Origin of the sequence: Arthrobacter koreensis (assembly GCF_009193255.1) — a bacterium.
Taxonomy (GTDB): domain Bacteria; phylum Actinomycetota; class Actinomycetes; order Actinomycetales; family Micrococcaceae; genus Arthrobacter_B; species Arthrobacter_B koreensis.
Map to the genome: position 1 here is coordinate 114,849 of NZ_WACG01000006.1, position 57,060 is coordinate 171,908.

47 protein-coding genes and 2 tRNA genes (2 of these 49 running past the window's edge) are annotated in these 57,060 nt (G+C 66.1%); 32 read left to right on the forward strand and 17 right to left on the reverse strand.

Annotated elements, in window-relative coordinates; translation table 11 throughout:
• Window positions 1-219 carry the end of an aldo/keto reductase gene (locus GD628_RS13155; protein ID WP_152275028.1) on the forward strand. Its footprint begins 801 nt before the window's first position, so only the last 219 of its 1,020 coding nucleotides appear in the window; its start codon lies off the left edge, out of view; the stop codon is at window positions 217-219.
• Here GD628_RS13155 and GD628_RS13160 read toward each other — a convergent pair.
• The gene (locus GD628_RS13160; protein ID WP_152275029.1) at window positions 216-917 is read right to left on the reverse strand and encodes a hypothetical protein; all 702 of its coding nucleotides are present in this window, start codon (window positions 915-917) and stop codon (window positions 216-218) included. The two genes, GD628_RS13155 and GD628_RS13160, sit on opposite strands and share 4 nt — an antisense overlap.
• 98 nt (window positions 918-1,015) lie before the next feature.
• On the opposite strand from GD628_RS13160, the gene GD628_RS13165 reads away from it, so the two are divergent.
• Both GD628_RS13165 and GD628_RS13170 read left to right on the forward strand, forming a co-directional pair.
• A complete protein-coding gene (locus GD628_RS13165; RefSeq protein WP_152275030.1) occupies window positions 1,016-1,840 on the forward strand; it encodes a crotonase/enoyl-CoA hydratase family protein in 825 nt (274 codons plus the stop codon).
• Between the two features lie 146 nt (window positions 1,841-1,986).
• On the forward strand, window positions 1,987-2,658 hold the full coding sequence (locus GD628_RS13170; RefSeq protein ID WP_152275031.1) for a FadR/GntR family transcriptional regulator: 672 nt from the start codon (window positions 1,987-1,989) through the stop codon (window positions 2,656-2,658).
• A gap of 39 nt (window positions 2,659-2,697) precedes the next feature.
• Here GD628_RS13170 and GD628_RS13175 read toward each other — a convergent pair whose 3' ends face one another.
• On the reverse strand, window positions 2,698-4,863 hold the full coding sequence (locus GD628_RS13175) for a RecQ family ATP-dependent DNA helicase (protein WP_152275032.1): 2,166 nt from the start codon (window positions 4,861-4,863) through the stop codon (window positions 2,698-2,700).
• A gap of 120 nt (window positions 4,864-4,983) precedes the next feature.
• Between GD628_RS13175 and GD628_RS13180 the strand changes: the two genes are divergently transcribed.
• Together GD628_RS13180 and GD628_RS13185 are read left to right on the forward strand one after the other, a co-directional pair.
• Entirely contained in the window at window positions 4,984-6,390 is a 1,407-nt protein-coding gene (locus GD628_RS13180; RefSeq protein WP_091608226.1) for a phosphomannomutase/phosphoglucomutase, read from the forward strand.
• Window positions 6,391-6,394: 4 nt separating this feature from the next.
• Window positions 6,395-6,865, forward strand: coding sequence for a hypothetical protein (locus tag GD628_RS13185; RefSeq protein WP_091608231.1), 471 nt, complete (start codon window positions 6,395-6,397; stop codon window positions 6,863-6,865).
• A gap of 62 nt (window positions 6,866-6,927) precedes the next feature.
• On the opposite strand, the gene GD628_RS13190 is transcribed toward GD628_RS13185, so the two are convergent.
• A complete protein-coding gene (locus GD628_RS13190) occupies window positions 6,928-8,823 on the reverse strand; it encodes a phosphoenolpyruvate carboxykinase (GTP) (protein WP_152275033.1) in 1,896 nt (631 codons plus the stop codon).
• Window positions 8,824-9,128: 305 nt separating this feature from the next.
• On the opposite strand from GD628_RS13190, the gene GD628_RS13195 reads away from it, so the two are divergent.
• Together GD628_RS13195 and GD628_RS13200 are read left to right on the forward strand one after the other, a co-directional pair.
• Window positions 9,129-9,204, forward strand: a tRNA-Arg gene (locus GD628_RS13195).
• 121 nt (window positions 9,205-9,325) lie between these two features.
• Window positions 9,326-10,750 (forward strand): dihydrolipoyl dehydrogenase family protein, encoded by a 1,425-nt coding sequence (locus tag GD628_RS13200; protein ID WP_091608235.1) that lies wholly within the window; start codon window positions 9,326-9,328, stop codon window positions 10,748-10,750.
• Here the strand turns inward: GD628_RS13200 and GD628_RS13205 are convergent, their stop codons facing one another.
• The 3 genes from GD628_RS13205 to upp all read right to left on the reverse strand — a co-directional run bounded on the left by GD628_RS13205 (window position 10,751) and on the right by upp (window position 13,404).
• A complete protein-coding gene (locus GD628_RS13205; protein ID WP_091608237.1) occupies window positions 10,751-11,278 on the reverse strand; it encodes a SixA phosphatase family protein in 528 nt (175 codons plus the stop codon).
• Between the two features lie 124 nt (window positions 11,279-11,402).
• Window positions 11,403-12,257: a winged helix-turn-helix domain-containing protein gene (locus GD628_RS13210; RefSeq protein WP_091608239.1), complete on the reverse strand. Its 855-nt coding sequence runs from the start codon at window positions 12,255-12,257 to the stop codon at window positions 11,403-11,405.
• A gap of 511 nt (window positions 12,258-12,768) precedes the next feature.
• On the reverse strand, window positions 12,769-13,404 hold the full coding sequence (gene upp, locus GD628_RS13215) for a uracil phosphoribosyltransferase (protein ID WP_091608242.1): 636 nt from the start codon (window positions 13,402-13,404) through the stop codon (window positions 12,769-12,771).
• 79 nt (window positions 13,405-13,483) lie between these two features.
• Between upp and tadA the strand changes: the two genes are divergently transcribed.
• The 3 genes from tadA (at window position 13,484) to GD628_RS13230 (ending at window position 14,698) form a co-directional block, all read left to right on the forward strand.
• Window positions 13,484-13,978: a tRNA adenosine(34) deaminase TadA gene (gene tadA / locus GD628_RS13220; RefSeq protein ID WP_091608245.1), complete on the forward strand. Its 495-nt coding sequence runs from the start codon at window positions 13,484-13,486 to the stop codon at window positions 13,976-13,978.
• A 56-nt stretch (window positions 13,979-14,034) separates the two neighbouring features.
• The gene (locus GD628_RS13225) at window positions 14,035-14,523 is read left to right on the forward strand and encodes a pyridoxamine 5'-phosphate oxidase family protein (RefSeq protein ID WP_091608247.1); all 489 of its coding nucleotides are present in this window, start codon (window positions 14,035-14,037) and stop codon (window positions 14,521-14,523) included.
• Between the two features lie 85 nt (window positions 14,524-14,608).
• A tRNA-Ser gene (locus GD628_RS13230) sits at window positions 14,609-14,698 on the forward strand.
• 58 nt (window positions 14,699-14,756) lie between these two features.
• Here GD628_RS13230 and GD628_RS13235 read toward each other — a convergent pair.
• A complete protein-coding gene (locus GD628_RS13235) occupies window positions 14,757-16,169 on the reverse strand; it encodes an aminotransferase-like domain-containing protein (RefSeq protein ID WP_152275034.1) in 1,413 nt (470 codons plus the stop codon).
• Between GD628_RS13235 and GD628_RS13240 the strand changes: the two genes are divergently transcribed.
• Window positions 16,168-17,160, forward strand: coding sequence for a DMT family transporter (locus tag GD628_RS13240; RefSeq protein ID WP_152275035.1), 993 nt, complete (start codon window positions 16,168-16,170; stop codon window positions 17,158-17,160). The two genes, GD628_RS13235 and GD628_RS13240, sit on opposite strands and share 2 nt — an antisense overlap.
• On the opposite strand, the gene GD628_RS13245 is transcribed toward GD628_RS13240, so the two are convergent.
• Both GD628_RS13245 and GD628_RS13250 read right to left on the reverse strand, forming a co-directional pair.
• Complete coding sequence (locus GD628_RS13245) at window positions 17,157-18,176, reverse strand: DUF808 domain-containing protein (protein ID WP_091608255.1); 1,020 nt, start codon at window positions 18,174-18,176, stop codon at window positions 17,157-17,159. The two genes, GD628_RS13240 and GD628_RS13245, sit on opposite strands and share 4 nt — an antisense overlap.
• 160 nt (window positions 18,177-18,336) lie before the next feature.
• Entirely contained in the window at window positions 18,337-19,215 is an 879-nt protein-coding gene (locus tag GD628_RS13250) for a patatin-like phospholipase family protein (protein WP_226802549.1), read from the reverse strand.
• Between the two features lie 114 nt (window positions 19,216-19,329).
• Here GD628_RS13250 and GD628_RS13255 point away from each other — a divergent pair, with 114 nt between their 5' ends.
• The 3 genes from GD628_RS13255 (at window position 19,330) to putP (ending at window position 22,200) form a co-directional block, all read left to right on the forward strand.
• Entirely contained in the window at window positions 19,330-19,785 is a 456-nt protein-coding gene (locus GD628_RS13255; RefSeq protein ID WP_091608259.1) for a 23S rRNA (pseudouridine(1915)-N(3))-methyltransferase RlmH, read from the forward strand.
• 88 nt (window positions 19,786-19,873) lie between these two features.
• A complete protein-coding gene (locus tag GD628_RS13260) occupies window positions 19,874-20,533 on the forward strand; it encodes a DUF4232 domain-containing protein (RefSeq protein ID WP_152275037.1) in 660 nt (219 codons plus the stop codon).
• 164 nt (window positions 20,534-20,697) lie between these two features.
• Window positions 20,698-22,200, forward strand: a complete 1,503-nt coding sequence (putP, locus tag GD628_RS13265) for a sodium/proline symporter PutP (RefSeq protein ID WP_091608264.1) — start codon at window positions 20,698-20,700, stop codon at window positions 22,198-22,200.
• A 105-nt stretch (window positions 22,201-22,305) separates the two neighbouring features.
• Here putP and GD628_RS13270 read toward each other — a convergent pair whose 3' ends face one another.
• Together GD628_RS13270 and GD628_RS13275 are read right to left on the reverse strand one after the other, a co-directional pair.
• Window positions 22,306-22,803 carry a hypothetical protein gene (locus GD628_RS13270; protein ID WP_152275038.1) on the reverse strand — a complete coding sequence of 166 codons (498 nt, stop codon included), beginning with the start codon at window positions 22,801-22,803 and terminating at the stop codon, window positions 22,306-22,308.
• Entirely contained in the window at window positions 22,796-23,818 is a 1,023-nt protein-coding gene (locus GD628_RS13275) for a LacI family DNA-binding transcriptional regulator (RefSeq protein ID WP_152275039.1), read from the reverse strand. Before GD628_RS13275 ends, GD628_RS13270 begins: the two co-directional genes overlap by 8 nt.
• 140 nt (window positions 23,819-23,958) lie before the next feature.
• On the opposite strand from GD628_RS13275, the gene GD628_RS13280 reads away from it, so the two are divergent.
• From GD628_RS13280 to GD628_RS13320, 9 genes are all read left to right on the forward strand, one after another.
• A complete protein-coding gene (locus GD628_RS13280) occupies window positions 23,959-25,608 on the forward strand; it encodes an ABC transporter substrate-binding protein (RefSeq protein ID WP_091608272.1) in 1,650 nt (549 codons plus the stop codon).
• Window positions 25,609-25,617: 9 nt separating this feature from the next.
• The gene (locus tag GD628_RS13285; RefSeq protein WP_152275040.1) at window positions 25,618-26,565 is read left to right on the forward strand and encodes an ABC transporter permease; all 948 of its coding nucleotides are present in this window, start codon (window positions 25,618-25,620) and stop codon (window positions 26,563-26,565) included.
• Window positions 26,562-27,425, forward strand: coding sequence for an ABC transporter permease (locus GD628_RS13290; protein ID WP_152275041.1), 864 nt, complete (start codon window positions 26,562-26,564; stop codon window positions 27,423-27,425). Before GD628_RS13285 ends, GD628_RS13290 begins: the two co-directional genes overlap by 4 nt.
• Window positions 27,425-28,243: an ABC transporter ATP-binding protein gene (locus GD628_RS13295; RefSeq protein WP_091608281.1), complete on the forward strand. Its 819-nt coding sequence runs from the start codon at window positions 27,425-27,427 to the stop codon at window positions 28,241-28,243. Before GD628_RS13290 ends, GD628_RS13295 begins: the two co-directional genes overlap by 1 nt.
• Window positions 28,240-29,061 (forward strand): ABC transporter ATP-binding protein, encoded by an 822-nt coding sequence (locus GD628_RS13300; RefSeq protein WP_193313279.1) that lies wholly within the window; start codon window positions 28,240-28,242, stop codon window positions 29,059-29,061. The genes GD628_RS13295 and GD628_RS13300 overlap by 4 nt, the downstream gene beginning before the upstream one ends.
• Window positions 29,058-30,143: a C45 family autoproteolytic acyltransferase/hydrolase gene (locus GD628_RS13305; RefSeq protein ID WP_152275042.1), complete on the forward strand. Its 1,086-nt coding sequence runs from the start codon at window positions 29,058-29,060 to the stop codon at window positions 30,141-30,143. Before GD628_RS13300 ends, GD628_RS13305 begins: the two co-directional genes overlap by 4 nt.
• 87 nt (window positions 30,144-30,230) lie before the next feature.
• Entirely contained in the window at window positions 30,231-35,231 is a 5,001-nt protein-coding gene (locus GD628_RS13310; RefSeq protein WP_152275043.1) for an ATP-dependent helicase, read from the forward strand.
• A 473-nt stretch (window positions 35,232-35,704) separates the two neighbouring features.
• Entirely contained in the window at window positions 35,705-36,511 is an 807-nt protein-coding gene (locus tag GD628_RS13315; RefSeq protein ID WP_152275044.1) for a DNA-formamidopyrimidine glycosylase family protein, read from the forward strand.
• 652 nt (window positions 36,512-37,163) lie between these two features.
• Window positions 37,164-38,564: an HNH endonuclease signature motif containing protein gene (locus GD628_RS13320; protein WP_193313280.1), complete on the forward strand. Its 1,401-nt coding sequence runs from the start codon at window positions 37,164-37,166 to the stop codon at window positions 38,562-38,564.
• A gap of 58 nt (window positions 38,565-38,622) precedes the next feature.
• Here the strand turns inward: GD628_RS13320 and GD628_RS13325 are convergent, their stop codons facing one another.
• On the reverse strand, window positions 38,623-39,015 hold the full coding sequence (locus GD628_RS13325) for a hypothetical protein (RefSeq protein ID WP_152275046.1): 393 nt from the start codon (window positions 39,013-39,015) through the stop codon (window positions 38,623-38,625).
• Between the two features lie 210 nt (window positions 39,016-39,225).
• Here GD628_RS13325 and GD628_RS13330 point away from each other — a divergent pair, with 210 nt between their 5' ends.
• A complete protein-coding gene (locus GD628_RS13330; protein WP_152275152.1) occupies window positions 39,226-40,143 on the forward strand; it encodes an RluA family pseudouridine synthase in 918 nt (305 codons plus the stop codon).
• 103 nt (window positions 40,144-40,246) lie between these two features.
• Entirely contained in the window at window positions 40,247-42,001 is a 1,755-nt protein-coding gene (locus GD628_RS13335) for a hypothetical protein (protein ID WP_152275047.1), read from the forward strand.
• On the opposite strand, the gene GD628_RS13340 is transcribed toward GD628_RS13335, so the two are convergent.
• Both GD628_RS13340 and GD628_RS13345 read right to left on the reverse strand, forming a co-directional pair.
• Complete coding sequence (locus GD628_RS13340; RefSeq protein WP_152275048.1) at window positions 41,943-42,248, reverse strand: hypothetical protein; 306 nt, start codon at window positions 42,246-42,248, stop codon at window positions 41,943-41,945. The genes GD628_RS13335 and GD628_RS13340 overlap by 59 nt on opposite strands.
• A 199-nt stretch (window positions 42,249-42,447) precedes the next feature.
• Complete coding sequence (locus GD628_RS13345) at window positions 42,448-42,894, reverse strand: hypothetical protein (RefSeq protein ID WP_152275049.1); 447 nt, start codon at window positions 42,892-42,894, stop codon at window positions 42,448-42,450.
• A 240-nt stretch (window positions 42,895-43,134) separates the two neighbouring features.
• On the opposite strand from GD628_RS13345, the gene GD628_RS13350 reads away from it, so the two are divergent.
• From GD628_RS13350 to GD628_RS13375, 6 genes are all read left to right on the forward strand, one after another.
• Window positions 43,135-44,769: a pyridoxal phosphate-dependent decarboxylase family protein gene (locus tag GD628_RS13350; protein ID WP_420837576.1), complete on the forward strand. Its 1,635-nt coding sequence runs from the start codon at window positions 43,135-43,137 to the stop codon at window positions 44,767-44,769.
• Window positions 44,766-46,337 (forward strand): lysine N(6)-hydroxylase/L-ornithine N(5)-oxygenase family protein, encoded by a 1,572-nt coding sequence (locus GD628_RS13355; protein ID WP_152275050.1) that lies wholly within the window; start codon window positions 44,766-44,768, stop codon window positions 46,335-46,337. The genes GD628_RS13350 and GD628_RS13355 overlap by 4 nt, the downstream gene beginning before the upstream one ends.
• Window positions 46,334-46,888 carry a GNAT family N-acetyltransferase gene (locus tag GD628_RS13360; RefSeq protein WP_152275051.1) on the forward strand — a complete coding sequence of 185 codons (555 nt, stop codon included), beginning with the start codon at window positions 46,334-46,336 and terminating at the stop codon, window positions 46,886-46,888. Before GD628_RS13355 ends, GD628_RS13360 begins: the two co-directional genes overlap by 4 nt.
• Window positions 46,885-48,744, forward strand: coding sequence for an IucA/IucC family protein (locus GD628_RS13365; RefSeq protein ID WP_152275052.1), 1,860 nt, complete (start codon window positions 46,885-46,887; stop codon window positions 48,742-48,744). The genes GD628_RS13360 and GD628_RS13365 overlap by 4 nt, the downstream gene beginning before the upstream one ends.
• A gap of 263 nt (window positions 48,745-49,007) precedes the next feature.
• On the forward strand, window positions 49,008-49,784 hold the full coding sequence (locus GD628_RS13370) for a hypothetical protein (RefSeq protein ID WP_152275053.1): 777 nt from the start codon (window positions 49,008-49,010) through the stop codon (window positions 49,782-49,784).
• Window positions 49,781-52,927, forward strand: coding sequence for a hypothetical protein (locus GD628_RS13375; protein ID WP_152275054.1), 3,147 nt, complete (start codon window positions 49,781-49,783; stop codon window positions 52,925-52,927). Before GD628_RS13370 ends, GD628_RS13375 begins: the two co-directional genes overlap by 4 nt.
• A gap of 4 nt (window positions 52,928-52,931) precedes the next feature.
• Here the strand turns inward: GD628_RS13375 and GD628_RS13380 are convergent, their stop codons facing one another.
• Both GD628_RS13380 and GD628_RS13385 read right to left on the reverse strand, forming a co-directional pair.
• Window positions 52,932-54,116, reverse strand: a complete 1,185-nt coding sequence (locus GD628_RS13380) for an acyl-CoA dehydrogenase family protein (RefSeq protein ID WP_152275154.1) — start codon at window positions 54,114-54,116, stop codon at window positions 52,932-52,934.
• 9 nt (window positions 54,117-54,125) lie between these two features.
• Window positions 54,126-54,902: an SDR family NAD(P)-dependent oxidoreductase gene (locus GD628_RS13385; RefSeq protein WP_152275055.1), complete on the reverse strand. Its 777-nt coding sequence runs from the start codon at window positions 54,900-54,902 to the stop codon at window positions 54,126-54,128.
• Between the two features lie 155 nt (window positions 54,903-55,057).
• On the opposite strand from GD628_RS13385, the gene GD628_RS13390 reads away from it, so the two are divergent.
• Window positions 55,058-56,176, forward strand: a complete 1,119-nt coding sequence (locus GD628_RS13390; RefSeq protein WP_226802550.1) for a glycoside hydrolase family 76 protein — start codon at window positions 55,058-55,060, stop codon at window positions 56,174-56,176.
• Window positions 56,177-56,186: 10 nt separating this feature from the next.
• Here GD628_RS13390 and GD628_RS13395 read toward each other — a convergent pair whose 3' ends face one another.
• Window positions 56,187-57,060, reverse strand: partial view of a class II glutamine amidotransferase gene (locus tag GD628_RS13395; RefSeq protein ID WP_152275056.1) — the 3' portion only. The gene runs 5 nt beyond the window's last position; only the last 874 of its 879 coding nucleotides appear in the window; its start codon lies beyond the right edge, outside the window; it ends in the stop codon at window positions 56,187-56,189.

Genomic DNA, 57,060 nt, shown 5'->3' on the forward strand with positions numbered 1-57,060 from the left:
CCTGCCCAGGTGTCCCTCGCCTGGCTGGCTGCGCGGCCGGGCGTCACGTCCGTGATCCTGGGTGCCCGGACGCCGGAGCAGCTGGAATGGAACCTGCAGGCAGCACAGCTGGAACTTACCCCGGAGGAGATCCGGCGGCTGGATGATGCAAGCGCCCCGGCCGTGGGCAACTATCCGTACGGCCATGACGGACAGATCCAGCGCTCCCGGAAGCTCTAGAAGTCTTCCGGGCGCAGGTTCTGCGCCCAGCGGCTGATCTCGGCATCGTCGGGAGCCGCGGCTTCCTTGTCCTTCGCCTTTTCTGCCGGCTTGTCTTTCCCGGCCGTTCCGTTTCCGGAAGCGGCTGCGCCGCGGGCAGCGGCGTCGCGGGCAGCAATGTCGCGGGCAGCGGCGTCGCGCGCACCGGCGTCGCGCGCACCGGCGTCGCGCGCACCGGCGTCGGGGGCCGCGGCGTCGGGGGCTGCAGCTTCACGCCCTTCTTTAGCCTGGGCCTCCGCCGCTTCAGGCGCGGCCGGTTCCATCGGGTCGGAAGACGCAGAGGCGGCGGCGTCCGGGGCCGGGGGCTGCTCCGGCCGGGGCCGGGAGTAGGGAACCGGGTGGGAGGCCAGGGAGGCTACTGCTGCGCTGGCTGCGCGGAGGCCGCAGCCGGTGTTCTGGGCATAGATCTGGATGGCTCGGATCGGCTGGCCCTGGGCGATCGCAGCGTAGACCTGCTGGTGGCCCTTCTCATCCAGCTGTGCTGCGGCTTCACGCGCTGCCTCGAGCGACGTTCCGGCCGGGGTCCGGAGGGGCTTGGCCGAACTGCCTGCCGGTTTTTCGGCTGCCGGACGGCCCGCGCGGTTGCGCTGCGCGCGTCCGACGAGAAAGTTCACGAGCACGATCGCAGCGATGAACAGGACAATGACCACAAACTCCATACCTCGATCCTAGCTTTTTCCCCGCCGGGCTTCCTGTGCCGCCGGTATATTGGCGCGCAGCACACATCCGCTGCGTTATCCCTGCCCGTTAGGACGCCATGAATTTCGAATCCAACTTGAGGTCCCTGCACGTGACACTGGATCGAGGGGTTGCGGAGGTGCGGCTGCTCGGTCCCTCCAAGGGCAACGCCATGGGCCCGGACTTCTGGACTGAGTTGCCCCGGGTCTTCGCGGAACTGGACGCGGACGACGACGTCCGTGCCGTCCTCCTCTACGGCTCCGGGGAAAACTTCAGCTACGGCCTGGACCTTCCCGGCATGGGACCGGTGTTTCGTCCCCTGCTGCAGTCCCGCGGAACGGATGCGCGCCTGCGCTCGGAGTTCCGGCTGCGGATCAAGGCGCTGCAGGACGCCGTGAGTTCCGTGGCACGATGCAGCAAGCCCGTTGTGGCGGCAGTGCGGGGGTGGTGCATCGGCGGTGGAGTCGACGTGATCACAGCGGCAGACGTGCGGATCGCAGCGCCGGGAGCCAGGTTCAGCATCCGGGAGGTCCGCGTCGGCATTGTCGCGGACCTTGGCTCCCTGCAGCGGCTTCCGGGGATTATCGGTGCCGGCGCCACTCGGCAGCTGGCCCTCACCGGGGAGGACTTCGACGCCGCCCGTGCCCGCGAACTGGGGCTGGTCACGGAACTGGCTGACGACGTCGTCGGGCGCGGCCGTGAGCTGTGCGCCCAGATCGCTGCGAACCCGCCGCTGGTGGTCCAGGGCGTGAAGCAAGTGCTGAACCAGGGCAGCGAACCGGCGGCGCAGGCCGGGCTGGACTACGTGCAGGTGTGGAACACGGCGTTCCTTCCCAGCCGGGACTTCGCCGAGGCCAGTACGGCGTTCGCCGAGCGCCGCCCCGCGGTCTTCACCGGGGACTAGTTCCCCCACGACCCCCAGCCCGCCCAGTAACAAACCCATCGAGATGACAGAAACTGCCCGTATCAGGCCTGTAACGAGCAGTTTCTGCTATCTCGGCGGTGGGGAGGGCGGGAAAGGCGGTGAGCTGCCAGAACTAGACTTGGGGCATGGCAGTAACGGACGAGGCGATCACCAAAATCAAGGCAATGCTCATCAGCGGTGAGCTGAAGGCCGGTGACCGGGTTCCGCCTGAAAAGGAACTCAGCGAACGCCTCGGACTTTCCCGCAGTTCGCTGCGTGAAGCGGTCAAGGCGCTGGAACTGGCCCGGGTGCTGGACGTGCGCCGCGGCGACGGAACCTACGTCACCAGCCTCGAACCGGCCATCCTGATGGAAACCATGTCCTTTGTGGTGGACCTGCACCAGGAAAGGGCCGCCGCTGAACTTCTGGAAGTCCGGCGCATTCTGGAACCGGGATCAGCCTCCCTGGCGGCGCGGCGCATCACGCCGGACGCTGCTGCGGAGCTCCGGGCGTGCGTAGCGGCGGTGGAGGAGGACTCCAGCGTTGAGGACCTGATTTCCCACGATCTTGCGTTCCACGCCCTCGTAGCCAGAGCCTCCGGCAACGCCTACCTGCACGGCCTGCTCGAAGGACTGGCGGCGGGCACGCTGCGCGGACACATCTGGAGCGGCCTGATGCAGGACAAAGCAGTGTCCGCCACCCTCGCCGAGCACGCCGCTATTGCCGCCGCTATCACTGCCGGGGATCCGGACTTGGCCCGCGCGCTGATGACAGTGCACGTCAGCGGTGCTGAGTCCCGCATCCGCGCTGCTGCCTAGAGACACTGCTTCCCACTCACCTTGCCAGGTCTGCCCCGCTCAGGCCTTCAGCGCCAGCACGAACGGCAGGACGGATTCAACGCCGGCCAGGCGCAGGGTGCGGCCGGCTTCGGTGAGCGTCCAGCGGCTGTCCGCGAAGTCATCCACCAGCAGCACCGGCCCGGGATTCTCCGCGAACCAGGCCGCTCCCTCCGGTGGAACCGCGAACTGTTCCCAGACCGATGCCAGACGGAAGGCACTGTTGCCGCCGGAGCCGCCGGTCGGTCCGCCGTGCGGCAGCTGCAGGGCCCCCAGATACGGAATCCGGCCCAGTTCGGAAAGCCCCTGCGCCAGCGACGCTACCAGCTGCGGCCGGGTCCGGCTCGGGACAGACACGATCGCCACCGGACGCTGGTCCCAGCCCCACTGTGCCAGCACCTGAACACAGCCGTTGAGCAGCGCCTGGTCCACCGGGGCGTCTTCGGCCCCGGGACCGAAGATTTCCCGCAGCCGTCCGCCCCAGCCCAGATCGGTCAGGCGGGCGAGAGCACGTCCGGTGGAGACAGCGGCGTCGGGCTTGATCTTTCCCTTGACCGGCACCCCCAGCCGGTCCATTCCGCTGGGGTACATGCCGCGCGGATCGATGTCCACGCCCACCCGTGACAGTGCCTGCCCGGCGCTGTCTGCGGCTTCGCTGGCTACCTCGTCCGAGTACCAGCGCCCGGCACAGTTGTCGCAGCGCCCGCACGGCGCCGCGGCCGGATCATCAAGCTGCCGGGACAGGAACTCCATCCGGCAGCCGCTGGTGTTCTCGTAATCCAGCATTGCCTGCTGTTCCCGCACCCGGGCGGCAGCGATCCGCTCGTAGCGTTCCCGGTCATAGCTCCACGGCTGCCCGGTCCCCCGCCAGCCTCCGGTGACGCGTTCGACGGCGCCGTCCACGGCGAGCACCTTCAGCAGCAGTTCCAGCGGGGAACGCTTTAGGTTCACCAGGGTTTCGAGCGCACCCGTGGAGAGCACCGATCCATCCGCAAGCTCGCGGAGCACCGCATTAGCGGGACCCTCAGACGGCATGGAGGACGTGGCGAAGTACTCCCAGATGTCCCTGTCCTCGGCACCGGGCAGCAGCAGCACGTCCGCGTTGGGAGTGCCGCGGCCGGCTCGGCCAACCTGCTGGTAGTAGGCCACGGGGGACGAAGGAGCACCCAGGTGGACCACAAAGCCCAGGTCCGGCTTGTCGAAGCCCATGCCCAGCGCGCTGGTGGCCACCAGCGCCTTGACCTCGTTGTTCTTCAGGGCCGCCTCTGCCGCTTCCCGGTCTGCCGGATCCGTGCGGCCGGTGTAGGCGAGGACGGGGTGTCCCGCTTTCTGCAGAAGGCGCGCAGTGTCCTCCGCAGCTGAGACGGTGAGCGCGTAGATGATGCCGCTTCCGGGGAGCTCCTCGATGTGTGTCAGCAGCCAGGCGAGCCTGCTGCGCGGGCTGGGCAGCCGCAGCACACCGAGCCGCAGTGAGTCCCGGGCCAGCGCACCGCGGATGGTGAAGACCTCTTCCCCGCCGGCAGCGAGCTGCTCTTCCACATCCTTCACCACCCGGGTATTCGCGGTGGCAGTGGTGGCGAGGACCGGCACGGATTGCGGAAGCTGTTCAATCAGGTGCCGGATGCGGCGGTAGTCCGGCCGAAAGTCGTGCCCCCAGTCGGAGATGCAGTGGGCCTCATCGATCACCAGCAGGCCGGAGCGCCGGACCAGTTCGGGCAGGTGGTTCTCCCGGAAACCCGGGTTGTTCAGCCGTTCCGGGGAGACAAGGAGCACATCCACCGTGTCCGCTTCCAGGCGGGCGGAGATGTCCTGCCATTCAAGCTGGTTGGCCGAGTTGATCGCGGCGGCGCGGACCCCTGCCCGGGCGGCAGCGGCAACCTGGTCCCGCATCAGGGCAAGCAGCGGTGAGACGATCAGCGTGGGCCCGGCACCCCGGGCACGCAGCAGCAGGCTGGCCACGAAGTAGACCGCGGACTTGCCCCAGCCGGTGCGCTGGACCACCAGTGCACGCCTTCCTCCCCTGACCAGGGCCTCAATCGCCTCGTACTGGCCTTCGTGGAACTCGGCGTCGTCCCTGCCAACGAGTGCGCGCAGCAGGGCTGTTGCTTCCGTGCGCAGGGCAGCGGCGTCGTCGGGTTCGGATGAAGCGGGGAGGGCTGTGGCGTGCTGGGCGGATACCGGTTCCATACCTTCCACTATTCCAGCCGCCACGGACAGGATCCGACGCCGCGGGAAGAGATTGTGGAAAACACCTCCCGGCGGCGGGCATGCTCCGGCCCGCAGCGTGCCCCCTATAGACTGCAAGGCGTGACTACTGCATTCGATCTTTCTGCGTCCTTCAAGGCCTATGACGTCCGTGGTGTTGTTGGCGAGACCATCACCCCGGAAATCGTGAAGGCCGTCGGCGCCGCCTTCGTCGACGTCCTCGGCCTGGCCGGGGAGACCGTCTTGGTGGGAGGGGACATGCGCCAGTCCTCCCCCGAGTTCATCAAGGACTTCGCCTCCGGCGCCACCGCCCGCGGAGCCTACGTCCTGCTGCTGGACCTCATCTCCACCGATGAGCTGTACTACGCGTGCGGTTCGCTGAACGCGGCGGGCGTGACCTTCACGGCCAGCCATAACCCGGCCCAGTACAACGGCATCAAGATGGCCAAGGCCGGAGCCATTCCGATCTCCTCGGAAACCGGACTGAAGGAAATCCAGGAAGCCGCCGAGCGCTACCTCAACGACGGCGTCATCAACTCGGTGGAGACACCGGGCCAGATCAGCGTGCGGGACGTCCTCGGCGACTACTCCGCCTACCTGCGCGGCCTGGTGGACCTGCGCGGCATCCGCCCGCTGAAGGTGGTGGTGGACGCGGGCAACGGCATGGCCGGCCTCACTACGCCCGCGGTCCTGGGGAACTCCATCCTCCCCGGACTGCCGCTGGACATCATTCCGCTGTACTTCGAGCTGGACGGCTCCTTCCCCAACCACCCGGCAAACCCGCTGGAACCGGAGAACCTCCGGGACCTGCAGGCCGCCGTCGTCGAACACGGCGCTGACCTGGGCCTGGCGTTCGACGGCGATGCTGACCGCTGCTTTGTCATCGACGAACTCGGTGCCCCGGTGAGCCCCTCGGCCATCACCGCCCTGGTGGCGCGCCGCGAAATCGCCCGTGCCAAGGCAGCCGGTGAAGAAGTCCCGGTGATTATCCACAACCTGATTACCTCCCGCGCCGTTCCCGAACTGGTACAGGCCTCCGGCGGGCGTGCAGTCCGCACCCGTGTAGGCCACTCCTTCATCAAGGCGCTGATGGCCTCGGAAGGTGCCGTGTTCGGCGGCGAGCACTCCGCTCATTACTACTTCCGCGACTTCTACAACGCTGATACCGGCATGCTGGCCGCCATGCACGTGCTGGCTGCCCTGGGCGAACAGGAGCTGCCGCTGTCTGACCTGGCCCGCGAGTACGAGCCGTACTTCTCCTCCGGAGAGATCAATTCAAAGCTCGACGACGTCCAGGCCGCCGTGGACCGGGTGCGCAACGAGTACGACCGTCCCGGCGTCACCGTCGACGAGATGGACGGCCTGACCTTCACCTCAGATGACGGACAGTGGTGGTTCAACCTCCGCGCGTCCAACACCGAACCCTTCCTCCGGCTTAACGCCGAGGCAGAGGACCTTTCCACGATGGAAATGGTCCGCGACCGTGTCCTTGAACTAGTTAGGAAATGAGCTCATGGCTGATGTTGAACTGACCGGCGGGGAACCTTCCGCCCAGGTACAGGATGACCTGAACTCGCTGCTGGGCACCGCCCTCGGTGTCACGCAGGAACAGCTCGAAGCGCAGGGTGCCTTCCTGCCCGCCGCCCTGGTGGTGCAGGCCGACGGTGAGCTGCGCATGGTCGCTGTCTCCCCCGAGGAGAGCGACGAGGACCTGGATGCCGAGGCCATGATCGATGACCTCTACACCGTCCTGCGCGACCAGAAGGACCAGAACCGCGCAGTAGCCGTGTTCTCGGACATCACCCTCCCGGACGAGGGCACCGACGCCATCCACGTTGTGGCGGAACACTCCGAAGGCGTGTGCATCTCGGCCATCCAGACCTACTCGCAGGAGGACGGGGCCTGGACTTTCAACGACCCCATCTGGGAATCCGGCGAGCCGATCGTCTGGGCGGCAGACACCGAAGAGCCTTCCGAGTCCTAATCCCGGCTCAAACCAAAGAACAGGCCCCGCACTCCACGTGCGGGGCCTGTTTTTGGCTGAGCCTACTTTGCGGCCGCGAAGCGTTCCTTGAGTTCAGCCAGCTTGGCCGAGAGCTCCTCCGGCAGTGACGCACCGAAGCGGGCGTACCACTCGTCGATGCCGGCCAGTTCGGTCTCCCATTCCGCCGGATCCACGCGCACGGCTGCTTCGACGTCGGCCGGGGTCATGTCCAGGCCCTGGAGGTCGATCGAATCGCCGGTGGGCACAAAGCCAATCGGGGTTTCGACGGCGTCTGCCTTGCCTTCGAGGCGCTCGATGACCCACTTCAGCACACGGGAGTTCTCGCCGAAACCGGGCCACGCGAAACCGCCGTCGGCAGTGCGGCGGAACCAGTTGACCAGGAAGATGGCCGGGAGCTTCTCCTGGTTGGCCTTGGCGCTGAGGGTGATCCAGTGCTTGAGGTAGTCACCGGCGTCGTAGCCGATGAAGGGCAGCATGGCCATCGGGTCACGGCGGACCACACCCACGGCGCCGGCGGCAGCGGCCGTGGTTTCCGAAGAAAGTGTTGAACCCATGAAGATGCCGCTGGCCCAGTCCCGCGCCTGGGTCACCAGGGGAACGGTGGTCTTGCGGCGTCCGCCGAAGAGGATCGCGGAAACGGGCACGCCGTTCGGGGAATGGTATTCCTCGGCCAGCATGTCGATCTGGTCGATCGGGGTGCAGAAGCGGGAGTTCGGGTGCGCTGCCGGGGTGCCCGCTTCCGGAGTCCAGTCGTTTCCGCGCCAGTCCGTCAGGTGTGCCGGCGTCTCGTCCGTCATGCCTTCCCACCAGACTCCGCCGTCGTCGGTCAGGGCCACGTTGGTGAAGATGGAGTTGCCCTTGGCAATGGCGCGCATCGCGTTCGGGTTGGTGCTCCAGCCGGTGCCTGGGGCGACGCCGAAGAGGCCTGCCTCAGGGTTGGTGGCACGGAGTTCACCGTCGTGGCCGAAGCGCAGCCAGGTGATGTCATCGCCGAGGGTCTCAACCTTCCAGCCTTCGACCGTGGGGTCCAGAAGTGCCAGGTTGGTCTTGCCGCAGGCCGAGGGGAACGCAGCCGAAACGTAGTAGTCCTTCTTTTCCGGGCTGGTGAGCTTCAGGATGAGCATGTGCTCGGCGAGCCAGCCCTCGTCCCGCGCCATGACCGACGCGATGCGCAGGGCATAGCACTTCTTGCCCAGCAGGGCGTTGCCGCCGTAGCCGGAGCCGTAGGAGTAGATGGATCGGTCTTCGGGGAAGTGCACAATCCACTTCTCCTCGTTGCACGGCCAGGAAACGTCTTCCTGTCCCTCTGCCAGAGGCGCACCCACGGAGTGCAGGGCGGGGACGAAGAAGGCATCCAGCTCTTCCATCTTCCGCAGCACGTCGGTGCCGATGCGCGCCATGATCCGCATGGACGCCACAACGTAGGCACTGTCGGTGATTTCGACGCCGAACTTGGGGTCCTCGGCGTCGAGGTGGCCCATCACGAACGGGATCACGTACATGGTGCGTCCGCGCATTGAACCGGCGAAGAGCCCGTTCAGCTTGGTGCGCATTTCCGCCGGGTCCATCCAGTTGTTGGTGAAGCCGGCGTCTTCGCGCTTCTCGGAGCAGATGAACGTCTGCTCCTCCACACGGGCAACATCCTTGGGATCAGAGAAGGCCGCGAAGGAGTTGGGGAAGGTTTCAGGGTTCAGGCGAACCAAAGTGCCTGCCTCGACCAGCTCATCGGTGAGCGCCTTGTTCTCCGCCTCGGAACCGTCGACCCAATAGACATCGGCGGGCTGCGTCAGCTCGGCCACTTCCTTGACCCATGCGAGCAGGGCACTGTGGGTGGTGGGCGCCTCGCTGGAGGCCCCCCTGATCTTGCTGTCCTGCAACTGGCTAGGAGCAGCGTTGCCGCTCTCATCGAGAACTAGCTGACGCGCGTCATCGCCCATGACTCTTCCCTTCGTTGGGTCACTGGTGTTTTTTGATGCTATTTCCAACCTCCGGGGGTCCAACGGCGAAAAGATGTTACCAATGTGGCGTGCGACTCCAAGTTTGCCTAGATTTCAGGGGCAGTTCAGCCTGCGGAACCCTTTTGTGTGACGAAGGTCATATAGACCGGTCTAGTTTTTCATCGTAACGGAACTCGATTTGGCGTTCTCCGCAGAACCCCGCTATAGTTATCTACGGCCAAACAGCCACGGAAGAACTTGAAAGAAGCAGGGGAAACCCGGCAACTTCGAGAATATTCCAAAATGCGTGCGTAGCTCAACGGATAGAGCATCTGACTACGGATCAGAAGGTTGGGGGTTCGAATCCCTTCGCGCGCACCACTGAAAAACCCCGTCGAACCTGGATCAATCCCGGTTCGGCGGGGTTTTTTGCCGTCCGGGCACCGGCATTGCGGCCGGGGCCCACTTGCCCGCCGTCCCTGAGGCTGAAAAGCTCGGCGTCATGACTGAATCGCTGGAAACAGATGTAATTGTCCTTGGTGCAGGTGCTGCGGGTGAAAACGCCGCGGGCCGCGTAGTTGGCGCTGGGCTCGAGTCGATCATCGTTGAATCGGCCCTGGTAGGCGGGGAATGCTCCTACTGGGCCTGCATGCCCTCCAAAGCGCTGCTGCGCCCGGGCACTGCCCTGGCGGAAGCCAGCGCGGTGGATGGCTCGCGGGAAGCGGTTTCCGGCAGCCTGGACGTCCCGGCCGTGCTGCGGCGCCGCGATTCGTTTACCTCCAACTGGGACGACGCTTCCCAGGTTCAGTGGGTCAAGGACACGGGCATCGGACTGGTTCGCGGACGGGCCCGCCTCACCGGAGAGCGCACGGTCGAGGTAACGGACGACGCCGGCACTCGGGTGACCATCACCGCGCGGCACGCCGTGGTGCTCGCCACGGGATCTGTTCCTGTTGAGCCCCCGGTGGACGGCCTGGCGGACGTGGAGTACTGGGGCACCCGGGAGGCAACCTCCTCCAGCGAGGTACCGGGGAGCCTCCTGGTCCTGGGAGGCGGGGTGGCCGGCACGGAGCTGGCCCAGGCGTACGCGCGGCTCGGTTCGAAAGTTTTCCTCGTGGCCCGGCACGGGGTCCTGGATTCGCTGCCTGCACCCGCCGCGAAACTGGTCATCGACGCGTTGGAGGCTGACGGCGTCGAAATCCACGGCAATACGTCTCCGGAGCGGATTTCCAAGGACGAGTCCGGCGCGATTGTCATGGATCTGCCGGGCGGACAGCGCCTGGCCGGGGACCGGCTGCTCGTGTCCACCGGTCGCCGACCCGCGCTGGACGGACTGGGACTCGAGGAGCTGGGCCTGGACCCGAACTCGCTGCGGACGGACGACTCCGGGCTGGTGGCAGGCGCCGCAAACTGGCTCTACGCCGTCGGCGACGCCGCAGGCAAGGTACTCCTGACCCATCAGGGCAAGTATGAGGCGCGCGCTACCGGCTCCGCCATCGCAGCGCGGGCGCACGGCGAGATTGGCTTTGGCGAACCTCCGGCCTACAGCCGGTTCGCCTCGACCGCGGACCATACGGCGGTCCCTCAGGTGGTCTTCACGGACCCGGAGATCGCCATGGTGGGACTGAGCCCGAAGGATGCGTCCGCCCGGGGCATCCGGGTGAGCGAAACGTCCCTGCCGCTGAGCGTGGCAGGATCCTCCCTGTTCGCTGACGGTTACACCGGATGGGCCCAGATGGTGGTGGACGAGGACCGCGGCATTCCCGTTGGATTCACGTTCGCGGGACCCGGGGTGGCGGAGCTGCTGCACGCTGCCACGATCGCGGTTACCGGGCAGGTGCCGCTGGACCGTCTCTGGCATGCTGTTCCGGCCTACCCCACGATCAGCGAGGTGTGGCTGCGCCTGCTGGAAAAATACGGGCTGTAGCTAGCCCCGGGGAACCACGAAATCAGTAACGCGGGCGTCTCGCCCGTCCAGCTCCGCCCACGGCACCTCCAGCTGCAGGACGGTCAGTCCGGAGGTCGGATAGTGCGTGGCCATCTCCATGACGGCATCCTCATCCGATGCCACGGAGGCCAGCCGCATGGCAACCTCCTGCACGCCCGGCATGTGCGCAATGACCAGCAGGCTCGAGACAGTCTCCGGCACGTGGTTGATAACGCTCAGAATGCGGGAAGCGGGGGCGTCGTACAGCCGGTCTTCGAGTTTGGCCGTGGGCGCCTTCTCCCCCAACTCGTCACAGACCCAGGTGCACGTCTGCCTGGTGCGCAGCGCGGAGGAGCAGAGGATAAAGTCCGGAACGGCGTCGTTCTCCCGCATCCAGATGCCTGCCTGCGGTGCGTCCCGGTGGCCGCGCCCCGAGAGCGGCCTTTCATGGTCCGAGGTGACCTCTCGCGGCCAGTCTGCCTTGGCATGCCGCAGCAGCATCAGTTTTTTCAGGTGGTGGCCGCTCATGGGCCCAGTCTATCGGCGTCCGGGTTCCCGCCCGGCGGCCCCCACTCAAACGAAATGACAGAAAGTGCTGGTTTGAGGGCTCAAACCAGCACTTTCTGTCATCTCGATAGGGCCGCAGGGACAGCTAGATGCTGTACTCCGGGGCAGCCCAGACAACAACTTCGGGGTGTTCGTAGAAGCGGTAGCCCTGGCCGCGGACAGTGCGAACGGTGTTGGCGAGGCGGCCTAGCTTTGAGCGCAGGCGGCGGATGTGGACGTCGATAGTCCGCTCGTTGGGCACTTCCTCGGCATTGCGCCACAGTCCAGAGAGCAGCTCTTCGCGCCCCACGGTCCGGGAGGCGTTCTCAACGAGGTAGTTCAGCAGTTCGAATTCCTTGAACGTCAGGTTCAGCGTCTCGCCGTCCAGGTGGACCTCGCGGCGGGAGAGATCAATCAGCACGCCGGAGGGCCGCGGTGCACTCTGCTGGACGGGCGACGGCGAGGAGACCTCCTGCCGCGGAGCACGGTTGACCGTGGGGTCGCCCAGGGCCTGGCGGACAACGTCAATGTCCGATCCGGATGCGCCCGACGGCGCCAGCGCAACGGCAGCATGGCTCTGCGCACCCGGGACCAGCGCCTGGACGTGCGCCCGGATTTCCTGTGCGAGTTTGGTCAGCGTGGTCCCGTTGGCGGCAGCAGTGTCCTCATCGAGGCCAACGTAGATCACGAAGCCGCGGGCAACGGTATCGCTGCCGACCGGCTGGGGGCCGGGGGTTCCGGACGGGGCCACGACCGGAGTCGGAGCGGTAATCGGCGTTCCCTCGCTGAGCGGGGAACGCGGGGGGCGGATCCCGGTGGGAACAACCTGGCCGGGGAACTGCTGTCCCGTAACGGGCGCACCGAACGGGCGGGAAAACCCCGTGGGCCGTGCAGGCATTCCTGCGGCCCGGCTCTGGGCATTGCGGAGGGAGATGTGGACGTACCCGGATGCTACTGACATTTTGGGACCTCAGTGGTGAATTGCCGTCTGCACGGCACTATGCAGGGAGTGTGCCCAAGAGAGTGGCGCGGGGTTGCGCCCATCAGATGGACGGGTGTGTTGCCTGGGATGGGGGGTGTTTTTCCTAGGCCTGCATTCGACGACAGCAGCTCTTCCCGCCGGCATTGCTGCCAAAAAGAAGATCTGCGACACATGCTGTCGTGTGGATGTTCACGTTACGGATTATTGCATGTAACAAAGGCATACGCACAAGTAACAATGGTGCGGTTGTCTCACATGGTGGACTTAAACCGCCTAGTTGTGATCGATCTCACCCTTTACGGAAGTCGCGGCAGCAAACGCTTGGTATTACCCAACCGGAATAAATCCCGGATTTATCAGGGAATTTGCACACTCAGCCCGTTAAAGTCACAGGCGGCTCATAAGCACACTTATGAACCGCCTGAAGTCAAGCGTCACCCGAATTGCCCACATAGTGAGACCAATACGGTGGTTTTCCGCGTTGTGGTGGCTAGTGGACGACGCCGTAGAGGCGGTCTCCAGCATCTCCCAAGCCGGGCACGATATAGGCCTTTTCGTCGAGCCGCTCGTCGATGGAGGCCAGGACGATGGTGACGTTTGCGTCGGCCAGTTCCTCTTCCAGCACACTGAGGCCTTCCGGGGCTCCCAGCAGACAGATGCAGACGATTTCCGCGGCGCCCCGGTTGAACAGGAACTTGATGGCTTCGCGCAGCGTGCCGCCGGTGGCGAGCATTGGATCAAGGACGAAGACCTGGCGTCCGGTCAGGTCATCCGGCAGGCGCTCAGCGTAGGTGATGGCCTCGAGGGTCTCCTCATTTCGGGCCATGCCCAGGAAACCAACTTCTGCGGTGGGGACCAGCCGCGTCATGCCTTCGAGCATGCCCAGTCCGGCACGCAGGATGGGAACCACCAGCGGGGTGGGCTTCACGAGCCCGGTGCCGATGGTCGAGGTGACCGGGGTTTCGATATTGACGGGCTCAACCCGGACATTGCGGGTGGCTTCATACGCCAGCAGGGTCACGAGTTCTTCAGTCAGGAGCCGGAAGACGGGGGATGGGGTGTCCTTATCCCGGAGTACCGTCAATTTGTGGGCTACGAGGGGATGATCCACTACTAGTACGCGCATGCTTCCAAACTACCATCGTGGCTTCTCCGCACCCCTGCGGATTTGGGGGCCCCACACGGAAATAGGGGACCATAGCCATATGGAATCGCCCACAGCTGCCCAGCAGGCCTGGATGGAGCTTGCCCTGGAGCAGGCGCGCGCCGCCCTGGACACCGGCGACGTGCCGATTGGCGCCGTCGTCGTAGGCCCGGACGGAAGCATCCTCGGCACTGGACGCAATGAACGGGAGGCGACGGGAGATCCCACAGCCCATGCCGAGGTGGTAGCGATCCGGGAGGCAGCGGCTGCGCTGGGTGAATGGCGGCTGGAGGGGTGCACCTTGGTGGTGACCCTCGAGCCGTGTGCCATGTGTGCCGGGGCGATTGTGCTCGCCAGGATTCCGCGGGTGGTGTTCGGAGCCTGGGACGAGAAGGCCGGCGCATCCGGCTCGGTGTTCGAGATCCTCCGGGAGCCCCGGCTCAACCACTGGGTTGAGGTATTCCCCGGCGTCCGCGAGGACGAGTGCGCCCATCTGCTGCGGGAGTTTTTCGGCTCACGGCGTACGCTGCGCGGTTCCCAGGGCACACAACCCTAAGTATGCTTGCTTTTATTCGTGGACCCGACAACCGACCCCAAGAGCTAGGAGCAGGCATGACCTCGGAGCATCAAGAAGGCGTAGACCGCGTCGTCAAGATTCTTGAACACGCCAAGATCGGCAACCTGACAACCGTTGACCTCCAGGGCAACCTGGTGAGCCGTCCGCTGGCGCTGCAGGAGACCGATTCTGAGGGCAATCTTTGGTTCTTCACCCAGGACCCCTCCCCCAAGGCCGACGAGATCCGCGCCAACCCGCACGTCAATGTGGCTGTGGAGGACAAGAAGGGCTATCTCTCCGTCAGTGGACGTGCCGAAATCAGCCACGACCAGGAGAAGATCGAGCAGCTCTGGAATAGCTCTGCGTCTGCATGGTTCGAGCAGGGCCGGGAAGACCCGTCGATTGCCCTGATCAAGGTCAACAGCGACACGGCTGAGTACTGGGTGTCGGATGAACCCAAGATCGCCACCCTGTTCAAGATCGGCAAGAGCGCCGTAACGGGAGACACCCCGAACGTCGGCAAGAACGACGTCGTCGATCTCTAGTCCGCGCGTGTGCCCCGGCCCCGGAAAGCTGCGGGTCCGGGGCGTTTTGGGGCTGGAGCCAAACACCCGGTAAGGTTGTTCCGTTGGTGACGTGTCCGAGCGGCCGAAGGTGCAACACTCGAAATGTTGTTTGGTGTAAAAGCCAACGTGGGTTCAAATCCCACCGTCACCGCCAGCGAAAAAGGTCCGGATTCCCGCATGGGAAGCCGGACCTTTTTGGTTCCCTCCGCAGCCTAGGCGAGGCTATCCCGAAGCGCCTCGCCGATAATCTGTGCAGCATCGGGAAAGCGTCCGGGCGCAGGCCCCGAATAGTTGAGCCGGATGTAGCGGCCTGCCGGCTCCGCGGGGAACCAGTCATCTCCGGCGGCAATCATCACTCCCCGGGATTCGCATTCCCGCGCCAGAATGTCCAGGTTCGTCTCCTGCGGCAACTGCACCCACAGATTCAGTCCGCCGCGGGGAAGTACTTCGAGGTGCGCTTCCGGAACGTGTTCCCGGATGGCTCCGGCGAGAAGGTCCCGCCGCGCCGTCAGCTGCTGCCGCAGGTTCCTCAGGTGGGTCTTCCAGCCGGGATCCGTGACAACATCAAGCGCGGCTGACTGGAGGACGCCGCTGACGTACATCGCCTGGGCCTGGCTGTCCGTGCGGATGCGGTCCAGCGCCGGGCCCCGCGCAATGAGCCCGGCGACACGCACCGCGGGGGAAACACTCTTGGTCAGGGACCGGATGTAGACAACATGCCCGCTGTCCTCCCGGGCTGCCAGCGGCTGCGACTGCGCGGTGATGCCGAAGTCATGCGCCCAGTCGTCCTCAATAAGGAAGGCGCCGCGGTCCCTGACGATCCCGAGGACAGCCTCCCCGAGCTCCCGTGACCACTGCGCGCCGGTCGGGTTGGCGAAGTTCGGCTGGGCGTAGAACGCACGGGCTCCTGTTTGCTCGAAGGCACGGTCAAGGTCCGCGGGGTCCGGACCGGCTGGCCCGCTGGGAACCGGGACGAGCTGGACCCCGACCTGCGCCGCAGCGAGCAGGGCACCCCAGTACGTGGGCGACTCGATGAGCAGCGGATTTCCGGCTCCCACCAGTGCACGGAAAAGGGTGCTCAGGCCGTTTTGGCTGCCGGGGAGGATCACGGTGTCACTGGCATTCGGTGCGCTGAGGCCCGGCGGGGTCACTGAACCCAGTTCTGAGGCAAACCACGACTGCAGGGCCGGCAGGCCCGCTGACGGAGGGCGGCCGAGAGCGGCCTCACTCCGGCCGGCCCGGCCGAACGCGGCCCGGACAAGCCGCTCCGGCAGTAGGTCCCTGTCCGGATACCCCGAGTGGAGCGCAATTACATCATTCGAGGCAGTGCGCAGGGCAGCTGACGGCAGCGCTGCCAGCTGCCGGGGTGAACCAAGTGCGGCAGTCTGCCAGCCGTAGTCGCTGGGACGCGGAGTACGGACCGTGCGGACGAAAGTACCGACGCCGGGCCTGGACTCGATCAGCCCTTCGCCAATAAGGGTCCGCAGTGCTTTCTGCACTGTGACCGGACTCGCCTCGAACTGTTCCACGAGCCGGCGCGTAGACGGCAGCTGGGCCCCGGCCGGGGCGGCCGCTATCCAGTTCCGCACTGCCGTGACGATCCGCTCACTGCTACTGTTGGACATGAAGCTAAACGATACCGCTACTCTCATTTCTGCGAAACCGATACCGCCAGGCTCCTTCGGACTGTGGTGGGCGCTGCTGGGCGTCACCGTTTTTTCCTTCACGGTCCCCTTTACCCGCATAGCGGTCGAGGACGGGAGCATGTCCCCGCTGTTTGTGGGCGCTGGCCGTGCGGTGGCCGCGGCCCTGCTGGCAGGCGGAGCACTGTTCATCACGCGGCAGAAAGCTCCCCGCGGCCGGCAGTGGATCCAGGTTGGCGTGGTGGCCGGCGGGGCGGTTGCCGGTTTCCCGCTGCTGACGTCTTTTGCCCTGACAGCAGTCCCTGCGAGCCACGGGGCCGTAGTCATCGCGGCGCTGCCTGCTGCCACCGCTGTGGCCGCAGTCCTCCGGACAGGAGAACGACCCGTCCGTTCATTCTGGTTGGCTGCGGGCGCCGGGACTCTTGCTGCCCTGTGCTTCGCCCTGTTTCAGGGCGGCGGGTTCGGCACCCTCCACGGCTCCGATCTGCTGCTGTTCGCCGCGGTGATCGTCTGCGCAGTTGGCTATGCGGAGGGCGGCATCCTGTCCCGGAGCCTGGGCTCATGGCAGACCATTTCCTGGGCCCTGGTGCTGGCCTCGCCCCTGATGGCTGTGCTGACCGGACTCGCGGTGGCCCAACAGCCTCCGGCAGGGACCGCTGCCCAGTGGGGAGCCTTCGCCTATCTGTCCGCAGCCAGCATGTTCCTTGGATTCATCGCCTGGTACCGAGGCCTGTCGATCGGGCCCATGGCACAGGTCAGCCAGGTCCAGCTGGCGCAGCCGGTCATGACTATCTGCTGGGCCGCGGTCATCCTCCAGGAGTCCATTGGCTGGCAGACCGTCCTCGGCGGAGTCACTGTGGTGGGGTGCGCGCTCCTGGCTGTCCGTGCCCGGAACACAAGCGTGCCCCTCCCGGCGCGAGTCGGGGCGGGAAGCGCTCCGCCCGCGGCGGATCGCACACCTTCTCCCGGCTAGCCTGCGTCGGGATTCGCCTTCTTCGGCCGGTGCCCGGCGAGCGCGGCCCGGGTGTCGCCGGGCTCGTGCCCGTCCTTCTTCTTGCCGAACGGCAGGATTTTCTTCAACGGCACCAGGACGGCCATGACTACCAGGCCCCAGGCCAGGCCGGCGACGGCCGAGCACAGGGTGTTGACGAGCCAGCCGAGGAATCCGCCCACAACCGCTATCCCGGTGAAGGGATGCTCCAGCACATGCACAAGGTCATAGGGCGCGTGCCAGCCCAGATCCGAGGCACCCACCAGCATGATGTGGCCGCCTACCCAGAGCATGGCGATGGTTCCCACGAAGGTAATGGCAGCCAGCACGGACGGCATGCCCTTGACCAGCAGTCCGCCCACGCGCTTGGAGGCCTGGGAGTCCTTGGTTGCCAGGTGCAGGCCAATGTCATCCATCTTCACGATCAGCCCAACGGCGCCGTAGACGAGCACCGTGATCGCGATTGCCACAACTACGAGGATGACGGCACGGATCCAGATGGAAGCGTCCCCCACCTCGTTCATGGCGATGACCATGATTTCGCAGGAGAGGATGAAGTCGGTGGTGATGGCGCCCTTGATGACCTTGGACTCGGCGTCGGGCCCCCGTTCGACTGCGGGCTCCTTCTTCGCCTCATGGTGTCCAAAGAACTTGTGCCAGACCTTCTCCGCGCCCTCATAGCAGAGGTAAGTGCCGCCGAGCATGAGAATGAACGGGATGATTCCCGGGATGAATGCGCTGATCAGCAGCAGCGCCGGCAGGATGATGAGCAGCTTGTTGCGCAGCGACCCCCAGAAGATCTTCTTGATCATGGGCAGTTCACGGGACGGATCCGCCCCGGACACGTACTGCGGTGTCACTGCGGCGTCATCAATAACGACGCCGGCGGCCTTGGCTCCCGCTTTCGCGGCGCCTGCCGCGATGTCATCCACCGAGGCTGCCGCGATGCGGGCCAGGGCAGCGACGTCGTCCAGCAGCGCTACGAGTCCGCCGCTCACAGCCTGCCTCCGGCGGTGGGAACTGCGAGGTCTCTCAAGGAAGCGCCCTTCAGGCGCGGATATGCCATACCGGGATTATAGGTCTGAGCCGTTCGCATCGCCGTGGTTTTCCCCTTGGCGCCGCGGGGCGGCCGCTGCCCTCTCCTCAGCCTGCCGGCCCTCAGGCCCAGAAGTCCCGCAGCGCCGCCGCGGCCTCAGCGCCCTGCCGCCGTCCGGCCGCCGACGCCGGGATCCGGGTGGAGCGCAGCAGTGGATTCGCCCCAAACTCACGCAGGGCGGCTTCATCAGCCTCCACGACGAACGTGGAGCTGTGCTGCTGCAGCTTGGCCAGTGCCTGCGGAAGGCTGGGACCAAACGGACTCACCGGTGCCTCCGGACCGCAGGCCAGCACCAGCACCTTTCCGTATCCCTCGGCGACGTCGGCATTGGTGGCTGAGCGCATGCCGCCGTCCATGTAGGGCCGGCCAAGGATAGTCACCGGAGGCCACACCGTGGGCACCGCACAGCTGGCCGCGACCGCCCGGGCCAGTTCGACGTCGGACGTTGCATCCAGGACCGTGAAGGAACCGTCCTCCGCATCCACCACCGCAATCCCAAAGGGTTTGTCCGGCCATTCAGCCCGGGGAAGCAGCGAGCGGATGCTTGAGACCCATTCCCCTTCGGTCATTACGGCGGGAGTGGTGCGCGCAAGCTGGCCTACCCGCGCCCGGGCCGCCTTCTCGTCGCCGTCGCTGCGTCCCGCCGTCGCCGTGAGTTCGATGAACGCCTCACTGCTGAAACCGCTGGGGTCCTGGTACGGCACATCGGTTCCCTGCGCGGCGAGGGCCTGCTCCGCGTCGTCGAGCTGTGCCGCCAGGACCTGGGGCAGCAGGCCGGAGCGAAGCGCGGCGCCCACCATCGAACCGGCGGAGGTGCCCACCACGAGGTCCGCCGCGTTGAGGTCGATACCGTCCTCCAGCAGCGCGGCTAGCACGCCCATTTCCCATGCGATCCCCGCTACTCCCCCGCCACCGAGGACAACCGCCCGTGTCTGGCTCATGCTGCGCTCCATTCTCTGTGCGGGACCACTGCCCGGGAGTCTAGACCCGCAGCCTGTCCAAGGCAGCCGGGCAGCGGGTTTCTGCCCTGTTCGCTGCCGGTATTCAATAGAGCCATGGCATTACGTGTTCTGATGGTCGGCCGCAAGCACGAGGACTGGGTGGTTGACGGGATCCGCCGCTACGAAAAGCGGCTGAAGAAGCCCTTCGACCTGTCCTGGGTGTCGATTCCGCATTCCGCGAGGGAAAACGACGCCGCCCGCAAGGAAGAATCGGAGCGGCTGCTGGGGAAGCTGGGCAGCGACTACGTGATCCTCCTCGATGAGCGCGGCAAGGCTATTACCTCCCCGCAGCTGTCGAAGACTCTGCAGAAACCGCTGGATAATTCGCGCAATGTCACGCTGATTATCGGCGGTGCCTACGGCGTGGACCAGAGCGTGCATGACCGCGCGGACTTCGTCTGGTCCCTCTCTCCCCTCGTCTTCCCGCACCAGCTGGTCCGCCTCATCCTCGCGGAGCAGGTCTACCGTGCCCAGGAGATCGCCGCGGGCCGGCCGTACCACCACGAATAGACTCCGGCGTCCGTAACAATTCGGTGTGCTTCGGGAAGGCACCGCGGTGCGGTTTGACCACGTCAGGCCACAGGTTCAGGGTGAACCCATGAGAACCAAGGTTTCAGTTTCCCCCTCCCTCGTTTTTGCCGGGCTGCTCACCGCCGGCCTGGTCCTGACCGGCTGCTCCGGCGGCAACGACGCGAAGGAGACACCCTCGCCGACGCCTTCCGCGAGCAGCTCGGCGAGTACGACGGCGAGCGCGCCGGCAAGCGGCTCGGCAAGCGGCTCAGCGAGCGCAAGTGCCGCGCCGCAGACTCCGGCTCCCGGCCCCGCAGACGGGGCGCCGCTGTGCACGGCGGACAAACTATCCGCCGATATCGAAGACACCCCCGGCGGCGGTGCTGCCGGCAGCGTCTACCGGGACCTGGTCCTGACGAACACCTCCTCCGAAGCGTGCTCCACTTTCGGCTATCCCGGCGTCTCCTACCTTGGGCAGTCTGGGACCCAGGTAGGCGCTCCGGCTATCCGGTCCGAGGGAACCGAAGCAGTCACGGTCACGCTGGAACCCGGGCAGTCCGCGGTTGCATCGCTGCAGGAAACCCGCCCGGAGAACTACGGAGACGAATGCTCCCGGGTGCCGGTGTCCGGGCTTCGGATTTTTCCGCCGGATGACACGGCCTACCTCAATATCTCGCGGGCCGGGTACGGCTGCAGCAGCGAAAATGCACAGCTCCTCCAGGTCGGGCCGCTGGCCGGGCCGCGCTAGCACAGCGTTCTTCAGGCAGCCAAAACCGGCCGCTGGCAAATTGGCCGTCCCCTTCGGCACTTGGCATACTGTTGGGCACTTGTGGCCCGCGCCACCGATTTTGTGTGCGCGCAGGCCGTCTTGACCCGACGCAAAAGTGATACGGAACCGACCGGAACGGCTACATGACAGACGAAACGTACAAGCTGATTGCCCTGATCATTTACATGGCAGCCATGCTGGGAATCGGATGGTGGGCGTACCGCCGTACCTCGGACCTGGATGACTACATGCTGGCCGGGCGGGGCCTGAAGCCGGGCGTTGCGGCGCTGAGCGCGGGCGCCTCGGACATGTCCGGCTGGCTCCTGATGGGATTGCCCGGCGCCATCTACCTGGCCGGCCTCGCAGAAGCCTGGATCGCCGTCGGACTCACCATTGGTGCGTGGCTGAACTGGAAGTTCGTCGCGCCCAGGCTGCGTTCCTACACGCTGGTTGCCAACAACTCGATTACCGTTCCGAGCTTCCTGGAGAACCGCCTCAAGGACCGCAGCCGGATGCTCCGTGTGGTGTCCGGCATCATCATCCTGGTCTTCTTCACCTTCTACGTTTCCTCCGGCATGGTGGCCGGCGGTGTGTTCTTCGAGAGCTCGTTCGGTTCCAGCTACACCACCGGCATGCTGATCGTGGGCGGCGTGACCATCGCCTACACCCTCTTCGGCGGATTCCTGGGCGCCAGCTACACCGACGTTGTGCAGGGCATGATGATGCTCCTCGCCCTCATCGCCGTACCGCTGGTGGGCATCTTCCTCGTCGGGGGCCCGTCCGGCATGGCTGAGTCCCTGCGCGAAATCGACCCAACCATGCTCAACCCGGTAGCCGGCACGACGGCGCTGGCCGTGATCTCAGCGCTCGCCTGGGGCCTGGGCTACTTTGGGCAGCCGCACATCATCGTCCGGTTCATGGCCCTGCGCTCCCCTGCGGACGCCGTAGCGGGCCGCCGGATTGGGGTTGGCTGGATGCTGCTCAGCGTTCTTGGTGCCGTGCTCACAGCGCTGGTCGGTGCTGCCTACTTCCAGCAGAATGACCTCACGCTCAGCGATCCCGAGGCCGTCTTCCTGAGCATGGCGGAAGTCCTGTTCCATCCGCTGGTTGCCGGCTTTGTGCTGGCCGCCGTACTCGCCGCCATCATGAGCACCATTTCCTCCCAGCTGATCGTCACGTCCTCCGCACTGGTGGAGGACCTCTACAAGATCGTGGTCAAGAAGGACGCATCCCAGCGGATGCTGGTCACCCTGGGCCGCGCTGCCGTGCTGGTGGTCTCCGTGGTGTCCATCCTCCTGGCACTGGACCGCAGCAACTCGATCCTCGACCTGGTCGGTTTCGCCTGGGCAGGTTTCGGTGCTGCCTTCGGGCCGACCATCCTGCTCTGCCTGTTCTGGCGCCGGCTCACGACCGCGGGTGCGCTGACCGGCATGGCTGCCGGCGCCGTCACAGCCTTCGCATGGGGCAGCTCCGAGCTCACCTCCACGCTGTACGAGATCATCCCCGGCTTCGCCGTGAACCTGCTGCTCGCCGTCGTTGTCAGCCTGCTCACCCGGGCTCCGGAGGGGCTGGACAGCGACTTCGATGAGGCGAGGGACCTTGCCCGGCGCGGCGCGGAGGAACCGGACGCTGTTCCAGCCCATTAGCTGACCCGCGCGCTGCGCGGGTTGGAAGCGGACGGCGGCGGCTGCGCGGGTTGGCTGGACCGGGACGGCTGGGGCGGACCGGTCCAGCCAAAGGCAGCCGGCGCTTCAGCCGTCCTGATCCCCGTCGTCGTCCTCCTCATGCTCAGCGGCCGGAATTTCGGTGAGGAGCATGGTTCCGCCCCGGTACTCCACCCGCCATTCGAAACGCTGCTTCCAGCTCCCGCGGGAGACGATCCGCTCCCGTCCGATGCCTCCGTACGGTGCGTACCACTCCACCTGCCATCCGGCGCGGAGACGGGCCAGCGCGGCCTCGACGTCGCTGAACGCCGCATGCTGCGCTGCCTCCTTGCGCCGGCGGAAGTACGCCTCGGGAATCCAGAGGAGGAACCCGAGCAGGAAGCTGCCCACCAGAAGGTATGCCACGGCGTCGCCGGCCCGGGGCGGAAGCCAGGTACCGAACGGCAGCACGAGCAGCAGCGGAAGGAGCAGGCCCCAGCTGCCCAGCATCATCGCCTGAACAACCGCGGTCCTGCGCCGTGCCCGGGCCAGCCGGGCTGCCGCGGGGCCAGTCACCTCGACCGCGCGCAGCACTGGCTCAGCCATGGTCCGGACCGGCCGTAGTTGAACGCAGGATCAGGCGGGTGGACAGCGCCACCGGCTCAGCCGGTTTCCCGATCATCACGCGTGAGGTCAGCTGCTCCACGGCGTGCGCTGCGACGAGTTCCGGGTCCAGGTCAATGGCGCTGATAGCCGGCGAGGAGGAACGGGTCTGTTCCGAGTCGGCGCCTGCCACCAGCTGGACCTGACCCGGCAGACTGATCCCGTGTTCCGTGAATTCGTCCAGGATGCCGCGGGCATGCCGGCCGGTCAGGCAGTAGACCGCGTCCGGCAGGTCACCGTCGCGGAGCAGCTCCCGTGCTGCGGAGCGCCCTCCGTCCATTCCGTCCGCTTCGGGCCGAGCAACCACCCGCGCCTGCAGGCCGCGCTCCCCGGCCCATTGGTGGTAGGCGGCGGTGGACTCCAGGTTCCAGGAGTTCCGGTCGCACCCGGTCACCAGCGCGATCCGTTCCGCGCCGCGCTCCCGGAGCAGGTCAAGGATCCGGACGGTGTCCTCACCGTCCCCTGAGCCCACCCAGTTCGTAAAGGCGGGCCGGTCCGGAACACGGCCAATCGTGATGAAGGGCAGGGAGGCATCCTGCAGCAGGTCCAGGACCGGGTCCGCTTCGAGCGGATCGGCAATGATGTAGCCGTCCAGCGCCAGGGCCAGCGGCGGGCGCGGAAGTTTGGAGAGATCCCGCACCAGCATCACGCTCAGGTTCCGTTCCAGGCATTCAACTGCCACGGCGCCGGTCAGCCGGGTGAAATAGTCGACGCCGGAGGGCCGGTAGGTGCCCAGGGTATCCAGCGGGCGAAGCATCAGTCCGATGACGCCCAGCGGACCGCTGCGCATGCCGCGGGCCAACGGATCAGGCTGATACCCGAGCCGGTCCGCTGCTTCGATGATCCGCTGCCGGGTCGCTGCAGCCAGCGTTCCTTTTCCATTCAGGGCATGGGACACCGCGGTGATGGATACATCCGCGGCACGGGCGACGTCGCGGATAGTGGTTTTTGACTGCAATATTTCTCCGTTCGTTCAGCTCCCGGTAACGGTTACGTAACGGTAGGGGAAGATCGACATATAAAACGTTTTATACACCTATATCTGGAAAGGAGCGGGCAGGAATCGCCCGGCTAGGTCCTCTTTTTGGAAGGGTGCATATGAAAAAGGCTGTACTTCCCACAGCGCTGGCACTGTCAGCCCTGCTGGCCATCACATCCTGCAGCAGCGGCTCCGGCAGCGGCGGGGCAGCAGCGGACGGCGGGGACCGTCTGGCGGAACTCGCCGTGACAACCGACGCGGCAACCGGCGACCTTGACTCGGCGAGCTGGAACCTGCCGTTTGGCGAACCGGCATCCCTGGATCCCATCCTGGCGTTCAACTACCCGGAAAACACGGTCGTCGCGAACATCTGCGAAGGCCTCATGATGATCCAGCCGGACTTCACCGTGACGCCCAACCTGGCCGAGTCCTTCGAGACCGACGACGGCCAGACCTACGTCTACCAGCTGCGCGAGGGCGTCACCTTCTGGGACGGCAGCCCCATGACCGCGCAGGACGTGGCGTACAGCCTCAACCGGCACCTTGATCCGGCCGAGGGCAGCTACTGGGCGTCCGACGCCGTCAGCGGCAACGTGGCTTCCATTGAAGCGACCTCTGAATCCGAGGTCACCATCACCCTGAAGAACCCGGACTGGACCTACAACTCCTACATGGCCACCCCCATGGGCGTGGTGGTCTCCGAAGAGCACCGCAAGGCCGCCGGGGAGTCCTACGGAACCCCGCAGGGCGGAGTCATGTGCACCGGTCCGTTCTCCGTCGAGGAATGGCAGAGCGGCCAGAGCATCACCCTGGCCAAGAACGAGAACTACTGGAACACCGAGCGCACCCCCAAGGTGGACAGCCTGGAAATCCAGTTCATCGTTGATCCAGCCGCCATTACCAACGCCCTGGTTTCCGGCGCCATCGACGGCTCCTACGACGTTCCGCTGAGCGCCGTGTCCCAGCTTGAAGCAGCCGGCAACGGTGAACTGATCCTGGGCAAGTCCCTGCAGATGCTCGCCATCATCGCTACCGGCGACGGCCCGCTGGCGGACCCTGCCGTGCGCAAGGCGCTCTGGACCGCCACGGACCAGGATGCTCTGGCCGCCACCGTGTACGAGGGCACCGCACGCCCGTCCGTCTCCCTGATTCCCGACGGCGGCTGGTCCTTCGCGGACGACGTCTTCTCCTCCGCGCGCGCCGAACTTCCCGGTGCCGGTGCCGACGTCGAGAAAGCCAAGGAAATCCTGGCAGACGCCACGGCAGACCTGTCCGAGCCGATCACCATCGTCTACCCGACGGAACGGTCCTTCTACGCGGACATGATCTCCGAGCTCAGCCGCGCCGGCAAGGAGATCGGCCTGGACGTCCAGCCCGAGGGGGTTCCTAGCGCCCAGTTCGGGGCCTTCTTCTCCGACCCGGAGGCCCGTGCCGGCCACGGAGCCTTCGTGACTACCAACTACATGGACGTTCCGGACCCGCTGGTCTTTCTGCGCACCATCGTGCAGGACGGCGGTTCGCAGAACTTCTCCGGCTACTCCAACCCGGAAATCGAAGAGCTGATCACCAAGGCAGAGGCCACCGCTTCGGAGACCGAGCGCGCCGAACTGACTGCCGAGATCGAGGCCCTGGCCATGGAGGACATGCCGTGGCTGCCGATCCTGGACCCCTCCGTACGGCTGTTCATGAGCGACCGCGTCACCGGGGTTCCGGCGTCCTTCGCCTACCTGTACTACCCCTGGGCCGCCGACCTCGGCGCAGCAGGGTAAGCAGGCACCATGAAATACATCGCCAAACGGCTTCTTGCCTTGGCTGGCATCCTGCTGGCTTCGAGCTTCGCAGTCTTTGGCGGCCTGTACCTGGCACCAGGAAGCCCCGAACAGTTCCTGGTGCAGGGACGGACCGTCAGCGCCGAAGTGCTCGCGTCCATCCGTGAGCAGTACAACCTCGACGATCCGTTCCTCACACGGTACGTATCCTGGGTGGGCAATGCCCTCCAGGGGAACTTTGGGCAGTCGCTGGCCAACCGGCAGGAAGTTGCCGACCTGCTGGCCAACCGCCTCCCCACCACCCTGTGGCTCACCGGCCTGGCCGCAGTCCTGATCATCGTCCTGGGCGTAGGCCTGGGCACGGTGGCCGGGCTGCGGCCGGGCGCCCTGGACAACATCATCCTGTTCGCCTCCAACCTCGGCTTCGCGGTTCCCACCTTCTTCGCCGGCCTGCTCCTGATGAGCCTGTTCAGCGTGCAGCTGGGCTGGTTTCCGGTCTTCGGGTCCGGCAGCGGAGAAGGCATCGCGTCCCGGCTGACGCACCTCACGCTTCCCGCGCTGGCGCTGGCACTGCCGTCCATCGCCGTCGTCGCCCGGATCACCCGCACCGCGGTGCGCGAGGAACGCCAGTCCGAGCATGCCCAGACTGCTCGCTCCCGCGGCGTGCCCGAACGTGTGCTCATTCCCCGCCACGTCATCCGCAATGCCCTGCTGCCGGTCACCACCGTGTCCGGCGTGCACATCGCGGGCCTGCTGGCGGGCGCATTCGTTGTCGAGTCAGTGTTCACGCTGGACGGCATCGGGGCACTGCTGGTGACCTCCATCCAGCAGAAGGACTTCGCGGTGGTGCAGGCCGTGGCCCTGATCATGGTGGTGGCGTTCGGCGTCATCAACCTCCTGGTGGATCTGCTGTACGCCGTCATTGATCCCCGCGTCCGGGTGGGAGGAGCATCATGAGCGCCCCGGCACTGAACCTCCGCAAGGAACGGCGGCGGCACTCCGGCGGCGTCTTCAGCGGTCCGCTGGCAAGGATTTGCCTGGGCTGGCTGGCATTCGTGCTGCTGCTCGCCGTCCTCGGCCCGCTCATCAGCCCGTTTGATGCCACCGAGGGAAATATCGTTGACCGATACCTCTCCCCCGGCGCAGAACATTGGCTCGGCACCGACCAGGCCGGACGGGACCTTTTCACCCGCCTCGCGGTGGGCGCCCGGTCCACCATCCTGGCGGCGCTGGCCGTGGCCGCATTGACCGTCCTCATCGGCGGCACGCTGGCCCTGGTGGCCGTCTGGTTCGGCGGCCGCGTGGACGGTGCCATCACCCGGTTCCTGGACTTCCTCTTCGCCTTCCCCAACCTGCTGCTCGCTGTGCTGGCCGTGGCCGTCTTCGGGGCGGGGGTTGAAACCGCCGTCGTTGCCCTGGCCATCGGTTTCTCCCCCTATACCGCCCGCGTGATCCGCTCCGTTGCGCTGCGCGAGCGAAACCTGCCCTACGTGAAGTCCGCCGAGCTGCAGGGTATTTCCGGGCTGGTCATCACTTTCCGGCACCTGCTGCCAAACGTGAAGCAGCAGATCCTCACCGGTGCCAGCATCAACTTCGGCTACGCCATGATCGACCTCGCGGCCCTGTCCTACCTGGGTTTCGGCGTCCAGCCGCCGGATGCCGACTGGGGCCTGATGATCTCCTCCGGCCAGGCTTCGCTGCTGGCCGGTTATCCGCAGGAAAGCATCTATGCCGGCGCCTGCATTGTCCTGACCGTCGCCGCCCTGGGCTACCTGGGCGAGCAGCTCGGCGGCCGCCGCGCCGCAGGGAGGGCATGATGCTCACACTCGAAAAAGTTGGCCTCGCCATCGGATCCGGCCCGGACACCAGGACCCTGCTGGAGGACATCAGCCTGCAGGTCGGTCCCGGGGAATCCCTGGGGCTGGTGGGCGAATCCGGGTCCGGCAAGTCCATGACCCTGCGCAGCATCCTGCGCACACTCCCCGACGGCAGCGCCTCCAGCGGCACCGTCCGCTACCGGGACAAGGACATCACCACGCTTTCCCGCGAGGAACTGCGCCGCTTCCGGGCGGCCGAAGTATCGATGATTTCGCAGAACCCCCTGGCCGCATTGAACCCGGTGCTGCGGGTGGAGCGTTTCCTGATCGAAGGAATCCAGGCCGCGAAACCGCGGACTTCCGCTGCCGAAGCGCGGAAAACCGCGCTCGCGCTGCTCGCCGACGTCGGCATCCATGACCCCGAGCGCTGCCTGCGTTCCTATCCGCACCAGCTCTCCGGCGGCATGCTCCAGCGTGTGGTCATTGCCGGATCCGTGGCGCGGGGCAGCTCGCTGCTGCTCGCGGATGAACCGACGACGGCGCTGGATGTCACCACCCAGTCCGACGTCGTCGCAATCCTCAACGAGGCGCGGACCGACGCCGGAATGGCGATGATCTTCGTGACCCATGACCTCGACCTCGCTGCAGCCGCCTGCCAGCGGATCGCTGTGATGCAGAAAGGACGCATCGTGGAAGCCGGCCCGGCCCAGTCCGTGCTGGGATCCCCGCAGCATGAGTACACACAGATGCTGGTCGCTTCCAAGCCCAGCCTCACCCGGCGCGCCTCCGCGCCCGTTCCTTCGGAGGACGGCAAATGAGCACCATGGTTTTGGCAGACAACCTAAACCGGACTTTCACCTCGGGTTCCGGACGCTCGAAGCGTTCCGTCCACGCCGTGAAGGACGTCAGTTTCCGGATTGAGCGGGGCACCTGCCTGGCCGTGGTGGGAGAATCCGGGTCCGGAAAGACCACCGTGGCCCGCATGCTCGTGGGCCTGGAGTCCGCAGACTCAGGCACCATCACGGTGGACGGCCGGCAGGTCACCGCAGGCTCGTCCCGGCGGATCCGGCGGCAGCGGTCCAAGGACATCCAGATGGTATTCCAGGACCCGCAGGGCAGCCTCAACCGGCGGCTGCCCGTCTCCACGGCCGTCACCGAAATCCTGCAGGCGCACGGCACACTCGACGCCGCGGCCCGCCGGGAGCGCTGCCTGGCGCTGTTCGCCGAAGTGGGGCTGGAAGCCGGGCACGCGTCGTCGTACCCTGACCAGCTCTCCGGCGGGCAGAAGCAGCGTGTCGCAATTGCGCGCGCACTGGCAGCAGAACCGTCCGTCATCGTCCTGGACGAGGCAGTCTCCGCCCTGGACGTCACCGTCCAGGCGCAGATCCTCGCCCTGCTGGAACGGCTGCGCCTTGAGAGGCAACTGACCTACCTCTTTATTACCCATGACCTGGCCGTGGCCCGGCAGGTGGCAGACACGGTGATGGTGATGCAGCTGGGTTCCGTCGTTGAATACGGAACCGCAGGCGAGGTGCTCGACGCGCCGAAGCACCCCTATACCCGCCAGCTGATGGAGAGCGCGCCCCGTCCCGGGTGGGTGCCGCGCCGCCGCGACACAACCGGAGCTGTCTCATGAGCGGATTTCCGCACCCGTCCCCTGCCGTCATCACCATTGCCGCAGACAGCGCCCGTGAACGCGGCGTCCAGCGGGGGCAGGCCGCGCGGGACGCGCTGTCCTCCGCATGGCAGGTGTATGCGGATCTCTTTGCTGCCGGCGGCATCGGTGCCGAGCGCGTTGAGCACGAAGCTCTCGCGTCACTGGCTGCGGTCCGACAGTGGATTCCTGACCTGGCCGCCGAGATTGACGGGACCGCCGCCGGTGCCGGGCTTCCGGTCTGGCAGACGGCGGCCCTGAACGCCCGCACCGAAATCCTCTCGCTCGCCAAGGGGCGCCTGCCCGGGGAATGCTCTACCGTCATCAGCACCATCCCCGGGCGTGTCTTCTCCGCCCAGACCTGGGACTGGCATGAGGAACTTGCAGCAGCCTGGCACCTGCAGTCGGTGGCCCATCCGGGCGGCCGGTTCGTCGGGATGACCGAATACGGGATCCTGGGAAAGATCGGCGTCAACAGTTTCGGGGTGGGAGTTCACCTCAACGTCCTGGGACACCGCGAGGACACTCCGGGAGCGGTTCCCGTCCACGTCGCCGCAGCCGCCGTGCTGTATTCCGCCCGGACCCTGGACGAAGCCGTTGATCTGCTCACCTCGGCTCCGGTTACAACTTCCAGCTGCATTTCGGTGGTGACGCAGCAGGGGGCGCGGATGGTGGAACTCAGCCCTGCCGGCGCGCAGGTGGTCGGCGGTTCCGGGAACTACCTGCTGCACACCAACCACTTCCTGTCCTCGGTGCCAGCTGCCGGTGAGAGGACAGAGCTTTACCAGCCGGACTCGGACCAGCGGATGGACCTGCTCCGGCGGCGGAGCGGCGGGCATTTCGATCCTGTGACCACGGCCGATCTGGTGCCGTATCTCTGCTCGAACCCGGGAGACGGCGCGGACCTGTGCTGTGTTCCGGCAGCCGGTGCCCGGTTCGGGGATCGCTGGCGCACGCTGGCCACAGCACTGATTGAGCCTGAAGCGGCGCAGCTGCGGGTTTCTCCGGGGGCACCCACGGAGGCGGGGCCGGGCACCTGGCGGGTCCTTTCGGCGTTTGCCTGACCCTGCCGCCGCGCCGCGGATTTAGCCGGGAGCCGAACGCTGCGGCGGGGACCACGGAATGTCAGTGGGGTGGTGAACAATGGGTGCATGACGTCGGCAGGCACGGTGCTCCAGAAGTTCACCCCCGCCACCCGGGACTGGTTCACGGGTGCCTTCACCGAGCCGACTGCCGCGCAGACCGGCGCCTGGGACGCCATCTCGGAGGGATCGAATGCGCTGGTCATCGCGCCCACCGGATCCGGCAAGACGCTGGCGGCGTTCCTGTGGTCCCTGGACAGGTTTATCGCCGACGCCGCTGCGCCGGGTTCAGCGGGCGGCTCGTCCCAGGCTGCGCTCTCTGTATCTGGCGGCGCTGCTGCCAGCGAGGCCGGGGCCGGTTCCGGTGCGGTGGCCGGCGGCGCGGTGGCCGGTTCCGGTGCGGTGGCCGGTTCCGGAGCGGCAGCCAAGCGCGGGCGGGCGTCCGCATCGTCGTCCGCTAAGGTACCCAAGCGGAAGACCAAGGTCCTCTACATTTCCCCGCTGAAGGCACTGGGCGTGGATGTCGAGCGGAACCTCCGGGCTCCTCTGATCGGCATTACGCAAACGGCGAAGCGGCTTGGCCTTCCGGCACCGGCCATCACCGTGGGCGTCCGCTCGGGAGACACACCGCAGAACGAACGCCGCGCCCTCCTGACCCGGCCGCCGGACATCCTGATCACCACGCCGGAGTCCCTGTTCCTGATGCTCACCTCCCAGGCGCGGGAGACGCTGTCAGAAGTGGACACCGTCATTGTGGACGAGGTCCACGCCGTGGCCGGCACCAAGCGCGGCGCCCACCTGGCCGTTTCACTCGCCCGGCTGGATGCCATGCTGGACAAGCCGGTGCAGCGCATCGGACTCTCCGCCACCGTTGAGCCGCAGGAAACCGTAGCCCGGTTCCTGGGTGGCAACGCTCCGGTGCGGATTGTCTCGCCCAAGTCCCGGAAGAACTGGAACCTGACCGTCACCGTTCCGGTGGAGGACATGACGGACCTCGGCCAGGCACCCGCCGAGGACACTGTGGAGGGCGGGTTCGCTCCGCAGGCCAGTATCTGGCCCCATGTGGAGGAGAAGATTGCGGACCTCATCGAGTCCAACCGTTCTACCATCGTCTTCGCCAACTCCCGCCGTCTGGCCGAACGGCTCACCGCTCGCCTGAACGAAATCCATGCCTACCGGCTCGAAGCGGCGCAGGCAGCCGAGACCGCCACCGGCACCGACGGTCTGCCCGCAGTTCCCCCGACGGTGCCCGCGGGCCGTGCCCCGGCGCAGCTGATGGCCCAGGCCGGGGTCTCCATCCGCGCCCGCCAGGAGGACACCGCCGTCGACGACGACGCGCCCGTTCTGGCCCGCGCCCACCACGGTTCAGTGTCCAAGGACCAGCGGGCCATGATCGAGGATGACCTGAAGTCCGGCCGGCTGCGCTGCGTGGTGGCCACGAGCTCGCTGGAACTGGGCATTGACATGGGTGCCGTGGACCTCGTGGTCCAGGTTGAGTCGCCCCCGTCGGTGGCCAGCGGCCTGCAGCGCGTGGGCCGTGCGGGCCATCAGGTCGGGGAAATCTCCCAGGGGGTTATGTTCCCCAAGCACCGCGGGGACCTGCTGAACTCCGCGGTCACGGTGGAACGGATGCTTGCCGGTCAAATCGAACCGCTGTTCATTCCCGCGAACCCGCTGGACATCCTGGCCCAGCAGACCGTCGCTGCCTGCGCTTTGGGAAGCATCGATGTGGAGGAATGGTTCGACGTCGTGCGCAGTTCCGCGCCCTTCGCCGGGCTGCCGCGTTCAGCTTTCGATGCCACCCTGGACCTGCTTTCCGGCCGCTACCCGTCCGACGAGTTTGCGGAACTGCGGCCGCGCATCATCTGGGACCGCAACGAGAACACGATCACCGGACGCCCGGGGGCCCAGCGTCTGGCGGTGACGTCCGGCGGCACCATCCCGGACCGCGGGCTGTTCGGGGTGTATCTCGTCGGCGATTCTGAGGGCAAGAACAGCCGCCGCGTCGGCGAGCTCGACGAAGAAATGGTCTACGAATCCCGGGTTGGGGACATCTTCGCCCTGGGTGCCACCAGCTGGCGGATCGAGGACATCACCCACGACCGAGTGCTGGTCTCCCCCGCGTTCGGGCAACCGGGCAAGCTGCCGTTTTGGCGCGGCGATTCCCAGGGTCGGCCGGTTGAACTGGGCCGCGCACTGGGCAAGTTCGTCCGGGAGATGGCCGGCACGGGAGACGCGGAAGCGCGGGAGCGGCTCGACGCCGTAGGGCTGGATGAGTGGGCGTCCGGAAACCTGATGGCGTACCTGCGCGAGCAGCAGCAGGCCACCGAGGTAGTGCCGAGCGACAAGACCCTGGTGATCGAGCGTTTCCATGACGAGCTGGGCGACTGGCGTGTAGTCCTCCACAGCCCGTTCGGCATGCCGGTCCACGCTCCCTGGGCCTTGGCGGTCGGCGCCCGGCTGCAGCAGCGGTACGGTTTGGACGGTTCCGCGATGGCCTCCGACGACGGCATAGTGCTGCGGGTGCCGCTGATGGAGGATGAGCCGCCGGGAGCCGAGCTGTTCCTGTTCGAACCTGATGAGCTGGAAGCGATCGTCACCGGCGAGGTGGGCGGTTCGGCGCTGTTCGCGTCGCGTTTCCGTGAGTGTGCCGCCCGGGCGCTGCTGCTGCCGCGGCAGAATCCGGCCAAGCGGACTCCATTGTGGCAGCAGCGGCAGCGCTCTGCCCAGCTCCTGGACGTGGCCCGTAAGTTCCCCACGTTCCCTATCGTGCTGGAAACCGTGCGCGAGTGCCTGCAGGATGTCTATGACCTTCCGGCGTTGAAGGACATCGCCGGCGCCGTCGAACGCCGTGAAATCCGGTTGGTGGAAACTACTACCCAGCAGCCGTCGCCGTTCGCCCGGTCCCTGCTTTTCGGCTACGTCGGTGCGTTCCTGTACGAGGGCGATTCCCCGCTGGCCGAACGCCGTGCGGCCGCACTGTCCCTGGATCCCACGCTCCTGAACGAGCTGCTGGGCCGGGCCGAGCTGCGCGAACTCCTGGACGCGCGGATTATCGCGCAGACCGAGGCTGAGCTGCAGCGCCTCGCGCCGGACCGGCGTGCCCGCGGACTGGAGGGCGTCGCTGACCTGCTGCGCCTGCTCGGACCGCTGACGGCAGCGGAGGTTGCCGCCCGGCTGGAGCCGGCCGCGCCCGGTTCTTCGGATTCCCCTGTTCCGGAAAACGCTCCAGACGCCCATGCCACCGAAGCGGAGGCGGAGCAGTTGCTGCGCGAACTGGTCCGCTCCAACCGTGCCCTTCAAGCAGGAATCGCCGGCGCTCAGCGCTATGCCGCGATCGAGGACGCTGCCCGGCTGCGGGATGCCTTGGGCGTTCCGCTGCCAATGGGTGTTCCGCTGGCCTTTATTGAACCGGTTCCGGATCCGCTGGGTGACCTGGTGGGGCGGTATGCCCGCACCCACGGTCCGTTCACGGCAGCTGAGGCTGCCGCCAGGCTGGGACTCGGCGTCGCCGTCGTCACCACTACGCTGCAGCGTCTGGCAGGCGAGGGCCGGGTTGCCGAAGGCGAGTTCCGGCCCACGGAGGCGCAGGTACTGGACGCGGTCTCGGGCGTGGACCAGACCCCGCCGGCCGTCATCACGATGCCCGGCGTTCCGGCCGGTTCGGAGTGGTGTGACGCTGAGGTGCTGCGCCGCCTGCGGCGCCGGTCCCTGGCGGCGCTGCGCTCCGACGTCGAGCCCGTGGACCCGCCCACCTACGGCCGGTTCCTGCCTGCGTGGCAGAACGTGGGGTCCTCGCTGCGGGGGCTCGACGGCGTCGCAACCGTGATCGACCAGCTCTCCGGAGTGCCAATTCCGGCGTCTGCGTGGGAGCCCCTCATCCTCGGATCCCGGGTGCGCGATTATGCTCCGGCGATGCTCGATGAGCTGACCGCCACCGGCGAGGTGATCTGGTCCGGCACAGGATCGCTGCCCGGCAATGACGGCTGGATCTCACTGCATCTCGCGGAGAACGCCGCGCTGACCCTGAATCCTGACCCCGACTTTGCGCCCTCCGAGCTGCAGTCCCGGCTGCTGGACCTGCTCTCCGGTTCCGGAGCGTACTTCTTCCGGCAGCTTTCCGAGGCGGTGAACAGTGCACCGCTGCAGGACGGCGGCTCGCTGCTGCCGGATTCGGAGATCGTCACTGCCCTGTGGGAGCTGGTCTGGGCCGGGAGGATCTCCAACGACACGTTCACGCCCGTCCGGTCCCTGCTCTCCGGCGGGAAGACCGCGCACAAACAGCGCGCTTCGACTCCGCGGGCGCGCACGGCACGGCTTGGACGGATGGGCCGGGGTTCTCTGAGCAGTTCCTCGCTGCGGCTGGCCGGTGCTGCCGGGGATGCTCCGGCGCGTGGTCCGCAGCCGCTGGTTGCCGGCCGCTGGAGCCTGCTGCCGGCGGTGGAAACGGATACCACCGTCCATGCCCATGCAACGGCCGAGCTGCTGATGGACCGGTACGGAGTCGTGACCCGCGGCTCGGTGGCCAGCGAGGGTGTTCCCGGCGGGTTCGGGCTGCTGTACAAGGTGCTGGCCCGGCTCGAGGAAATGGGACGCTGCCGGCGCGGCTACTTCATCGAGCAGCTCGGTGCGGCCCAGTTTGCTGTCCCTGCGACTGTTGACCGGCTGCGGTCCTTCTCCCGGGAGAACCAGCTGGCGGTTCCCGCTCCCGAGGCCGTGGCGCTGGCCGCCACGGATCCCGCGAATCCGTACGGTGCGGCCTTGCCCTGGCCGGCCTCCGACGGCGGCCACCGCCCGGGACGGAAGGCGGGGGCTCTGGTGGTGATGGTCGACGGCGAGCTGACGCTGTACGTCGAGCGCGGCGGCAAGACCCTGCTGACCTACACCGACGATCCGGAGATTCTGCTGCTTGCCGGTGCGGCCCTGGTGGGGATTATCCGCCGCGGTGCGGCCGAGAAGATGGCGGTGGAGAAGGCCAACGGTGTGGATGTACTGGACACTCCGGTGGCCACGGCCCTGCTGGCTGCTGGGTTCTATTCGACACCGAAGGGACTTCGCTACCGTGTCTGAGTCTGTTGTGAGGGCGGAGCTTGGGGCGTGCGTCTGCGCGCCAGGTCTTGGGCGGGTGGCGGGCCGGAGTCTGGCGGGCCGTGGGCGTGAGGCGGGTCGCCAGAGCCCGGCGTCGATCTCTCATCCCGCTCACGCCCTCCCCACCGTACACCAGCCTGCGGCGTCGATCTCTCTTCCCGCTCACGCCCTGCCCACCGTGCGCCAGCCCTCGGCGTCGATCTCTCATCCCGCTCGCGCCCTCCCCACCGCACACCAGCCCTCGGCGTCGAGCTCTCATCCCGCTCGCGCCCTGCCCACCGTGCGCCAGCCCTCGGCGTCGATCTCTCATCCCGCTCGCGCCCTCCCCACCGCACACCAGCCTGCGGCGTCGATCTCTCATCCCGCTCACGCCCTCCCCACCGCACACCAGCCCTCGGCGTCGAGCTCTCTTCCCGCTCACGCCCTGGTGGTCCGGCCGAACCTGGAGGTATGCAGTGCCTGAGGGCGATACCGTCTGGCGTGCTGCCCGCGGACTCCATACCGCGCTGGCCGGCGCCGAGCTGACCCGGACTGATTTCCGGGTTCCACGCTTTGCCACAACAGATCTCAGCGGACGCGCGGTTGAAGAGGTGGTCTCCCGCGGGAAGCACCTCCTCATCCGGATTGCTCCGGGCCCGGGGGAGGCTGAGGGCTGGAGCATCCACTCGCATCTAAAAATGGAGGGACTGTGGCACGTCTATGGCCGCGGCGAGCGTTGGCGCCGTCCGGCTTTCAAGGCGCGGGCTGTCCTGGAGACGGCGGACAAACAGGCCGTGGGGTTCGAGCTCGGAATCCTGCGAGTATTTCCTCGCAGCGGCGAAGAGGAAGCCGTCGGCTACCTCGGTCCGGACTTGCTGGGCCCGGACTGGGATGCTGCGGAGGCGCTGCGACGACTGGCGTCGGTACCTGAACGTCCGCTGGGGCTGGCACTGCTGGACCAGCGGAATCTGGCCGGGATCGGTAACGTCTACCGGTGTGAGCTGTGCTTCCTGGCTGGCGTCCATCCACTCACTCCCATCCAGGACGTTCCCGATCTGGAACGGATCGTAGACCTGTCAAAGCGGCTTCTGGAAGCGAACAAAGCCCGGTCCCGGCGCATCACGACGGGCCTCGCCGGGCGTGATCCGCTCTGGGTCTACAACCGGGAGAAGCGGGGCTGCCTGCGATGTGGGACGAAGGTCGTTCATGAGCTGGTCGGCGATACCGAACTGGAGCTGCGGGACCTGTACTACTGCCCGCATTGCCAGCCTGCCGTGGGCTGATCAAGCCCCTACGCCACGGGTTCGAGCCAGCTGCGTGCCGTCTGGGGCTGAGCCGGGAGCAGTCCCGCCGTCGCTTCCGGTCTTCCCCTACGTAGGACGGGCCGGCGGCGAGCCTTGACCGCTGGTCCTCTCGACGTCAGTCGCGTCCCCCGATAGCTGTGGCTGCTCCCTTTTCTCCGCCCCCTGACTGCCCCTCCGCCTCTCTCCTTCACTGCCCCACCGCCACTCTCCTTCACTGCCCCACCGCCCCTCCCGCCGACTGCCCCTCCGCCTCTCCCCCTCACTGCCCCACCGCCTCTCTCCCCCCCCTGAGTGCCCCTCCCCAAGACTCGATAGGTCCATCCCGCAGGAACGTTTCTCCACAATGTGCGGGCCTACGCTTAGAGTCCCTCGTGCGGGCCGCAATGCTAAACCAATGAGACCGGATAGCAGCACCGAAAGCGACAGTGGACCCGACTGCCCGCTTGTCTCTGGCTTTGCGACTTTTCTGGACACCTTCACCGTTACCGATACAACCAACACTGCACCAGATCCGGCCGAGGAGACGCCACCCGCGCAGGCCCCCACAGACACGACGCCAGGGCCTGGCTTGCGGGGAAGTCTGGAGTTCGTCCAGGCAGATTCAGTCTCCGCAGCAGATGCAGTACCCATCTTGAGGCAACTGGCTGCCCTTGTGTCCTGGGCACAGGCACAGCAGGCCCTGGTCATCCATCGGATGGAAACAGATCTGCGGCGCGAGATTGAGGAGAACCTCGGCACCGTCGACGGCTCGGTGGCACTTTCCGCCGCTGCCGCCGAAGTCGGTTCGGCCCTGAACTTGCCGCATATGAGCGCCATGGCACTCGTCAGCGAGTCGGACACGCTCTGTACTGTGAACCGTTCCACCCACGCCCAGCTATCCCGTGGGGCCATCAGTTACCGTCATGCGCAACGCATCATGGATGAAGTTCGCGCGGTGCCATCACCTGAAGCGCCCATATTCGAGGACGAACTCCTCCAGCTGGCCGAAGGCCGGACCTGCGCGCAGTTCACAGCGAAAGCACGACGGCTTCGTGAATCCCGCTGGCCTGAAACCATAAACATCCGGCACCGCCAGGCACTCGAACTAAGACGTGTGAGTCTCGACCCCAAACCTGACGGCATGGTGGAACTCTGCGCTCTGGTCACAGCCGAAAAGGGTCAGGCGATCTTCAATTCGCTGACTGCCTCCGCACGGACTGCCCGTTCTGCCGGAGACCAGCGGACACTCGACCAGCTTCGAACCGATACGCTCACGGCCCTGCTCCTGGAGGTTCCTCCGTTTGCGGGCTCATCTCACGCAAGCAGTTTCATTTCGTGTTCCAGTGAAACGGCTGCTGCAGCGGTTCCCTCTCCGCCACAGACTGAAGACCCCCGCGGAATCCGTACAGAGGTCATGGTTCTCATCGATGCAGAGACCCTGCTAGGTGCGGAGGACAAACCAGCAGAACTCAATGGTTACGGACCTATTGCCGCAGACGCTGGCCGCAGGCTGGCACGCCAGGCGCTGCATTGGACTGGGATCCTGCGGGACAACTCATCCGGTGAGGTCCTCGCCGTCGGCCGCCGAAGAAAGGTCCCGGCAGGTTTGAAACGGTGGTTGCAGGCCCGGGACGGAACATGCAGATTCCCAGGGTGCCGCGTCAGCACATTCCGAACCGAAATCGATCACACAGTCCCCTGGGGGCTGGGCGGAGAAACGGAACATGGCAACCTCAGCAACCTCTGTCCCAAACACCACCGGCTCAAGACTCTCGGCCTGTGGGAAGCCCGCCAACGCCAACCCGGGAAACTCGAGTGGGTCTCACCCCTGGGACAGACGTACAGTTCCGCCGCCCAGCTGGACTTCAGACAGGCACGGGAGACTGCGGCCCCCGCGTCGGAATCCGCCTTCCCCGGGCATCGGGAGAGGTTTTCTGGGCCTCCTTCTCCGGACGAGGGCGACGGTGAGGACATGAGCGACGGTGAGGACAAGGGCGACAGCGAGGACAAGGGCGACAGCGAGGACAATGGCGCGGATCCGCCGCCCTTCTAAAAGACAATCCATAGCAGCGGCCGCCCTTCTGAACCGTGACGGGCTAGTGCGCCAACCGCTACGAGCCCACGGAGATGCTCGTATTGGCCTCGTGCGGTCCCCCGCAACGTACCGAACCGCCAACACGCTTCCAGCGAAGGTCAACTTCATGCTCTGCGAGAAGATGACCACTCACCGAAAATGCCCTGAGCCGGATGGTGTCGGGCGTCTGCATCGGGGTCGTAAGCGTCCAGCCGGTCCCGGTTTTGGTAACCGCGACGGTTTCCAGCGTTGAGCCGGATTCCCCCGGCTCAACGGACCCACCGGAATAACATGAACCGGCAAAGCAGACTTCCAGACGGTCCACTGCCCCGGCGCTGCTGCCGGTGATTTCAATCTTCAGCTCATCAAACCAACCGACCGCAGGGCAAGCGCTGGTGCACCCTACGGTCAGTAACAGCATCTGGATCAACGCAACAGCCAAGAGCCACCTGGTCACCACACGACAGCCCACCCCTTGGCGCGCCGCGCGGTTATGCCTCGTCCGCACCCGACCCGTTCGCACCCATAAACCCGTCCTGCCACGAGTCTTGTCCCCGTCATGCATGGACCCAAGGTAACCCACCGCGCCAGGCTCCCCGCGAAAAACTGTCATCCTGACCGCCGCTACCCTTGAAGGGTGATGCAATCCCCCCTGCCGGTCCGCAACGGCGTGAACGCTACCCGGCTGCGGCTGCCCGCCGAGGGCCCCTGGACCACTGCCTTCGACTACGTCCTCGAACGATTCGGACACGTGAACCCGCAAGGCATCACCGACCGGTTCGACCGCGGTGAAGTGGTCGGCATCGGAGGCGTCCCGCTGGACCGGACCACTCCGCTCACTGAACACACATTCATTTGGTACTACCGGGAACTTCCCCCGGAAGAGCGGCTGCCAGTGGAGATCAATATTCTCCACCAGGACGAAAACCTGCTCGTCGTCGACAAGCCGCACTTCCTGCCCACGACGCCGGGCGGGATGTATGTTGCCGAATCAGCCCTGGTGCGGCTTCGGGTCGCCCTCGGCATCCCGGATCTCATTCCCATGCACCGGCTGGACCGCATGACAGCCGGCGTGCTCCTCTTCTCCACCAATCCGGACACCCGCGGCAAGTACCAGGTCCTCTTCGAGAAACGCCGTATAGAGAAAGAGTATGAGGCCGTGGCTCCGGTCCGTTCAGACCTCGAGCTCCCGGCCATCGTGCGCAGCCGGATGATAAAGTCCCGGACCTATCTGCTTGCACAGGAGGTCCCGGGCGAGCCCAACGCGGAAACGCGGGTGGAGCTCATGGAACAGTCCGGCGGCTTTGGCCGCTACCGGCTGCTGCCCCATACCGGCAAGACGCACCAGCTTCGCGTCCATATGGCGTCGCTGGGAATCGGCATCCTGAACGACCCCTTCTATCCAGTGCTGCTGGAGCAGGCCCCGGATGACTTCAGCAAACCGCTGCAGCTGCTGGCACGATCAATCCGGTTCACCGATCCGCTGACTCGGCAGCCCGTCCAGTACCGCAGCGAACTGACCCTTGATGGATTTCCGGCCCCGGCCACAGCCAGCTGACCTGCAAAATTCGCTCTTCCACAGCCGCAATCCTGCCGTTACGCTTTGGTGGATCCACACCCGGGTTAGGTACACGAAGGATCACTGAGGCAAAGGAACAGGCATGCTCCCCCACTCCGCACGCCCTGCTGAATCGGAAGAAGGCGTGCACACGGCTGGAGCCAACGACGGCGCCGGCAGCGGTCAGGCTAACTCCAACCGTATGCCGGACAGGGACGGCCTCAGCCCGGCCGGAACCACCTCGTCGGCTGCCTTCGTTCCTCCGCTGGCCCCGTCTCCACCGCCTGGAACCCCTCCCACCGTGCACACCCGGATGGACGAAAACCGAAGCAGCCGATGGCAGAACGATCCCGAGCCCGTAAGCATGATTGGCGCCGATGTTCAGGAGGATTCCTTCAACCGGGTCCTTCGCGGCGAAACCACGAGCAATCCTTCGGGTCGGGCTTACCATCTCCGGGGTTCCTTCAATCCGCTGCAAGCCATCCAACGACTGGTCACCGGGCGGCCAATGTTGGAGGGTGCCCGAAACGAGGCGTTGGAGGGTGCCCGGAACGAAGCGGGGCAATTTGAAGCGGCGCGCCAGCAGTATGAAGCGGAGCAGGTCATACCGGCGCGGGAGCAGCACGAGCTCCACCAGGGCGAAGCTCAGCATGAGCCCGACCACGGCAAAGCTGCCGGGGGCGACGCTCAGCACGAGCCCGACCACGGCAAAGCTCCCGGGGGCGACGCTGCGCAGCACGATCCCGACCGGGGCGAAGCTCAGCATGAGCCCGACTACGGCAAAGCTGCCGGGGGCGAAGCTGCTCAGCACGAGCCCGACCACGGCAAAGCTGCCGGGGGCGACGCTCAGCAGCACGAGCCCGGCCAGGGCGAAGCGGCGGGGCAGATCGCCGTCCAGGGTGAACCGGAGTACCACCAGCCCCTGCCAGTCACAGAAGAACCGCCGCAGGTCCGAAACACCAACGCCGCGAACCACCCCTCCCCCGATCACGACTCCCAGCAGGCAGACACAATCCGCCGGATCGCAGTCACCATGAGCACAGCCGCCGCCCTGGGATTTTCCTATGCCCTGACGCGCACCGCCACGGGCTGGCCGGGAATCAACCACGGGCCCGGAAGTGTCCTGGATCCTGCGGCATCGCTGCTCGGGGTTTACCCCTGGATCTGGCTGGCGTGGATTCCGGTACTTACTGGCGCCGCAGCGTACGCCGCGCTGCAATGGATTCCGAGCCAGCGGTCCAATCCGCGGCGGGTGTGGAACGGTCCGATCAGTGCCGGTTCTGCGGTTGTAGCGGCAATCTGGCTTTGGGCTGTCCAGTCCGGCAATCCGGCAGGAGCCTTCTGGTCCGCGGCGCTCGGAACGGGAATCGGCCTGGCCGCCATCCACATCTCCAATACCTGGCCCGTCGAATCCCGAACGGAGAAGGCCACGGTGGACCTGCCTGCAAAAGTCCTGCTGGGAGCTTCCACCATTGCATTGCTCACCGGCTTGGGAAGCTGGCTGACCGCGCTGGAGACGGACATCGCCAGCTGGGGTCCTGTGGCCTGGGCACTGATCGCGCTCGTGGCAACCGTCATCGGAATCACCACCGTATCCATGACGGACCGGGGGCACCTCGCCGCGGCGCTGACCGCCGTCGTCGGGCTTTCCGGGATTGGCTTCACCCGGCTGCTCTCAGAACAGAACTCCATACCGGTCGCGGCAGGGGCCTTCGTCGGAGCCTTCCTCATCCTGGTGTCGGCAGGGTCCCGGCGCCACCAGGTGGATCACGCCCAGCGCAGGAGGCAGCGGGAATGGCTCAGAGCGGAAGCCAGCGTCCGCGCTGGCGGCGAAGCACCCGAAGCTGTTCACACCTAGCAACCTGCTCCACCGCATGCCGCATGTTCATCGCTGCGCGCCTCGCCTGTGAATTCTCGACCCCGTACTCATTGGCCGGAACCATGAAACGCAGGGTGATGCGGGGAACGCCGGACACGATGTCCAGCTGGTTCGCCTCGACGTGGTGGCTGGCCTCCAGCGCTTTGACGGCTGCATCCATCACCGCTTCGGGCGGGTTCCCGGGACGCAGGCCAAGAATGCTGAGCTGGACGCGAAAGGAAGGCATCCTTCCACCGTAGTGCCAGCGGAAGGATGCCTTCTCTCGATCGAGTGCCCGAGTCGAAAAGATGCCCGGTCGAGCAGGTGCCTGAGTCGAACAGGTGCCTGGTCGAGCAGGTGCCCGAGTCGAAAAGGTGCCTGGTTCGATCGGGCGCCCGAGTTGAACAAGTGCCTGGTTCGAGCAGGTGCCTGAGTCGAACAGGTGCCTAGAGCGACTCGTCGTCCGGGTTGAACGCTGAGAGCGGGTCGCCCCCTGCGTGGGCAGGGTCGTCGCTTCCGTCCTCGAGGGGGTCCACTGACGAGTCACCGAAGTCGACGTCGCGGGCGGCTTCGCCAATGGTCGGTTCTTCGGGCGGAATCTGCGAGTCGCCCTCTTCGTAGCGCTCTTCTGCCGTTTCGTCGCGAAGCGTCTGGTCAGACTCGGCACCAGGCTCACCGGCAAGTGGTTCTTCGTTGATTAGCGGATCGTCCTGCCAATTCTCCGGGTTGTCCTCTGCGGCTCCCGGGTAGGACAGGTCCTCCGCGTCCGTGAGCTCATCCTCATCCAGGAGCTCGTCGCCGGAGACGACGCTGAGCTCATCGGGAGTAACTACCTCGGACAGGTCATCGGCCAATGCAGGGTTGTCGCTGTGGTCCGGGTTCTGTTCAGTCATCTGCAGCTCACTTTCCGATCTCAACGGTCCTTTCCATCGATACTAAGCCTACTGATAGCCGATTGCACAAGCGGACACCGGTCCTGCGTGCGCGCTCGTCGCGCGCCATTTTGCACCTCCGGAGAAACTTTACCCCGATCAGGGCGAATTAAGACATAAAAGTTTGACGTAATGACCAAGTAAGGACAGGCTTACCTCCGTTACCGTCTTGAGACCTTCCAGGAGAACGCAGTGAGCACTTTGCAGAAGCCGGAGCATGACTCGGCAGACCACCGGCAGGCAGGCGAACATCCGGCTGACGCACTGCTGACCGGCACATCCACCGGACAGTACCTGTCAGAGAACCTGCTGGGCATGTCGGCCGTAAGCCGTTCCATCGCCTCAGCCAACCGGCCGTTCACGGGCATGCACCCCCGCAACCTGGCCCCCGCCATCGACGCCGTAGACCTGGACCAGCCGCTCGGCACTACCGGGGCAGCCCTGGAGGAACTCCAGCCGCTCTACCTGCGGGACGCCGTCTACTTCCACCATCCCGCCTATGCCGCGCACCTGAACTGCCCGGTGGCGATTCCCGCACTGGTAGGCGAAACCATCCTCAGCGCCGTGAACTCCTCCATGGACACCTGGGACCAGAGTGCCGGGGCCACGCTCATCGAGCGGCGCCTGCTGCGCTGGACAGCAGACCGCCTGGGACTGGGTTCCGCAGCAAGCGGCGTCTTCACCAGCGGGGGCACCACCTCAAACCTTCAGGCGCTGCTCATTGCCCGCAACCGCGCAGTGGCTGCGCTCCGGCGGGATGCGCTCCGGCGGGATGCGCTCCTGCGGGACAGTGCCGGACAGGACAGTGCCGGGGCCAGCACCGCCCAAGGCCGCAGCGAACGGCTTCCGGAACTGCTGGGCCGGCTGCGCATTTTCGCCTCCGAAGTCAGCCACTTCAGCATCCGGAAATCCGCGGCACTTCTGGGCCTGGGAGAGGACGCCGTCCATCTGGTTGAGTGCGACGCCGACCGCCGGCTCAAGCCCGACGCGCTGCGGAACGCCCTGGCAGAATCCCGCAGCCGCGGCGAGGTCCCCATGGCAATCGTGGCCACCGCGGGCACCACGGATTTCGGCAGCATTGACCCGCTGCTCGAATGCGCGACGCTGAGCTCGGAGTTCGGCTCCTGGCTCCACGTCGACGCAGCATACGGCGGCGGACTGCTGACGTCCCTGAAGTACCGCAGCCGCCTGTCCGGCATCGGTGCCGCGGATTCCGTCACAGTGGATTACCACAAGACGTTCTTCCAGCCGGTGTCCTCGAGCGCCGTCCTGGTCCGCGACGCCGCCGAGCTGCGCCACATCCTGCACTACTCGGACTACCTCAACCCAGAGGACGCTGCGGACCCGCAGATCCCAAACCAGGTGGACCACAGCATCCAGACCACCCGCCGCTTTGACGCACTGAAGCTCTGGCTCACCCTGCGCGTCACTGGCGCCGACGGCATTGGCGCGATGCTCGATTCAGCGATTGACCTGGCCCGGGACACCGGACGCCTGCTCGAGGCAGATCCGGACTTCGAGGTGGCCGCCCGCGTCCAGCTAAGCACCGTGGTGTTCCGCTTCCGTCCGCGGCACCTGGACGAGGACACCAGCGACACGCTGAACCGGTGGATCCGCTCAGCACTCGCCGCCTCCGGGAATGCCGTCATTGCCGCCACCACTGTGGACGGGAGGGCCTACCTGAAGTTCACCCTCCTCAACCCCACGGCAACCTTGGCGGACATTGAACGGATCCTCGAATTGATCCGCTCCTACGCCGCCCAATGGCTATCCGGTCATGCAGGACCGAATGCAGCCGGAGCGAGAACCGAGACCCCGGCAGGAGCAGCAGCATGAACCGCCGTCCCGAGCACCGGCCCACGCCCGGAACCGGCGCAGAGCCCGGCACAGAGCCCCGCGCAGTCCCCGGCCAGCCAGAGACCGGCCTAACCGTCCACGACGTCATCGGCATCGGCGTCGGGCCCTTCAACCTTGGTCTGGCGGCACTCACGGAACCCATTGCAGAACTGGACGCTGTGTTCTTCGACTCGCGCCCCGGGTTCGACTGGCACCCCGGAATGATGCTGGACACCGCACACCTGCAGGTCCCGTTCATGGCGGACCTGGTATCGCTGGCGGACCCCACCTCCCGTTACTCGTTTCTGAATTTCCTCAAGGCCACGGGCAGGCTCTACCGCTTTTACATCCGTGAGGACTTCTATCCGCTGCGGGCGGAATTCAACGCCTACTGCCAGTGGGTGGCGGAGCAGCTGCCCAGCGTCCGGTTCGGTCACGAGGTCACGGACATCCGCCATGAACAGACCACGCACGACGGCGGCAGGTACCTGGTACGCACAAGGCACGACGGCGGCACGCAGGTTCATGCGGCCCGCCGGCTGGTCCTGGGCACCGGCACCCGGCCCGAGATTCCGCCGTCGTGCGCCGGAATCCTCTCCGGCGGAGGGACCGCCGTCCACAACAGCGACTATCTGCAGTCCAAGGCCGCAATTCAGGAGCACCGAAGCATCACCGTGGTCGGAAGCGGGCAGAGCGCCGCGGAAGTCTTCCTGGACCTGCTCCAGGACTGCGGACCGGACAGCTACGAGCTGAACTGGGTAACACGTTCGGGCCGGTTCTTCCCGCTCGAATACACGAAGCTCACCCTTGAAATGACGTCCCCTGACTACGTGGATTATTTCCATGCGCTGCCCGGCGCTACCCGGGACAGGCTCATCGGGTCGCAGAAGAACCTGTACAAGGGCATCGACGCCGCGCTGATTAATGAGATTTACGACGCCCTCTACGCCCGCAGCCTGTCAGGGCCACTGCCGGTCCGGCTGCTCACGGGCGTCGAAGTCACCGGCAGCAGCTACGACCACGCCGCCGGAGAGCACCGCCTGGAACTGGCCCACCCGGAACAGGGAACCAGCGGTGAGCTGAAGACCGGCGCCGTAGTGCTGGCCACCGGGTACTCCTACCACGAACCCGCATTCCTGCAGGGAATCGGCAGCCGCATCCGCCGCGACAACCGGGGACGGTTCGATGTGGACCGGAACTACGGGATCGGCGTGGAACCCGGGGAAATCTTTGTGCAGAACGCCGAGCTGCACACCCACGGATTCACTTCCCCGGACCTGGGCATGGCCGCCTACCGGAACTCGACAATCCTGCGCGAAATCCTCGGCTGGGAGTACTACCCGGTGGAAACCAGCATCACGTTCCAGGAGTTCGGGCTCACCGGCCTGGACACGCCCGCGGGCGGAACGGTGCACGGGCCGGCGCGCGCTGGAGCGGGAGCCACCGGAGCGGGGGCCACCGGAGCCGGAATTGCCGGGAGCAGGACCGCCGGGAGCACGGTGCCGGCGCGCGCCGGAACGGGATCGGCCCTTGGCGCGCCGGCAACCGCGGAAGGAGCGGTGGCATGAAATTCGAGTTCCGTCCGGTTGACCCGGCAGCCGACGCACCCCTCCTGCACAGCTGGATGAGCCGGGATTATGCACGCTTCTGGGGCATGGGCACCGCAACGGTGGATGAAGTCCGCAGCGAGTACTCAGGAATCGATGCGAACCCGCACCACGAGGCGTGGCTGGGCCTGCTGGGCCCCACCCCGGCGTTCCTCATGGAAAGTTACGCTCCGGATCACTCCCCGCTGGCCGGCCTGTACCCGGTCCAACCCGGCGACCGCGGCATGCACTTGCTGATGGGCCCGCCGGACATCCCCCAGCACGGCTCCACCGCGGCCGCTTTCCGGGCGGTGATGCTGTTCCTCTTCGCCAGCCCGCAGACGCAGCGGGTAGTGGTGGAACCGGACGTCCGCAATACCAAGATCCACGTCCTCAACGGACGCATGGGGTTCCAGCCCCACGGCCGCATAGAGCTGCCGGACAAAACCGCCCTGCTTTCTTTCTGCACCCGGCAGCAGTTCAAGGCCGCAGCCGCGAGCGCCCCCACGACTTTCCAAGGAGCAACCCCATGAGCACCGCCGTCGAACCCGGAACGTCGAACCGGGACCTGACCCCGAACCGGAACACCGGCCCTCACCGGAGCACCGGGCACCTCACGCCCGAACGCTGGGCGGCGGCCAACCGGCACGTCGTCTGCAAGGCACTCGCCGAGTTCTCACACGAACAGATTCTCCAGCCCCAGGCCGCGGGTCCGGACAGTTTCCGCCTCGTATCCGACGACGGCGCAGCGACCTACACCTTCGAGGCGCAACTCCTGGAGCTGGACCATTGGAGCATTCGACCGGCGAGCATCCTCCGTTCCGTTGACGGGAGCGGCACACCCCTGGATGCGCTCGTTTTCATCACCGAGTTCGCGGGCACGCTGGGGATTAGCGAAGCAATGCTGCCGGTCTACCTGGAGGAAATCTCCAGCACCTTGGCATCCCACGCCTACAAGCACAGCGGCTCCTTCCACAGCTCGGAAATCCTGGCGGCGGGCGTAACCGGCGGCGCGGATCCGGCCGCGGACTTCCAGGCCATCGAAGCGTCCATGACCGAAGGACACCCGTGTTTCGTGGCGAACAACGGGCGGCTGGGATTCGGGCTCCAGGACTACCTGTCCTACGCACCCGAAACCGGTTCGGGTGTCCGGCTGCACTGGATTGCCGTTCGAAAGGACCGGGCCCGGTTCACCGCGGTTTCCGGCCTGGATTACTCAGCGTTCCTGGCGACTGAGCTCGATCCGGGCGTGCTGTCGGGATTCAATGCCGCACTCCAGGTCCGGGACCTGGACCCCGGCGACTACCTGCTCATGCCGGTCCACCCCTGGCAATGGGAGAACAAGCTGAGCGTCACCTTCGCCGCGGAGGTTGCCCAGCAGCACATTGTGCATCTGGGCCCCTCGGAGGATGTGTACCAGGCGCAGCAGTCCATCCGGACGTTCTTCAACCGCAGCACGCCTGGGCGCTGCTACGTCAAGACGGCGTTGTCAGTGGTGAACATGGGCTTTATGCGCGGCCTTTCTGCCGACTACATGGTGGCCACACCGGCCATCAACGAGTGGCTGGACGGGCTGGTCCGGGCAGACCCGGAACTGGCCGGCACCGGTTTCGAAATCCTGCGGGAAACGGCCGCCATGGGTTATACCAACCGGTATTACGACGCCGCTGCCCCCAAGGGTTCCCCGTACCGGAAAATGCTGGCAGCGCTGTGGCGGGAAAGCCCGATGGACCGGCTGGGGTCAGGTGAGCAGCTGGCCACCATGGCGTCCCTGCTGCACAGAGACCCGGCCGGCAGTCCGTTCGTTTCGGCGCTCATCCAGCGCTCCGGGCTGCCGGCGCGGGCCTGGCTCCAGCAGTACCTGCGGGCCTACCTGGTTCCGGTGCTGCACTGCTTCTATGCCTACCGGCTGGCTTTTATGCCGCACGGCGAGAACCTCATCCTCGTCCTGAAGGACGGCGTGCCGGTCCGGGCCCTGATGAAGGACATTGGTGAGGAGATCATTGTGATGGCGGACAAGGTGGACCTGCCGGAGGAGGTTTCACGCGTCCGAGTGGATGTCCCGGTCGAGGAACAGGTGCTGTCGATCTTCACCGACGTCGTCGACTGCTTCTTCCGGTTCCTGGCCGCCGTTCTCCACGAGGACGGGCAGCTGCCGCAGGAGGAGTTCTGGGACTCCGTGGCCGGCGTGATCCGCGACTACCAGGCGGAGCATCCCGAATTCGCCGAAGATTTCGCCAAACACGACCTCTTCGCCGCGGATTTTGCGCGTTCCTGCCTGAACCGCCTTCAGCTGCGCAACAACCAGCAGATGCTGGACATCTCCGATCCGTCCGGCGGTCTGCAGTTCTCCGGCAGGCTGGTCAATCCGCTGGCCAGCGGGCGGTAGAACAGCCCTACGTTGAATAGAAACCCGTAGGAAACCTGCCCTGCAAAAGGCGGTCTGCGCGGCGGGAAGGAGGACCCCCGCGCAGACCGTCAGGTCCTATCCCTATCGATGGCACTGACCTCTCCCCTGACCAATGGGCTGAAACGAGCACGGTCATCTCCCGAATTGCTACTACTGAAAACCGGATCCCCGGGTTGGAACACCGAAAAGTAACTTAAGTCCAAAGTTGAACTGAATCCAATTTTGGGTGCTAGCGTGCCTGTGTGAATGCAGATCGCCGCGGCAGCTGGGGCCGCATCTTCCGGACATTCCTGAGCCTCAACCTGCTTCTGGCGGCAGCGTGGTTTGGAGCCGCTCCGGCATCGGCCGACCGGGTCGGACTCGACACCCCTGAAGCCCTCTACGCCCCCGTGGGCGCCGTACAGTTGTGGGTTGATGTGGAGTCCCAAGCTGCACGTAGCGGCGTCGTCTCCATTTCCTGGCGTGCCGACAGCAGCTGGGTGCCCCTGGCGCTCTCCTCCACAGTCTTCGGCGTCACGGGATCCACTGCGGTGTCCCCCGGCGGGCTTGAGCTGCGGTTTTCTCCAGCTGGGCGATTCTCGGCCGACGTCGCAATTACATTTGCCGATGCCAACGGCATCATTGTCGAAGAACACCGGCTCCGTAATGTGCCCTTCGATCCGGCCCGGACGTTCGACGGATGGATCACCTGGAACGACATGGCCGCCGGAAACATCCCGCCGGGCCCCTCCCCATCTCCGATGCCGTCACCCGGCGGTGGTCCTGACAGGCAACCCAACAATCTTCCCGGCGCACATACCAACATCCAGGAAAACCACTCTTCGACGAGCGTGACCTCTCCAAAATCGCTGGGAACAACCGGCGCGGCAGGACCGCTGCTGGTCGGGATCCTCGCCGGGGGCGTCCTGTCCGCCGTCGCGGGCACCGTACTGGTTCTCAGGCAGCGGTGGCTGCGGGCGGCTCAGGCACCCCGCGACCTTGCCGCAGGCAGGGCTGAACAGCAGGGGGAAACCCGATGAACAGCCGCCCCTTCGCAGCGGCAGTACGGGGTCTTTTCGGGGGGCGCTTCGCCGGCGCGGTCCGGATGAGCGTCGCCTCAGTGCTCGCCGTCACCCTGGCCATGGCCGCGGTTCCGCCGCCCGCCGCAGCGGTGTCCGGTGACGCGGTCGAGAACCTTAGCGCTGTCCGGGCTGCTCGGGAACCGGGTTTCACCCCTGTTCCCGCCAGCCTGCCTGCGGTGGACAGCGGCGTCGGGATCGGTTCCCGTCTGTCCGCTGATGCCTCCGGGGAGGTCTTCCTCGGGTCCGCCGCTGAAGGGGAGGGCGCTGCCCTGATCCGCCTGACAGTGTTCGAGCCCGGCACCAGCCAAACGGTTTACACCACAGCCGATACGGCTGTACTCCACGCGCAGCAGGGAATCACCACGTCCACTACCGTTCTCCTGCCGATGGCGGCCGGTTCAGTGGAGCTGTGGACCGACGCCGAATCAGACATCCGCGTCGAGCCGCTCGCCTACTTCCACGGTGACCAGGTCTCCGGCGGTGCCACCATTGCCCTGCCGGAACCGGTGGTCCAGGCTGACACCGCAACCGGACTTGCCGGCAGCGCCCTGACGTCCGTACCCCTGTGGATCGGCCTCACCGGAGAGGGCGGGGTCTCCGCAACCCTGGCGCGGAGCGTCCATGTCGTGCTGGACGTGACGCTCGCGGAAGCGGACGACGTCGTCCTCGGAGACGGCCAACGGATGGCCCTTCCGACAGGGAGATCCATTGTCGCCACCATCGTGGACGCCGAGGATCAGGGAGGAGTGACCGTCGGCCTGGGTCGGAGCGGAAACACCGGAACACTGCGGGCTACCGTAACCGGCTGGGTCGCCGAAGCTGCGGAAGACACGTCGGGGGCGAACCACCGCGGCAGCTACGTAGTCAACACGGAGCACCGGCCTGCAACCAGACTGGACGTTTCCGCCGGGACCGCCCCACAGGAGGTCCGGCTGTCGGATGACCATGACAGTGCCTATGCGCTGGCACTCGTCCAGGCATCAAACGTGTCCGGAGGGGATACCACCACGCTCGCCTGGGGTCCGGAAGTCCGCGGCCGGTCTACCGGCGTCGCCGTAGACCAGGCCGCAGGAGCACAGCCGCAGCTGGCCCTGGTGCCGGTGGACACGGGTGGGACGCAGCTTTCAATCCGGCGCGGCAGCGCCACTGTATCCCTCCAGCCGCTGGGCAGCTTCCTCGGCGATCCGGTCCCCCACCATGCATCTGACCCAGCCGCCATCACCATTACCTCGCCCGCGGACCGGCAGAGCCTGGACCTCACCGAAACGGGATACTTCACGCTTGAAGGCACGGTATCCACCGGCGGCAACTCCGTGGACCGGATAGCCATCAGTTCCCCGGACGTGGGTTTCATCGGCCTGGCAGAGCTCAATCCCGCCGGAGATGAACTCACCTGGAGCTTCCGGGCCCTGGCCCCCGAAGACGGCGATTTCGACTACGTGGCGACTGTATTTGACCGTTCCGATCCCGGAACCGCCCGCGCCTCTGACCGCGTCCGGCTGACCCTCGATGTCGCCGAAGAGGGGGACACCGTGGTTTCTCCCGAAGCGCAGGTGTTCCATCTGGAGACAACCGAGCTCGAATTCGAAGTGCTGGACGAGTTCAGCCTGCGGTTCACGGAACGCCCGGAGCTTGAGCCGGGAGACATCATTGTCAGCGCCCCGTTGCCCTCGGCTCCATCCGGCTTCCTGGGCCGGATGTCCTCCATGGACCTCGTGAGCGGGTCCTGGGAGGTCTCCACCATAGAGGTTCCCCTTGAGGAGCTTTTCCTCCAGGTAGACATCGATGAGACGGAAGACTATGGCGAAGGGGATGACGTTGCGGTCCAGGACCTGATCGCCCAGACGACGGATCCTTTGGAGGTAATCAGCGGCAGTTACACCCCCGTGGGCGAGGATGGAACGCCCGGCCCGGAGATGCCGGTGTCCGATGTGCAGGTGCTGGACGAGAACGGCAACACCCATTCGCCGTTACCGGGGACGTACGCTCAAATCGCGGCCGGCGAGGATGTTGACCTTGAACTGAGCAGCGATGAATTCAATGTGCCGGATCCCGCAGACTTCAAGACCGCGTGCCGGTTGCCGGGGACCGATGGCCAGGAGCCACTGGGTGAGGACATTGGCGACGACGGCGAATGGCGGGCTCCCGTCGCCCACGCGCCGGGGGACGGCAGCTGCGGAGGGCAGCTAAAAGGACCGGGTGCCTCGCTCTCCGCCGATTGGACGACGAAGGTAGACGCCAGTGTGGCCGCCGTCGTTGAAAACGGTGTCCCAAAGATCAGGACTGCGGGCAAAAAACTTGAACCCTGGGAGTTCGAGGCCTGGTCCGAGAAGCAGCGCGGCGATGAGGGCGGCGTAGCTGTACGCGGCGGCGGAGAACTGAACCTTGGTTTTGCTTTTGTGCTGAAGACGAAGCTGAGTTTCAAATGGAAAGTCATTCCACGGGGGGTGAGCATCGAGGAGTTCCGCATCGAGTTCAACTCGAAGCTGAAAGCCTCTGCCTCCGTCCAAGCCTGGTTGCAGGTCGAAAGCCGCTGGAACGTTAATCTCAAAGTCGCCGAGGTTGCCCTCCCCACCACCACGTTTATGGCCGGACCAATTCCAGTTGCGATCACCAACCGGCTGAACTTCGCCATGGTCATTAACGGCACGCTCAGGGCGGAGGCAGATATACCGGCGATCGGGATCGAACGGGCAGACACTTTCGGTTTCGTTTACAGCAGTGCGAAGGGCATGAAGCGCATCAAGGAGGACACGCCCACAACCTATGTCCTGCCCAAACCCCGTCAGGTGGCCGGCGCCACTGCCTTCTCCTTCGAGGGGGAGGTGGCGGCCGGGCCCCAGGTTTCCTACCAGAGCCGTATCTACAGCTTCGCCGGGCCGGACATCACTCTCTCGGCCAGATCGGGGTACGCAGCCAAACTCGGTGTGACAGGCATTCCGCCAACAGAGGCCGAAATCGAAGCCAGCATCTTCCTGGCACTCGGGCTCACCGGCTCAGCCAAACTCACGCTCCTGCGCTGGGATCTGCTGAACCTGACAATCTTCCAGGTGGGCGTTCGGCTGAACCTGCTTGAGTACAGGGACAAGTGGAGGCTCTAGCCGCTCAGCGCAGCGCCGAAACCCCGGTGATCTCCCGCCCGGCAATGAGCGAATTGATTTCATACGTTCCCTCGTACGTGTAGATCGCTTCGGCATCGGCGAAGATCTTCGCCATCCGGTAGTCGGTGACAATGCCGTTGCCGCCCAGCAAGCTCCGCCCCAGGGAAACGGTTTCCCTCATCAGCGCACTGGCGTAGGACTTCGCCAGCGCGGCGCGGGCCATGTCTCCGCGGGCAGCGCCGTCGTCCGCCACAGCCCCGTATCCGCCCTGTTCCAGATCACTGACGCGCGCAAGCATCCCCGTGGATGCCACAACGTTGCCCTGCATCCGGACCAGCTGCTGCTGCACCAGCTGGAAGGAAGCCAGCGGCCGCCCAAATTGCATGCGTTCGACGGCGTAGGCGCGGGCGACGTCGAACGCGGCCAGCTGCTGGCCCACGGCCTGCCAGCCGACCATGATCCGGGAACCGCGCAGCAGGTGCTTGGTATCGTCGAAGCTTTCGATCCCGGCGAGCCGGTCCGCTTCCGGAACGCGAACATCCGTCAGTTCAATGTCCGCGTTCTGCACGGTCCGCAGCGCAGTCTTGTTCTCGATCCGGGTGCGTTTGATCCCGGGCAGCGAGGCATCCAGCAGGAAACCCCTGACCTTGCCCGTTTCCGGTTCGCGGGCCCAGAACAGCATCCAGTCGCAGAAGGTGCCGTTGCCGATCCAGCGCTTGGTTCCGTTCAGGACCCACGTGTCGCCGTCGCGCACGGCCGTAGTGGCCATTCCGCCCGCGACGTCGGATCCGTGGTCTGGCTCGGTGAGGGCGAACGCGCCGGTGATCTTCAACGACTGCGCATCAGCCAGGAGCCTTTCTTTCTGCTCTTCGGATCCGAAGGCATGCAGTCCCTCCACGAACAGGTCATGGTGCACCATGAAGAACGTGGCAATGGACGTATCCGCCCGGGTCATCTCGGCAATGACCAAGCCGGCGAACAGCGGGCTGTAGCCGCGCTGCACCGGCGTGGACAGGCCGAGCGACGCCAGTCCGGGGAGCAGTTCCACCGGGAACCGCGCGTCGTCCCACCAGCCGCCGGCGTACGGAAGCACCTCGGCAGCCAGGAAGGATCGCAGTTCAGCGAGTTTGGCTTGTTCCTCGGGATTGAGCAGTTGTTCGAAGTTGAAAAAGTCGGCGTCGGGGAGCATCGGCACGCCTTATTTCGGTCCCATCCGAATCGCTCCGTCAAGCCGGATGGTTTCCCCGTTCAGCATCGGATTTCCAATAATGTGACCCACCAGCGAGGCGTACTCGTCCGGCCGGCCGAGCCGGGAAGGGTGTGGGATCTGCGCGGCGAGCGAGTCCTGGGCGTCCTGCGGCAGTCCGGCCACCATCGGCGTCTCGAAGATTCCGGGAGCGATCGTCACCACGCGGATCAGGTGGCGGGCCAGTTCCCGCGCCAGTGGAAGGGTCATGGCAGCCACTCCGCCCTTCGAAGCAGAGTAGGCAGGCTGCCCGATCTGCCCGTCGAAAGCCGCTACCGAGGCCGTGTTGACGATGACACCGCGCTCGGAAGTTCCGCCGTCGTCAATCACCGGCTCGGTTTCCGCCATCGCCGCCGCGGCGAGCCTGGTCACGTTGAAGGTGCCCACCAGGTTGACCTGGATGACCCGGTTGAAGTCCTCCAGTGGCAGGACTCCGCTGCGACCCAGGACCTTGCCCGGGGTGCCGATCCCGGCGCAGTTCACGGCTACCCGCAGCGGGGCCGCGGCCATGGCCGCTTCCACCGCGCCCTGCGTCTGCTCCGGATCGGTCACGTCTCCCGGCACGAAATGGGCGTTGTCCCCGAGTTCACCGGCGTAGGCGAGGCCGCCGGAGGACGGCAGGTCAACCAGGACCACTTCCGCTCCGGCGTCGATGAGCCGGCGGGCCGTGGCCCGCCCGAGCCCGGAAGCTGCTCCCGTGACAATGGCCGAAGCACCGGATAGCTGCATGTGGTTCCTCCTGGGTCAGGACTGTTTGGGGTGCGCCGGGGCGCGTGCGGTCCCACGAGCCTACTGTGACTGAGGGCACACCGCATCCCTTCGGAGCGCGGTTCCGCCACCCGGGAACGGTGACGCTGCGGTCGCCCCGGACTATGGTGGGTCGCATGCCCGAAGCACAGACAGTCCGCCATGCCGAACTGCGTTCGGACACCGCAGCCCATTCGGTAACGGCCGCTTTCGGCGGCACGTTCCTCGGTTTGCCGGGCACTCACCTGGGCGCTGTCCGCGCACCCCAGCCGCTGCCCCGCGGCATTGGGCCGTGGCACTACTGGTGGCAGGCACACTACGTGGACGTACTCGTGGACACGGGCCTGCGTAGCCGGGCACCGGTAGCCGGGCAGGATCCGATCGTGCTGGCCGAACAGGTGATCCGAACCATCCGGATCCGCAACGGCGGAAAGTTCACGAATTCGTACTTCGACGACATGGCATGGCTCGCCCTGGCCGCCCTGCGCCTGGACACCCTGCCCGGCCCGCCGCGCGGCAACAAGGCCCGGCACCAGGGCCTGCGTGACTCACTGGGACGGGCCCTGCGTGCGGGCCATACCGCGGACCTCGGCGGCGGACTCTGGTGGAACCGGGCACGGAACTTCAAGAACACCCCCGCTACAGCCCCCGCAGCCCTGTACTTCGCGCGCACCGGGGAACGGGACCGGGCGCAGGACCTCGTGGACTGGCTCAATGCTGAGATGCTGGACCCCGAAACCGGGCTCTACTTCGACGGCGTGCGCAGGAAAGGCGACGGCACGGTGCTCGAGCGGGCGCACTTCACGTACAACCAGGGGCCGGTGCTGGGAGCACTGCTCGAACTGGGCGGCGAACCGAACCTGCGGCGGGCCGCAGAACTAATCCGCGCAACTTCCCTGCACCTGGTGAACGACGGCGGCACCGGGCCGCTGCTGCGCACGCACGGCAGCGGCGACGGCGGGCTGTTCACCGGGATCCTGTGCCGCTACCTGGCCGAGGCAGCTGCGGCCCCCACCCTGGACTCCGGGTCCCGCCGGACGGCGGGAGCACTGGTCACCGAACTGGCGGACCGGCTATGGAAAGGCCGTGCGGTCCGGAACAACCTGGCGGTGTTCCCGTCCGACCCCCGCAGCACCGCAGATGAGGGGTATCCCCCGGGCAGCGGCGTCGAGCTTTCAACCCAGCTCCAGGCGTGGATGGTGCTGGAGGCGGCCCTGCGCGTAGTGCGGCTGGAGGCCGGTCCGCAGGAAGGCTGAGCCGCGCGTCCTAGGTACCAGCGGCCTTGAGCGGATGCTGCGACGCCGCTGTATGCGGATCCAGGTCCGCGAGGGTGAGCAGGTGCTGGGGATGCTGTGGAAGCGGAAAGGACCGTTCCGTGTTCAGGTTCCGGTCCACCCGGAGGATCTCGCCCGAGTCCATCATGCGCCAGTTCGGATTCTCGTCCATCCGCTCGGTCGCGACGAGCACCGCGGGGATCTTGTTCTGCTCCATCTCGTCACTCTTCACACTGATCCGGGCCGAGTTCTTGCCGCGGTGCGGATCCTCCGAGCCTTCCTGCAGGACGTACAGCGGGTGCGTGTCCGGGTACCGCACCGCCCACAGCTCGGATTCAGTAGTGATGACAAGGTTCACGGCGTAGAGCCTCAGGTTCTCGGCGATCCAGGTGACAGCCTGGGTGAGGGCATCGCCCAGGTCCCCGCCGTTTTCCCGGGCAATGCCCGTGATGAGGGCAAAGACCCGCTCACTGTCCGTCTCGCCCCGGACCAGGTCCAGGACTTCCAGGGAACGCAGCCGGTCATCGAGCACGTCCAGGTCCTCCACCACTCCGTTGTGGGCCAGCATCCGGTCATCCTGCAGGAACGGATGGGTGTTCACCAGGGTGTTCCAGCCGGTACTGGCGTACCGCACGTGCGCCACGAACGTGGTGCCCTCCAAGGTCCGTGCCGCAGAGGCGTAGGCGCGGTCCTCGTAGGCCGCCACGGGCGCCTTGTCCATCACGGGTTTGCCGCCGGGATCGAACACGCCGATCCCGAAACCGTCCGCCATCCGGCGGCTTTGCTCGGCGAGGCTGTCAGGAGCGGTGAGCAGCCAGAACGTGGCATGGACTGGCCCGGGACCTGCGTGCATTCCGAAAAGCCGG

What these genes read in the sequence shown, in the direction of transcription:
- GD628_RS13160 (WP_152275029.1), bottom strand. Translation starts at nt 917, where the DNA reads ATGGAGTTTGTGGTCATTGTCCTGTTCATCGCTGCGATCGTGCTCGTG.
- GD628_RS13165 (WP_152275030.1), top strand. Translation starts at nt 1,016, where the DNA reads ATGAATTTCGAATCCAACTTGAGGTCCCTGCACGTGACACTGGATCGA.
- GD628_RS13170 (WP_152275031.1), top strand. Translation starts at nt 1,987, where the DNA reads ATGGCAGTAACGGACGAGGCGATCACCAAAATCAAGGCAATGCTCATC.
- GD628_RS13175 (WP_152275032.1), bottom strand. Translation starts at nt 4,863, where the DNA reads ATGGAACCGGTATCCGCCCAGCACGCCACAGCCCTCCCCGCTTCATCC.
- GD628_RS13185 (WP_091608231.1), top strand. Translation starts at nt 6,395, where the DNA reads ATGGCTGATGTTGAACTGACCGGCGGGGAACCTTCCGCCCAGGTACAG.
- GD628_RS13190 (WP_152275033.1), bottom strand. Translation starts at nt 8,823, where the DNA reads ATGGGCGATGACGCGCGTCAGCTAGTTCTCGATGAGAGCGGCAACGCT.
- GD628_RS13200 (WP_091608235.1), top strand. Translation starts at nt 9,326, where the DNA reads ATGACTGAATCGCTGGAAACAGATGTAATTGTCCTTGGTGCAGGTGCT.
- GD628_RS13205 (WP_091608237.1), bottom strand. Translation starts at nt 11,278, where the DNA reads ATGAGCGGCCACCACCTGAAAAAACTGATGCTGCTGCGGCATGCCAAG.
- GD628_RS13210 (WP_091608239.1), bottom strand. Translation starts at nt 12,257, where the DNA reads ATGTCAGTAGCATCCGGGTACGTCCACATCTCCCTCCGCAATGCCCAG.
- upp (WP_091608242.1), bottom strand. Translation starts at nt 13,404, where the DNA reads ATGCGCGTACTAGTAGTGGATCATCCCCTCGTAGCCCACAAATTGACG.
- tadA (WP_091608245.1), top strand. Translation starts at nt 13,484, where the DNA reads ATGGAATCGCCCACAGCTGCCCAGCAGGCCTGGATGGAGCTTGCCCTG.
- GD628_RS13225 (WP_091608247.1), top strand. Translation starts at nt 14,035, where the DNA reads ATGACCTCGGAGCATCAAGAAGGCGTAGACCGCGTCGTCAAGATTCTT.
- GD628_RS13240 (WP_152275035.1), top strand. Translation starts at nt 16,168, where the DNA reads ATGAAGCTAAACGATACCGCTACTCTCATTTCTGCGAAACCGATACCG.
- GD628_RS13235 (WP_152275034.1), bottom strand. Translation starts at nt 16,169, where the DNA reads ATGTCCAACAGTAGCAGTGAGCGGATCGTCACGGCAGTGCGGAACTGG.
- GD628_RS13250 (WP_226802549.1), bottom strand. Translation starts at nt 19,215, where the DNA reads ATGAGCCAGACACGGGCGGTTGTCCTCGGTGGCGGGGGAGTAGCGGGG.
- GD628_RS13255 (WP_091608259.1), top strand. Translation starts at nt 19,330, where the DNA reads ATGGCATTACGTGTTCTGATGGTCGGCCGCAAGCACGAGGACTGGGTG.
- GD628_RS13260 (WP_152275037.1), top strand. Translation starts at nt 19,874, where the DNA reads ATGAGAACCAAGGTTTCAGTTTCCCCCTCCCTCGTTTTTGCCGGGCTG.
- putP (WP_091608264.1), top strand. Translation starts at nt 20,698, where the DNA reads ATGACAGACGAAACGTACAAGCTGATTGCCCTGATCATTTACATGGCA.
- GD628_RS13270 (WP_152275038.1), bottom strand. Translation starts at nt 22,803, where the DNA reads ATGGCTGAGCCAGTGCTGCGCGCGGTCGAGGTGACTGGCCCCGCGGCA.
- GD628_RS13280 (WP_091608272.1), top strand. Translation starts at nt 23,959, where the DNA reads ATGAAAAAGGCTGTACTTCCCACAGCGCTGGCACTGTCAGCCCTGCTG.
- GD628_RS13285 (WP_152275040.1), top strand. Translation starts at nt 25,618, where the DNA reads ATGAAATACATCGCCAAACGGCTTCTTGCCTTGGCTGGCATCCTGCTG.
- GD628_RS13290 (WP_152275041.1), top strand. Translation starts at nt 26,562, where the DNA reads ATGAGCGCCCCGGCACTGAACCTCCGCAAGGAACGGCGGCGGCACTCC.
- GD628_RS13295 (WP_091608281.1), top strand. Translation starts at nt 27,425, where the DNA reads ATGCTCACACTCGAAAAAGTTGGCCTCGCCATCGGATCCGGCCCGGAC.
- GD628_RS13300 (WP_193313279.1), top strand. Translation starts at nt 28,240, where the DNA reads ATGAGCACCATGGTTTTGGCAGACAACCTAAACCGGACTTTCACCTCG.
- GD628_RS13305 (WP_152275042.1), top strand. Translation starts at nt 29,058, where the DNA reads ATGAGCGGATTTCCGCACCCGTCCCCTGCCGTCATCACCATTGCCGCA.
- GD628_RS13310 (WP_152275043.1), top strand. Translation starts at nt 30,231, where the DNA reads ATGACGTCGGCAGGCACGGTGCTCCAGAAGTTCACCCCCGCCACCCGG.
- GD628_RS13330 (WP_152275152.1), top strand. Translation starts at nt 39,226, where the DNA reads ATGCAATCCCCCCTGCCGGTCCGCAACGGCGTGAACGCTACCCGGCTG.
- GD628_RS13335 (WP_152275047.1), top strand. Translation starts at nt 40,247, where the DNA reads ATGCTCCCCCACTCCGCACGCCCTGCTGAATCGGAAGAAGGCGTGCAC.
- GD628_RS13340 (WP_152275048.1), bottom strand. Translation starts at nt 42,248, where the DNA reads ATGCCTTCCTTTCGCGTCCAGCTCAGCATTCTTGGCCTGCGTCCCGGG.
- GD628_RS13345 (WP_152275049.1), bottom strand. Translation starts at nt 42,894, where the DNA reads ATGACTGAACAGAACCCGGACCACAGCGACAACCCTGCATTGGCCGAT.
- GD628_RS13355 (WP_152275050.1), top strand. Translation starts at nt 44,766, where the DNA reads ATGAACCGCCGTCCCGAGCACCGGCCCACGCCCGGAACCGGCGCAGAG.
- GD628_RS13360 (WP_152275051.1), top strand. Translation starts at nt 46,334, where the DNA reads ATGAAATTCGAGTTCCGTCCGGTTGACCCGGCAGCCGACGCACCCCTC.
- GD628_RS13365 (WP_152275052.1), top strand. Translation starts at nt 46,885, where the DNA reads ATGAGCACCGCCGTCGAACCCGGAACGTCGAACCGGGACCTGACCCCG.
- GD628_RS13375 (WP_152275054.1), top strand. Translation starts at nt 49,781, where the DNA reads ATGAACAGCCGCCCCTTCGCAGCGGCAGTACGGGGTCTTTTCGGGGGG.
- GD628_RS13380 (WP_152275154.1), bottom strand. Translation starts at nt 54,116, where the DNA reads ATGCTCCCCGACGCCGACTTTTTCAACTTCGAACAACTGCTCAATCCC.
- GD628_RS13385 (WP_152275055.1), bottom strand. Translation starts at nt 54,902, where the DNA reads ATGCAGCTATCCGGTGCTTCGGCCATTGTCACGGGAGCAGCTTCCGGG.
- GD628_RS13390 (WP_226802550.1), top strand. Translation starts at nt 55,058, where the DNA reads ATGCCCGAAGCACAGACAGTCCGCCATGCCGAACTGCGTTCGGACACC.